General features: G+C 74.8%; 52 protein-coding genes and 1 riboswitch (1 of these 53 only partly in view). Of the genes, 28 read left to right on the top strand and 24 right to left on the bottom strand.

Annotation, left to right across the window (positions count from 1 at the left end; translation table 11 throughout):
* From QYM41_RS14585 to QYM41_RS14570, 4 genes are all read right to left on the bottom strand, one after another.
* Positions 1-463, bottom strand: partial view of a glycoside hydrolase family 13 protein gene (locus QYM41_RS14585; RefSeq protein WP_368800500.1) — the beginning only. The gene continues 1,190 nt to the left of window position 1, outside the view; only the first 463 of its 1,653 coding nucleotides appear in the window; it begins with the start codon at positions 461-463; the stop codon falls past the left edge of the window.
* 110 nt (positions 464-573) lie between these two features.
* A complete protein-coding gene (locus tag QYM41_RS14580; RefSeq protein ID WP_368800499.1) occupies positions 574-1,398 on the bottom strand; it encodes a carbohydrate ABC transporter permease in 825 nt (274 codons plus the stop codon).
* A 2-nt stretch (positions 1,399-1,400) separates the two neighbouring features.
* Positions 1,401-2,393, bottom strand: coding sequence for a carbohydrate ABC transporter permease (locus tag QYM41_RS14575; protein WP_368800498.1), 993 nt, complete (start codon positions 2,391-2,393; stop codon positions 1,401-1,403).
* Positions 2,390-3,754 carry an ABC transporter substrate-binding protein gene (locus QYM41_RS14570; protein ID WP_368800497.1) on the bottom strand — a complete coding sequence of 455 codons (1,365 nt, stop codon included), beginning with the start codon at positions 3,752-3,754 and terminating at the stop codon, positions 2,390-2,392. Before QYM41_RS14570 ends, QYM41_RS14575 begins: the two co-directional genes overlap by 4 nt.
* A gap of 191 nt (positions 3,755-3,945) precedes the next feature.
* On the opposite strand from QYM41_RS14570, the gene QYM41_RS14565 reads away from it, so the two are divergent.
* The 3 genes from QYM41_RS14565 to QYM41_RS14555 all read left to right on the top strand — a co-directional run bounded on the left by QYM41_RS14565 (position 3,946) and on the right by QYM41_RS14555 (position 7,375).
* Positions 3,946-4,965: a LacI family DNA-binding transcriptional regulator gene (locus QYM41_RS14565; protein ID WP_368800496.1), complete on the top strand. Its 1,020-nt coding sequence runs from the start codon at positions 3,946-3,948 to the stop codon at positions 4,963-4,965.
* 219 nt (positions 4,966-5,184) lie between these two features.
* Positions 5,185-6,063 (top strand): 4,5-DOPA-extradiol-dioxygenase, encoded by an 879-nt coding sequence (ygiD, locus tag QYM41_RS14560; RefSeq protein ID WP_368800495.1) that lies wholly within the window; start codon positions 5,185-5,187, stop codon positions 6,061-6,063.
* 241 nt (positions 6,064-6,304) lie between these two features.
* Positions 6,305-7,375, top strand: a complete 1,071-nt coding sequence (locus QYM41_RS14555; RefSeq protein WP_368800494.1) for a hypothetical protein — start codon at positions 6,305-6,307, stop codon at positions 7,373-7,375.
* Between the two features lie 224 nt (positions 7,376-7,599).
* Here QYM41_RS14555 and QYM41_RS14550 read toward each other — a convergent pair whose 3' ends face one another.
* The 3 genes from QYM41_RS14550 to QYM41_RS14540 all read right to left on the bottom strand — a co-directional run bounded on the left by QYM41_RS14550 (position 7,600) and on the right by QYM41_RS14540 (position 10,762).
* On the bottom strand, positions 7,600-8,826 hold the full coding sequence (locus QYM41_RS14550; RefSeq protein WP_368800493.1) for an NAD(P)/FAD-dependent oxidoreductase: 1,227 nt from the start codon (positions 8,824-8,826) through the stop codon (positions 7,600-7,602).
* A gap of 9 nt (positions 8,827-8,835) precedes the next feature.
* Positions 8,836-10,008 carry a type III polyketide synthase gene (locus QYM41_RS14545; protein WP_368800492.1) on the bottom strand — a complete coding sequence of 391 codons (1,173 nt, stop codon included), beginning with the start codon at positions 10,006-10,008 and terminating at the stop codon, positions 8,836-8,838.
* Positions 10,009-10,150: 142 nt separating this feature from the next.
* Positions 10,151-10,762: a malonic semialdehyde reductase gene (locus tag QYM41_RS14540; protein ID WP_368800491.1), complete on the bottom strand. Its 612-nt coding sequence runs from the start codon at positions 10,760-10,762 to the stop codon at positions 10,151-10,153.
* Positions 10,763-10,887: 125 nt separating this feature from the next.
* Here QYM41_RS14540 and QYM41_RS14535 point away from each other — a divergent pair, with 125 nt between their 5' ends.
* The 3 genes from QYM41_RS14535 to QYM41_RS14525 all read left to right on the top strand — a co-directional run bounded on the left by QYM41_RS14535 (position 10,888) and on the right by QYM41_RS14525 (position 15,513).
* Entirely contained in the window at positions 10,888-11,304 is a 417-nt protein-coding gene (locus QYM41_RS14535) for a DoxX family protein (protein ID WP_438612602.1), read from the top strand.
* A gap of 183 nt (positions 11,305-11,487) precedes the next feature.
* Entirely contained in the window at positions 11,488-13,125 is a 1,638-nt protein-coding gene (locus QYM41_RS14530) for a S8 family serine peptidase (protein WP_368800490.1), read from the top strand.
* 246 nt (positions 13,126-13,371) lie between these two features.
* Positions 13,372-15,513, top strand: coding sequence for a S8 family serine peptidase (locus QYM41_RS14525; RefSeq protein WP_368800489.1), 2,142 nt, complete (start codon positions 13,372-13,374; stop codon positions 15,511-15,513).
* 126 nt (positions 15,514-15,639) lie between these two features.
* Here the strand turns inward: QYM41_RS14525 and QYM41_RS14520 are convergent, their stop codons facing one another.
* Genes QYM41_RS14520 through QYM41_RS14510 form a run of 3 tightly spaced genes read right to left on the bottom strand, consistent with a single transcriptional unit; the run spans position 15,640 to position 17,575 of the window.
* Positions 15,640-16,188, bottom strand: coding sequence for a TspO/MBR family protein (locus QYM41_RS14520; RefSeq protein ID WP_368800488.1), 549 nt, complete (start codon positions 16,186-16,188; stop codon positions 15,640-15,642).
* 2 nt (positions 16,189-16,190) lie between these two features.
* Positions 16,191-16,781 (bottom strand): DUF2238 domain-containing protein, encoded by a 591-nt coding sequence (locus tag QYM41_RS14515; RefSeq protein WP_368800487.1) that lies wholly within the window; start codon positions 16,779-16,781, stop codon positions 16,191-16,193.
* The gene (locus tag QYM41_RS14510) at positions 16,778-17,575 is read right to left on the bottom strand and encodes a glycosyltransferase family A protein (protein ID WP_368800486.1); all 798 of its coding nucleotides are present in this window, start codon (positions 17,573-17,575) and stop codon (positions 16,778-16,780) included. The genes QYM41_RS14515 and QYM41_RS14510 overlap by 4 nt, the downstream gene beginning before the upstream one ends.
* A 38-nt stretch (positions 17,576-17,613) precedes the next feature.
* Between QYM41_RS14510 and QYM41_RS14505 the strand changes: the two genes are divergently transcribed.
* From QYM41_RS14505 to QYM41_RS14485, 5 genes are read left to right on the top strand one after another with little or no spacing between them, the layout of a single operon-like run.
* Entirely contained in the window at positions 17,614-18,231 is a 618-nt protein-coding gene (locus QYM41_RS14505; protein ID WP_368800485.1) for a MarR family winged helix-turn-helix transcriptional regulator, read from the top strand.
* Between the two features lie 38 nt (positions 18,232-18,269).
* Positions 18,270-19,388, top strand: a complete 1,119-nt coding sequence (locus tag QYM41_RS14500) for a polyprenyl synthetase family protein (protein WP_368800484.1) — start codon at positions 18,270-18,272, stop codon at positions 19,386-19,388.
* On the top strand, positions 19,385-21,871 hold the full coding sequence (gene crtI / locus QYM41_RS14495) for a phytoene desaturase family protein (protein WP_368800483.1): 2,487 nt from the start codon (positions 19,385-19,387) through the stop codon (positions 21,869-21,871). The genes QYM41_RS14500 and crtI overlap by 4 nt, the downstream gene beginning before the upstream one ends.
* Complete coding sequence (locus QYM41_RS14490; protein WP_368800482.1) at positions 21,868-22,221, top strand: lycopene cyclase domain-containing protein; 354 nt, start codon at positions 21,868-21,870, stop codon at positions 22,219-22,221. Before crtI ends, QYM41_RS14490 begins: the two co-directional genes overlap by 4 nt.
* Complete coding sequence (locus QYM41_RS14485; protein ID WP_368800481.1) at positions 22,218-23,399, top strand: prenyltransferase; 1,182 nt, start codon at positions 22,218-22,220, stop codon at positions 23,397-23,399. The genes QYM41_RS14490 and QYM41_RS14485 overlap by 4 nt, the downstream gene beginning before the upstream one ends.
* Here the strand turns inward: QYM41_RS14485 and QYM41_RS14480 are convergent.
* Positions 23,389-24,888, bottom strand: coding sequence for a phytoene desaturase family protein (locus QYM41_RS14480; RefSeq protein ID WP_368800480.1), 1,500 nt, complete (start codon positions 24,886-24,888; stop codon positions 23,389-23,391). The two genes, QYM41_RS14485 and QYM41_RS14480, sit on opposite strands and share 11 nt — an antisense overlap.
* Positions 24,885-25,751: a UbiA family prenyltransferase gene (locus QYM41_RS14475; RefSeq protein ID WP_368800479.1), complete on the bottom strand. Its 867-nt coding sequence runs from the start codon at positions 25,749-25,751 to the stop codon at positions 24,885-24,887. The genes QYM41_RS14480 and QYM41_RS14475 overlap by 4 nt, the downstream gene beginning before the upstream one ends.
* 143 nt (positions 25,752-25,894) lie before the next feature.
* On the opposite strand from QYM41_RS14475, the gene QYM41_RS14470 reads away from it, so the two are divergent.
* Positions 25,895-27,088 carry a glycosyltransferase gene (locus tag QYM41_RS14470; RefSeq protein ID WP_368800510.1) on the top strand — a complete coding sequence of 398 codons (1,194 nt, stop codon included), beginning with the start codon at positions 25,895-25,897 and terminating at the stop codon, positions 27,086-27,088.
* 155 nt (positions 27,089-27,243) lie between these two features.
* Entirely contained in the window at positions 27,244-27,390 is a 147-nt protein-coding gene (locus tag QYM41_RS14465; RefSeq protein ID WP_368800478.1) for a hypothetical protein, read from the top strand.
* Positions 27,391-27,421: 31 nt separating this feature from the next.
* Here QYM41_RS14465 and QYM41_RS14460 read toward each other — a convergent pair whose 3' ends face one another.
* From QYM41_RS14460 to QYM41_RS14450, 3 genes are read right to left on the bottom strand one after another with little or no spacing between them, the layout of a single operon-like run.
* Positions 27,422-28,891, bottom strand: a complete 1,470-nt coding sequence (locus tag QYM41_RS14460) for a dihydrolipoamide acetyltransferase family protein (RefSeq protein ID WP_368800477.1) — start codon at positions 28,889-28,891, stop codon at positions 27,422-27,424.
* A 2-nt stretch (positions 28,892-28,893) separates the two neighbouring features.
* Complete coding sequence (locus QYM41_RS14455) at positions 28,894-29,943, bottom strand: alpha-ketoacid dehydrogenase subunit beta (RefSeq protein WP_368800476.1); 1,050 nt, start codon at positions 29,941-29,943, stop codon at positions 28,894-28,896.
* Positions 29,940-31,115, bottom strand: coding sequence for a thiamine pyrophosphate-dependent dehydrogenase E1 component subunit alpha (locus QYM41_RS14450; RefSeq protein WP_368800475.1), 1,176 nt, complete (start codon positions 31,113-31,115; stop codon positions 29,940-29,942). The genes QYM41_RS14455 and QYM41_RS14450 overlap by 4 nt, the downstream gene beginning before the upstream one ends.
* Positions 31,116-31,356: 241 nt before the next feature.
* Here QYM41_RS14450 and QYM41_RS14445 point away from each other — a divergent pair, with 241 nt between their 5' ends.
* From QYM41_RS14445 to QYM41_RS14435, 3 genes are all read left to right on the top strand, one after another.
* Complete coding sequence (locus tag QYM41_RS14445; protein ID WP_368800474.1) at positions 31,357-31,809, top strand: Lrp/AsnC family transcriptional regulator; 453 nt, start codon at positions 31,357-31,359, stop codon at positions 31,807-31,809.
* A 92-nt stretch (positions 31,810-31,901) separates the two neighbouring features.
* Positions 31,902-32,021, top strand: a riboswitch (SAM riboswitch).
* Between the two features lie 38 nt (positions 32,022-32,059).
* Positions 32,060-33,376, top strand: a complete 1,317-nt coding sequence (locus tag QYM41_RS14440) for an O-acetylhomoserine aminocarboxypropyltransferase/cysteine synthase family protein (RefSeq protein ID WP_368800473.1) — start codon at positions 32,060-32,062, stop codon at positions 33,374-33,376.
* An 8-nt stretch (positions 33,377-33,384) separates the two neighbouring features.
* Complete coding sequence (locus QYM41_RS14435; protein WP_368800472.1) at positions 33,385-34,572, top strand: cystathionine gamma-synthase; 1,188 nt, start codon at positions 33,385-33,387, stop codon at positions 34,570-34,572.
* 37 nt (positions 34,573-34,609) lie between these two features.
* On the opposite strand, the gene QYM41_RS14430 is transcribed toward QYM41_RS14435, so the two are convergent.
* The gene (locus tag QYM41_RS14430; RefSeq protein WP_368800471.1) at positions 34,610-35,737 is read right to left on the bottom strand and encodes a tellurite resistance/C4-dicarboxylate transporter family protein; all 1,128 of its coding nucleotides are present in this window, start codon (positions 35,735-35,737) and stop codon (positions 34,610-34,612) included.
* Positions 35,738-35,931: 194 nt separating this feature from the next.
* On the opposite strand from QYM41_RS14430, the gene QYM41_RS14425 reads away from it, so the two are divergent.
* A complete protein-coding gene (locus tag QYM41_RS14425; protein WP_368800470.1) occupies positions 35,932-36,831 on the top strand; it encodes a sulfurtransferase in 900 nt (299 codons plus the stop codon).
* Here the strand turns inward: QYM41_RS14425 and QYM41_RS14420 are convergent.
* The 3 genes from QYM41_RS14420 to QYM41_RS14410 all read right to left on the bottom strand — a co-directional run bounded on the left by QYM41_RS14420 (position 36,797) and on the right by QYM41_RS14410 (position 40,782).
* Positions 36,797-38,383: an SDR family oxidoreductase gene (locus QYM41_RS14420; protein ID WP_368800469.1), complete on the bottom strand. Its 1,587-nt coding sequence runs from the start codon at positions 38,381-38,383 to the stop codon at positions 36,797-36,799. The two genes, QYM41_RS14425 and QYM41_RS14420, sit on opposite strands and share 35 nt — an antisense overlap.
* 179 nt (positions 38,384-38,562) lie before the next feature.
* On the bottom strand, positions 38,563-39,678 hold the full coding sequence (locus tag QYM41_RS14415; RefSeq protein ID WP_368800468.1) for a fatty acid desaturase family protein: 1,116 nt from the start codon (positions 39,676-39,678) through the stop codon (positions 38,563-38,565).
* A 51-nt stretch (positions 39,679-39,729) separates the two neighbouring features.
* Complete coding sequence (locus QYM41_RS14410; RefSeq protein WP_368800467.1) at positions 39,730-40,782, bottom strand: ferredoxin reductase; 1,053 nt, start codon at positions 40,780-40,782, stop codon at positions 39,730-39,732.
* 103 nt (positions 40,783-40,885) lie between these two features.
* On the opposite strand from QYM41_RS14410, the gene QYM41_RS14405 reads away from it, so the two are divergent.
* Positions 40,886-42,097, top strand: coding sequence for a PucR family transcriptional regulator (locus tag QYM41_RS14405; RefSeq protein ID WP_368800509.1), 1,212 nt, complete (start codon positions 40,886-40,888; stop codon positions 42,095-42,097).
* A 9-nt stretch (positions 42,098-42,106) separates the two neighbouring features.
* Here the strand turns inward: QYM41_RS14405 and QYM41_RS14400 are convergent, their stop codons facing one another.
* Positions 42,107-42,922, bottom strand: a complete 816-nt coding sequence (locus QYM41_RS14400; RefSeq protein ID WP_368800466.1) for a lysophospholipid acyltransferase family protein — start codon at positions 42,920-42,922, stop codon at positions 42,107-42,109.
* A 221-nt stretch (positions 42,923-43,143) separates the two neighbouring features.
* On the opposite strand from QYM41_RS14400, the gene QYM41_RS14395 reads away from it, so the two are divergent.
* Positions 43,144-43,542, top strand: a complete 399-nt coding sequence (locus QYM41_RS14395) for a DUF4870 domain-containing protein (protein WP_368800465.1) — start codon at positions 43,144-43,146, stop codon at positions 43,540-43,542.
* Positions 43,543-43,667: 125 nt separating this feature from the next.
* Here the strand turns inward: QYM41_RS14395 and QYM41_RS14390 are convergent, their stop codons facing one another.
* Positions 43,668-44,954: an MFS transporter gene (locus tag QYM41_RS14390; protein WP_368800464.1), complete on the bottom strand. Its 1,287-nt coding sequence runs from the start codon at positions 44,952-44,954 to the stop codon at positions 43,668-43,670.
* 56 nt (positions 44,955-45,010) lie between these two features.
* On the opposite strand from QYM41_RS14390, the gene QYM41_RS14385 reads away from it, so the two are divergent.
* The 7 genes from QYM41_RS14385 to QYM41_RS14355 all read left to right on the top strand — a co-directional run bounded on the left by QYM41_RS14385 (position 45,011) and on the right by QYM41_RS14355 (position 49,713).
* Positions 45,011-45,667, top strand: coding sequence for a DNA-3-methyladenine glycosylase I (locus QYM41_RS14385; protein ID WP_368800463.1), 657 nt, complete (start codon positions 45,011-45,013; stop codon positions 45,665-45,667).
* 57 nt (positions 45,668-45,724) lie between these two features.
* Positions 45,725-45,919: a hypothetical protein gene (locus QYM41_RS14380; protein WP_368800462.1), complete on the top strand. Its 195-nt coding sequence runs from the start codon at positions 45,725-45,727 to the stop codon at positions 45,917-45,919.
* A gap of 4 nt (positions 45,920-45,923) precedes the next feature.
* Positions 45,924-46,757 carry a PhzF family phenazine biosynthesis protein gene (locus QYM41_RS14375; RefSeq protein WP_368800461.1) on the top strand — a complete coding sequence of 278 codons (834 nt, stop codon included), beginning with the start codon at positions 45,924-45,926 and terminating at the stop codon, positions 46,755-46,757.
* 41 nt (positions 46,758-46,798) lie between these two features.
* Positions 46,799-47,236, top strand: coding sequence for an acyl-CoA thioesterase (locus QYM41_RS14370; protein WP_368800460.1), 438 nt, complete (start codon positions 46,799-46,801; stop codon positions 47,234-47,236).
* 1 nt (position 47,237) lies between these two features.
* A complete protein-coding gene (locus tag QYM41_RS14365; protein ID WP_438612601.1) occupies positions 47,238-48,107 on the top strand; it encodes an SMP-30/gluconolactonase/LRE family protein in 870 nt (289 codons plus the stop codon).
* Between the two features lie 51 nt (positions 48,108-48,158).
* A complete protein-coding gene (locus QYM41_RS14360) occupies positions 48,159-48,953 on the top strand; it encodes a MerR family transcriptional regulator (RefSeq protein WP_368800459.1) in 795 nt (264 codons plus the stop codon).
* A 70-nt stretch (positions 48,954-49,023) separates the two neighbouring features.
* The gene (locus tag QYM41_RS14355; protein ID WP_368800458.1) at positions 49,024-49,713 is read left to right on the top strand and encodes a TetR/AcrR family transcriptional regulator; all 690 of its coding nucleotides are present in this window, start codon (positions 49,024-49,026) and stop codon (positions 49,711-49,713) included.
* A gap of 1 nt (position 49,714) precedes the next feature.
* Here QYM41_RS14355 and QYM41_RS14350 read toward each other — a convergent pair whose 3' ends face one another.
* Together QYM41_RS14350 and QYM41_RS14345 are read right to left on the bottom strand one after the other, a co-directional pair.
* A complete protein-coding gene (locus QYM41_RS14350; protein WP_368800457.1) occupies positions 49,715-50,260 on the bottom strand; it encodes a GNAT family N-acetyltransferase in 546 nt (181 codons plus the stop codon).
* 57 nt (positions 50,261-50,317) lie between these two features.
* Positions 50,318-51,115 (bottom strand): NYN domain-containing protein, encoded by a 798-nt coding sequence (locus QYM41_RS14345; protein ID WP_368800456.1) that lies wholly within the window; start codon positions 51,113-51,115, stop codon positions 50,318-50,320.
* A gap of 157 nt (positions 51,116-51,272) precedes the next feature.
* Between QYM41_RS14345 and QYM41_RS14340 the strand changes: the two genes are divergently transcribed.
* Entirely contained in the window at positions 51,273-53,405 is a 2,133-nt protein-coding gene (locus QYM41_RS14340; protein ID WP_368800455.1) for a 3-hydroxyacyl-CoA dehydrogenase NAD-binding domain-containing protein, read from the top strand.
* A gap of 46 nt (positions 53,406-53,451) precedes the next feature.
* The gene (locus tag QYM41_RS14335; protein WP_368800454.1) at positions 53,452-54,690 is read left to right on the top strand and encodes an acyl-CoA dehydrogenase family protein; all 1,239 of its coding nucleotides are present in this window, start codon (positions 53,452-53,454) and stop codon (positions 54,688-54,690) included.
* A gap of 81 nt (positions 54,691-54,771) precedes the next feature.
* On the opposite strand, the gene QYM41_RS14330 is transcribed toward QYM41_RS14335, so the two are convergent.
* On the bottom strand, positions 54,772-55,110 hold the full coding sequence (locus QYM41_RS14330) for a hypothetical protein (protein ID WP_368800453.1): 339 nt from the start codon (positions 55,108-55,110) through the stop codon (positions 54,772-54,774).
* Positions 55,111-55,722 lie beyond the last annotated feature (612 nt).

Genomic DNA, 55,722 nt, shown 5'->3' with positions numbered 1-55,722 from the left:
CCCAGTCGGACGGCGGGGCGACCCCGCCGGGACCGGTGCCGTCGCGGAAGATGTAGCGGTCCCGGGCCGGGGAGCCCTTCGGGCAGGCGAGGGCCTCCTGGAACCAGGGGTGCTGCTCGGAGGTGTGGTTGGGGACGATGTCGACGATGATCTTGATCCCCAGGCCGTGGGCGGCGGTCACGACCCGGTCGAAGTCGGCCAGGGTGCCCAGGCGCGGGTCGACGTCGCGGTAGTCGCTGATGTCGTAGCCGCCGTCGGCCAGCGGGGAGGGGTAGAAGGGGCTGAGCCAGACCGCGTCGACGCCCAGCTCCGCCAGGTACGGCAGCCGGGACAGCAGCCCGCCCAGGTCCCCGGTGCCGTCGCCGTCGGAGTCGGCGAAGGACCGGGGGTAGACCTGGTAGACCACCGCGGTGCGCCACCAGTCCGGGTCGGTGGCGGGGGAGCGGGTGGGGAGAGGGGACACGAGGACTCCGTCCGTGGGTGGGAGGCAGGGGTGGGGTGCGCCCGCCGGGCGCCTGGGCCGGTCCGCGGCGGCACCGCGCCGGTGCGGCCGGCCGGTCCGCGGTGTGCCGGTCAGCCCTTGACCGAGCCGGCGAGCATGGCCTTGACGATGTGGCGCTGGAAGAAGAGGAACACCAGGATCATCGGGGCCATGATGAGCAGGGACCCGGCGTTGAGCAGGACCACGTCGGTGGAGTACTGGCCGACGAAGTTCTGCAGGGCACCGGCCATGGTGCGTTTCTCCGGGTCGTCCATCAGCACGATGGCCAGCAGGAACTGGTTCCAGGTGGAGATGAACATCAGCAGCGCCAGGGACGCGATCGCGGGCAGGGCCAGGGGCAGGTGGACGGCGCGGAAGGACTGCCAGGCGTTGGCGCCGTCCATGGACGCGGCCTCGGAGAGCTCGGCCGGGGCGTTGAGGAAGTGGGCGCGCATCCAGAACACGGCGAACGGCATGTTCAGGCCGATCAGCGGCAGGACCAGACCCAGGCGCGTGTTGAGCAGACCCATCTCCCGGATCTGGTAGTACAGCGGGACGATCGTGACCTCGAAGGGCAGGGTCAGCCCCAGCAGCAGCAGCACGAAGAGGACCGACCCGCCGGGGACGCGCAGCCGGCCCAGGGCGTAGCCGGCCATGGTGGCCAGCAGCACGCCGAGGGGCACCACGCCGAGCACCAGCAGGAGGCTGGAGCCGGCCAGGGTGGTGATGTCGGCGACGTGCCAGGCGTCGACGAAGTTGTGCCACTGCGGGTCGACGGGCCAGCTCAGCCCCGACGGCACGGATCCTTGGGGCTGCAGGGCGGTGGAGAGCATGCTCAGCAGCGGGAAGACCGAGAAGACCATCGCCAGCAGCAGCAGGGCCACTCCGGGGATCTGGGTGCTCGTGGAGGTTCGCATGATCACTTCTCCCGGAAGAGTCGTTGGAGGGGCAGGATCACGGCCAGCACGAGGGCGCTGAGGACGAGCGCCAGGGCGGAGGCCAGTCCGATGCGGGACTCGGTGAAGCCCAGCTGGTACACCTGCACGCCCGGCACCATCGTGGAGTAGCCGGGCCCGCCCTGGGTGGCCATGAAGACGATGTCGAAGCTGGCCAGGGCGGCGATGACGGTGATGGTCACGCACACGCCGATCTCCTGGCGCAGTCCGGGCAGGGTGATCGCCCGGAAGGTCTGGAAGAACCCGGCGCCGTCCAGGGTGGCGGCCTCGTAGAGGGAGGTGTCGATCTTGCCGATGCCGGACATGAGCAGGATGGTGCAGAACCCGAGGTTGATCCAGGTCCCGATCAGGCCCACCGCCGGCAGCGCCCAGGTGAAGTCGCCGAACCAGGCGCGGGTCACGGACTCGAGGCCCACGGCCGACAGCAGCTGGTTCACCGCCCCGGTGGTGGCATACATCCAGCTCCAGGCGATCGCCGCGGCGGCGGCCGGGATGACGTAGGGGATGAACAGCAGGGTCTGGGCCAGCCTGCCCAGGCCTTTGCTGCGCAGCTCCCGGATCAGCCCGGCCACCAGCAGCGCCACCGTGACGGGAATGACGGTGAAGAAGACGATCAGGAAGAAGGCGTGCCCGATGGAGGACAGCAGCTGCGGGTCGGTGAAGACCCGCACGTAGTTCTCCAGGCCCACGAAGGTGGCCACGGTGATGCCGTCCCAGTCGTAGAAGGAGTACTGGATCGAGGCGGTCAGCGGGCGCAGCACGAAGAGCGCGTACATGACTGCTGCCGGTGCGGCGAACAGCCAGCCGCTCCAGTTCCTCCGCCGCCGCGGGTGCGGGCCCCGTCCGGCGCGCTCCTCCCGTCCGGTGTCCTCCCCGTGACCGGCGCGCTCCGCCGCGGTGGGAGCCGGCCGGACGAGGCCCTGCAGGGGGCCGGCGGAGCCGTCCAGGGAGCTCATCGGTCCAGCTCGCTCTCATACTGGCGCTGGACGGCGGCCAGCAGGTCCTCCGGGGTCGTGGCCCCCTCGACCAGGCGCTGGACCTCGGAGTTCCAGGTGGTGGTCAGCCCGTTGGTGGCGTTCTGCACGAACTGCACCTGCCCGTCATCCTCCACCAGCCGCGCGAAGGCCTCCTGGATCTGGGTGTTGACCGAGCCCTCCTCTGTGCTCGGGATCTCGCCCTCACCGGAGGGGGCGAAGCCGGCGTCGGCGACGACCTGACGGGCCTCCTCCGATCGCAGGAAGTTCAGGAATGCCGCAGCGGCGTCCTTCTCGTCAGCACCGGCCGGGACGGCGAAGTTCGAGGCCGGGTCCGACATGGTGGCCTGCTCGATTCCTTCCCGGGCCGGCGGCAGGAAGAACCCGACGTTCTCGCCCATCTGCTCGTCCAGAGCGGCCGCATCCCAGTTGCCGGAGAAGTAGAGCAGAGCCTCGCCGTTGGCGAAGCGACCCAGCGCCGCGGTGCCGTCGGTGCCGTTGGTGTCCTCGGGGAAGTACCCGGCCTCGGCCCAGTCCTGGACCGTGGCCACGGCCTCGGCGGCCTCGGGGGTGTCGATCGTGGCCTCGGGGGCGTGGAAGACCCACTCGTTGACCGACTCGGCCCCCAGGGCGTTGTTGAGCATCATCTGGGTGGTGAAGACGACCTGCCCGGTCTGGTTCCCGGCCATGATCGGCACCGTCCCGGCCTCCTCGGCCCGGGCCAGCAGCTCCTCCAGCTCCTCCATGGTCCGCGGCGGGGTGGTCATGCCCAGCTGCTCGGCGAGCTCCTTGTTGTAGTAGAAGCCGGTCACGGTGAAGCCGTCGGCCACGGTGTACTGGGAGCCCTCGCCGCGCACCCCGTCCTCGTTCACCCGGTACTGGGCCAGCTGACCCTCCGGCAGCTCGTCCCAGTCGTACGCGTCGGCGTAGGCATCAAGCTTGGTCAGCAGCCCGTCGCCGACCACGTCCGACAGGGCGATCACCCGGGCGATGTCCGGCGGGTCGGCCGAGGCCAGCACGCGCGGGGCGTTCTGCGCCTGCACGTCGTCGGGGTCGTAGCGACCGGTGATGGTCACGTTCGGGTGCTTCTCCTCGAACGCCTCGATCAGGGCCTCGTCCTTGGCCTTGAGCCCGGCACCGTCGTAGAGGGTCAGCTCGACGGGCTCGTCCCCCAGGTCGGTGGAGACGTCCGTGGGAGCGGCCCCGGACGCGGCCGGGGCCGAGCCGGCACCGGGCGGTGCGCAGCCGGCGAGGGCGAGCAGGGCGCACGCCCCGGCTCCCAGTACGCGTAGCCTGGCAGGCGTCAGGCGGACAGAGTTCTCGGCGACCGGTCGATCGGTCATGGCACTTCCTCCTCCGGAAGGGGTGGCGCCCCGTTTTCGGAAGCGCTTCCGAACATGATCTGCGCCATATTTCTGGACTGTCAACCCTTTGTTCCGGTGTTGGTCGAGATTTCCTTTCTCGTCGCTGACGATGCACTCGGGGCTTTGTGTGGTCATTGAGGAAGCGTTTCCGATGGCTCTACACTGAGATCATGAACTCCTCGAAGGCCGTCGGCCTGGCCGACGTCGCCCGGGAGGCCGGTGTCTCGCTGGCCACCGCGTCACGGGCCCTCAACAGCGCCTACGGCGTGGCCGCCGGCACGCGGGAGCGCGTGGCCGAGGTCGCCCGTCGTCTCGAGTACGTCGCCTCCCCGGAGGCCTCGCGCCTGGCGACCGGCGCCCGGCGCAGCGTCGCCCTGGTCGTGCCCCACCTCGAACGCTGGTACTTCGGGGAGATGGTCGGGGGGCTCGAGGAGGTCCTGCGCGAGGCCGGTCACGACGTGCTGCTCTACCAGGTCGGTGATCCCGGGAGCCGCCACGCGTTCTTCGAGCACCTCCCCGCGCGCCGCAAGGTCGACGCGGTCGTGGTGGTGGCCGTCCCGGTCACCGAGCACGAGCGGCGCCGTCTCGAGCTGATGGGCGTCACCATCGTGGCCGCCGGCGGGCAGGACGCGACCTATCCCTTCGTCTCCGTCGACGACGCCGCCGCCGTGCGCCAGGCCACGGAGCACCTGCTGCGTCTGGGGCACCGGCGGATCGCCGTGATCACCGCCGTCGACCCCGACCGCGCCGAGCAGCCGGTCCGGCGCGGGCGCACCCGGGGGTTCTACGAGGCCATGGCGGAGGCCGGCGTCCCGGTCGACGAGGAGCTGGTCGTGGCCACCGCCTGGGGCGGAGTCCAGGCCGCCGAGGCCATGGAGGGGCTGCTCAGCGGCCGCACGATCCCCACCGCCGTGCTGGCCCACTCCGACGAGATGGCGCTGGGGGCGATGCGCACCCTCCGCCGCGCCGGGCTGCGCGTGCCCGAGGACGTCTCCGTCGTCGGGATCGACGACCACCCGCTCGCGGAGCTGGTCGACCTCACCACCGTCCGCCAGCCCGTCCGGGACCAGGGGGTGCAGGCCGCGCACCTCCTGCTGGCCCTGCTGCGGGGTGAGGAGCCCGACCTGGCCCGGAAGCTGCCGACCCGTGTCGTCGTGCGCAGCTCCACCACCACCGCCCGGCAGGGCTGACCCTGGCGCCCGCGCGTGCGCTCCGGTGGTGGTCCGCGCCGGAGGGTGCCGGTGCGGCGGTGCGCGTCCGGGCTCCGCCGTCCGGCGCGGCCGCCCGGTGGCCGGGTCCGTGCCGCCCGGGGCGCCCGGCCCCCTTGGCGGGAGCGCGGGAGCAGGGCAGGATGGCCGCAGCGGACCACTGCGGCCGGGGCCTCCGGGCTCCGGCGCCGAGGAGGCATGATGAGCGGTCGGGACACGGGCGCGGGCATCGTGATGCCCGCGGCGTTCTTCGGGCACGGCAACCCCATGAACGCCCTGGAGGTCAACCGCTACACCTCCGCCTGGCAGGCGTTCGGCGCCTCCGTGCCGCGGCCCCGGGCGATCCTGGTGGTCAGCGCGCACTGGTACATCAACGCCACCGCGGTCACCGCGATGCCGGCCCCGCGCACGATCCACGACTTCTACGGCTTCCCCCAGGAGCTGTTCGAGGTGCAGTACCCGGCGCCCGGGCTGCCGGGCCTGGTCGAGGAGATCAGCGACACCGTCCACCCGACCTGGATCGGTGCCGACGTCGACAGCTGGGGCATCGACCACGGCACCTGGTCCGTGCTCACCCACGCCTTCCCCGACGCCTCGATCCCGGTGCTGCAGATGAGCATCAACGCCGACAAGCCCCTGGACTACCACCTGGACCTCGGCGCCCGCCTGGCGCCCCTGCGGGAACAGGGCGTGCTGATCATCACCAGCGGGAACATCGTGCACAACCTGGGCGGGATGGACTGGACCCGCACCGACGACGGCTACGACTGGGCCAGGCGCTTCAACGAGGACGCCAAGGAGCGCATCCTCACCGAGCCCACGGAGCTGGCGGCCCTGGACGCCCACCGCGACTGGGACCTGGCCGTGCCCACCCCCGACCACTTCATCCCGTCCCTCTACCTCGCCGGCCTCGCCGGGGCCGCGGGGGCCACGGACACCTCCGTGCTCGTCGCCGGCTACTCCTACGGCTCCCTGTCGATGACCGCCTACACCCTGGGCATGGCCTGCCCCCAGGGGTCGGAGCAGAGCGGCTCCTCCCGGCCGCCGGCCGGCCTGCCCCCGGACGGCTCCAACATCTGAGCGCTCCGCGCACCGCGGCGGGGCCGCCGCCGCGGATCGCCCCACCGCCGGTGGGGCCGGCCGCCGTGCCACCGTGGCGCCGCCGGGCCGGAGGAGGCGCCGCTCCGGCCCTGGGGATCCCGGCGACTATGCTCGGGCCACGACGGACGGGCCGGCCGCCGCCGGGGACGCGGGGTTTCCGGGCCCGGTCCGGGACGAGCCGACGGGGCGCCCGTGGGCCAGGAGAGCGGAGGAGAGGTCCGTGCGGACGCTGACACTGGGAGTGCTGGCCGATCCGGGCCTGCCGGAGAAGGTCGCCCGGCGGGTGGCCGAGGAGCTGCCGCGCGCGCTCGCGGAGCACACCGGTCCGGCGGCGTCCTGGGTGGTGGAGGTCAGCCGCGAGACGCTCCCGCTGACCGCCGACGGGGACATCCCGCTGCTGGAGAAGGCCGGCGACCTGCGCGCCGAGCACGGCTGGGACTACGTGGTGTACCTGACCGACCTGCCGCGCGCCCATCAGGGGGACCCGCTGCTGTGCGAGGTCGGTGGGGCGGCCGCCGCGGCCCTGGTCTCGCTGCCCGCCCTGGGCGCCGACCACTTCTCGCACAAGGCCTGTCGGCTGCTCGTCACGCTGGTCGGGGCGCTGCGGGACGGCGCTGCGGAGCAGCCGGCCGCCGACGCCGTGCACCGTGCCCTGGGCCGGGCGGCGGTCCGGCGCGAGTCCCCGGCGGCGGACGTCTCCTACCTCGTGCTGCCCGGGCGGGTGAACCGGTGGCGGCTGCTGATCGGCATGGTGCTGAGCAACCGCCCGGGCCGCCTGCTGCCGGCCCTGGCGAGCTGCGTGGCCGCCGCCGCGGCCACCGGCGCCTTCGGCATCTTCTACGCGTCCATCTGGGGCATGTCCGATGCCCTGTCCCCGCACCGGCTGGCCGGGGTCAGCGTGGTGGTCACCGGGGCGCTCAGCGCGTGGCTGATCGTCCACAACGGCCTGTGGGACCGGGCCCCGGAGGAGGACGAGCCCTGGCGGGCCAGGTCGGACAACGCCTCCACCGTGATCACCGTGTGGCTGAGCGTGACCCTGATGTACCTGCTCCTGTGGGCGATGCTCTTCCTCGTGGGCCTGGCCGTGATCGAGGCGGGCTACCTCGAGTCCCAGCTGGGCCACCCGGTGAGCCTGCTCGACTACCTGGGCCTGTCCTGGCTGGCCGCGTCCCTGGGCACCCTGGCCGGTGCCCTGGGCTCGAACTTCGACAGCGACGAGGCCATCCGCGAGGCCACCTACAGCCGGCGGGAGCACCAGCGCCGGCAGCTCGCCGACAGCTACGACGACTGAGTGCGGGGGCGCACGCCCGCCGCCGCCCGCAGCGCCCACCGGCCGGAGCGGGGGCGGTCCCGTCCCGGCGCGTCCCGGGCGGACCCCCGAGGTGCCCCCTGAGCGCAGACACGCCGGCTCCGTCCGACCTCGACCCCTTCTCCGACGAGCTCCTGGTGGGGACCACCCTGACGACCGATCCGTCGAGCCGCCGGACGACGCGTGCCGTGCTCCCGGCGGACCTCTCAGGCGAGCAGGGCCTCCGCGGCCCGGCGCCCGGAGCGCAGAGCGCCCTGGGTCGAGCCGGTGGTGCGGTGGTCGCCGGCCACGTAGAGGCCGTCCCCGAGGGCCGCGGGCCGGTCGGCCACGGTGCCGGGCGGCTGCTCCGGCAGCGCCCCGCGCACCTCGTGCACGGTCAGCAGGTCCCAGGCGGCGGCGTCCGTGGACCAGATGGTGCTCAGCTGCCGCCGGACGTCGGCCTCGGCGGGCAGCGCGGCGCCCCGCGGCAGCAGGGCGGTCGCCTGGATCAGGGCCCGGGAACCGGGGGCGTAGCTGGGGGCGGCGTTGCTGACCACGGCCGTGTCGATCAGCGGGCCCTCGGACTCGCCCGGCAGCACCAGGCAGCCGAGCTCCGAGGGCGGCGACTCCGCCGCGAACCACCACGTCGCCTCGCCCTTCATGGGCGTCTGCGGCAGGTCCAGGAGCCGGGCGGCCGCGGGGCCCTCGGCGGCCACGACCACGGAGTGCGCCCGCCGGACGGTGTCGCCGGCGCCCACGGCCCATCCGTGGGCGGTGCGCTCCACCGAGTCCACGCGGGCGCCCAGCACGGCGGGGGAGCGCAGCCCGTCGTGGATCCACTCGGGCAGCGCGCCCATGCCCCCGGCGGGCAGCCCCGGCGTGCCGAGCAGGAACCAGCCGACGAGCTCGCGCACGAAGGCGGCCGAGGTGCGGCCCTCGTCCTCGAGGATCACGCCGGCCAGGAACGGCTCGAGCACCAGCTCCCGCAGCGGCCCCCGCACCCCGGCGGCGTCGAGCGCGTCGTGCCACGGGCGGTCCTGTGCCTCCTCGCGCCGCGCGCGGGGGTCGAGCCCGGGGGCGAGCCAGGCGGCCAGTGCGGGCAGCCGGCGCAGCTCCACGAGCGGGCTGCGCAGCGTGCCCGCCAGCCGGGACGGCAGGCGCCGCGGATCGGCCAGGACGTCGATCCCGCCGCCGCGGCGGACCCCGGCCGCGGCGTCGAACTTCTGGAGGCCCAGCGCCGCGACGTCCACGCCGCGCCGCAGCTCGGTGTAGGCGGGGTTGAGCACCTGGAACCCGCGGTCGCACCGGAAGCCGTCGACCACGTCGGTGCGGATCCTGCCCCCGACGCCGTCGGAGGCCTCCAGGACCAGCACGTCCAGCCCGTGCCGCTCGAGCAGGTGGGCACACTGCAGGCCGGCGATTCCGGCGCCGACGACGACGACGTCGTGGTCCACGGGGACCTCCTAGCGGATCGGGACGGCCCCGGCGGGATCGAGCTCCGCGGCCGGTGCCGCGGCCCGGACGGGGATCGTGAACAGCGCCGACTCTACGGTCAGGCCCGGTCCGAACGCCAGGGCGCAGACGGTGCGCCTCTCGTCCGCGGGGGCCTCGTCGATGACCTGGCGCAGGACGTGCAGGACGGTCACGCTGCTCATGTTGCCCCGGGTGGCGAGCACGTCCCGGGACTCCCGCAGCGCCTCGGGGGGCAGCCCCAGGGTGAGCTCGAGCTTGTCGAGGATGCCCCGGCCGCCGGGGTGCAGGGCCCAGTCCGTGATGCTGTCCCGGTCCACGGAGCCCTCCGGACCGTCGAGCAGCGCCGTCAGGGCCGTGTGGATGTTGTCCTCGAGGACCTGGGGCACGGCGGCGCCGAGGATCATCTCGAACCCGGCGTCCCCGATGGTCCAGGCCATGGCCGCCTCGCCGTCGGGGATCACGAGGGTGCGGAAGCGGTTCAGCTCGAGCAGGGGGGTGACGCCCTCGACCGTCCTCGCGCTGACCAGGGCGGCCGCGGCGCCGTCGGCGAAGAGGGCGGCCCCCCGGATGGCGTCCGGGTCCCGGGCCGGGCGAAGGTGCAGGGTGCACAGCTCCACGGCCACCAGCAGGACCACGGCCTCCGGGTCCGCCGTGGCGATGGCGGCGGCCTGGCGCAGTCCGATCAGGCCGCCGTGGCAGCCCATGAAGCCGATGTGCGCGCGGCGGACCCCCGGGTCGAGGCCGAGGTCCCGGACCAGGCGGTAGTCGGGGCCGGGGGCGAAGAAGCCGGTGCAGGAGACGGTCACCACGTCGGTGACGGAGGCGGGGTCCAGGCCGGGGCAGCGCGCGAAGGCGTCCCGGGCGGCCTCGTCGAACAGCGCCGGGGCCCGCTCCACGTAGGTCCGGTTCCGGGCACCGGTCAGCGGCTCGCGGAACCGGCCGTCCGGGTCGATGTAGGGGGACCCGGTGCGGTCGCCGCCCTCGACCAGCTCGGCCAGCACGGTGTGCCGGCGCCGGACCCCGGAGGCACCGAACACCGTGCGCAGCAGCCGGGAGTTGAGCCGGTCGGTGCCGGGCTGGGCCTGGTAGAGGGCCTGGGCGTCGGTCTGCTCGAGCACGTGCGGCGGGAGGGCCGTGCCGAGGGACAGGAGTGCGGGCGTCATCCCGACCAGTATCCGTCCTGGGGCCGACAGGTGCCACGGAGGACGCGCGGAGATCTCCGGGCGGGCCCGCGCTCGGCGGGTCCGCCCGGGGGCCCGGAGAGGGCCTGGGGAGAGATCGCGGGGGTCGCCGCGGTCGGCGGTCTCAGACGGTGGTGGTCGCGGCGTCGAAGTCGAGCCGCGGCAGCCGGTCGTGGCGCGGGGCGGCCGGGGTGCCGATGTTCACGACCATCAGTGCGCGGCGGCTGGTCCCGGCGTGGAACTCGGCGTCCACACCGGCGGGGTCGAAGCCTCCCATGGGGCCTGCGGCGAGGCCCACGGCGCGCACGGCCAGCACGAAGTACCCGGCCTGCAGGTGGGCGTTGTCCCGGCCCATCTGGGCGCGCAGCTCCTCGTTGCCGGCGAACATCTCCTGGTTGCCGGCGGCGGGCGGGAAGACCACGGGCAGGTGCTCGTGCCAGTCGACGTCGTAGCCGAGCACCGCGACGACGGGCGCCGCGGCGGTCTTGGCCCGGTTGCCCTCGGCCATGTGGGGCAGCAGGCGCTCGCGCGCCTCGGCGGAGCGGATCCACGTGACGCGCAGCGGCTGGATGTTCATGGCGGTCGGGCCCATCTTGGCGAGCTCGAAGGCCGCCCGGAGCTGCTCGTCGGACACGGCCTCGTCGAGGAACTCGGACGCCGTCCGGGCCTCGCGGAAGAGCAGGTCGGCGGCGAGGGCGTCGAGCGTGAGCTGGTCCTGCAGGGCGTCGGGGGTCATGAGAAGTCCTTTCGGCGGCAAACATCTTGTGGTGTACACGTCAACAAAGAGTGGGGGCCGTTTATGCCAGGGCGGACTGTGCTGTTCGTCACCCCGGGGAGGGTGCGAGTGCGTACCCTGGGTCCGTGACCCCTCGTCAGCTCCCGCCCGGCGCCGCTCCCCGCGGCGGCCCCCGCCGCCCCGCCACGTCCTCCGCCCTGCGCCTGGGCGCGGCCCTGTGCGGGACCGGCACCCTCCACCTCCTGCGGCCCGCGCTGTTCGACGGGCTGATCCCCCGCGCGCTGCCGGGACGAGCCCGCACCTGGTCGCTGGGCTCCGGCGTGGCCGAGCTCGGTGCCGCGGCGCTGCTGCTCCACCCCCGGACCCGCCGTACCGGGGGCTGGGCCACGGCGGCCCTCCTCGTGGGCGTGTGGCCGGGCAACGTCACCATGGCCTGGCGCGCCCGCCGGGGCTCCCGGATGCGGCGGGCCGTGACGCTCGCGCGGCTGCCGCTGCAGATCCCCCTGATCGCCGCGGCACTGCGCGTCGCCCGGGCCGGCTGAGCGCTCCCGGGCGTCCTCGCCGTCCATCAGGGTACGCATTCGGTCACACACGCACACGCTCCCTACGCTGGGCAGAGCACGGGAGTGGGGGCTCCGTCTCCGCAGGGGAACTCCCGCTCCAGTCCATCGGGGGGTGGGCCGTGCCGAGCGTGCCGCCTCCCGTCCCGACGGCCGGAGGACTCCTTGACGACCACCCGCAGCACCACCGCCTCGCTCGCGCTCGCGACCGCCCTCGCCCTCGTGCCGCTGGGCTCCGCCGTCGCGGCGCCCGGGGCGGGCCTGCCCGTGGTCCCGGCGCCGCCGCAGGCCCCGGCCGTCCCCGGCGAGCCGCCGGCCCGGGCGACCGACCGCCTGGTCGTGAAGTTCCGGGGCGGGGCGGTCCCGGAGGGCTCCCGGGACGTCGTGTACGCGCAGGCCGCCGACCGGGCCGGGGGCGCCGGGCTCGTGGAGTCCGCGACCACCGCGGACGGCGCGCAGGTGGTGCAGGCCGGCGGGATGCTGGCCGGAGCCGAGCTCGAGGAGCTGACCACGGCCCTGGAGCAGGACCCCGCCGTGGAGTACGCGGAGCCGGACCTCCTGGCGACCACCGCCGCGGTGCCGAACGACCCCTCCTACGCGACGATGCAGTGGAGCCTGTGGGACGACCCGGCCGGGCTGGCCATGCCCCTGGCCTGGGACCGGGCCACCGGCGCCGGTCAGACCATCGCCATCGTGGACACCGGCATCACCCCCCACCCCGACCTGGACGCGAACGTCCTGCCCGGCTACGACTTCGTCTCCACGGCGCAGAACGCCCGGGACGGGGACGGATGGGACGCCGACCCCACCGACATGGGCGACCACCCCGACGCCGCGCTGTGCCCCGGCACCTCCCAGTCCCTGGGCGCCACCTGGCACGGCACGCACACGGCCGGCGTCGCCGCCGCGGACGCGAACAACGGGCAGGGCATCTCGGGGGTGGCCCCCGACGCCAGGATCCTCCCCGTCCGTGCCGTGGGCGCCTGCAGCCAGGGGTACATCAGCGACGTGGCCGCGGGCATCCGGTGGGCCAGCGGCGCGCCCGTGGCCGGCGCCACCGCCAATCCCCACCCCGCCACGGTCATCAACCTCAGCCTCGGGGTCCCGGGGGAGTGCCCGGCGGTGCTGCAGTCCGCGATCGGCGAGGCCCTGGCCCGGGGGATCCCCGTGGTCGCGGCCGCGGGCAACCAGGCCGTGGACGCCGCCCGGTCCGCTCCGGCCAACTGCGCCGGTGTGATCTCGGTCGCCGCGACGGACGTGGCGGGGGCGCTGGCCCCCTACTCCAACTTCGGCTCCGTCACGCTCGCGGCCCCCGGCGGGGACCCTTACGGGCCGATCCTCTCGACCGGCAACGCCGGCACCCAGGGCATCGGGGCGCCCGCGTACACGACGCACAACGGCACGTCGATGGCGGCGCCCGCGGTCTCCGGCGCGGTGGCCCTGCTGCGCGAGACCTCGCCGGGTCTGGGCGTGGCGGAGCTGCGGAACGCGCTGACCTCCACGGCCCGGCAGGCGCCCGGCGGCTGCGCGCCGGGCTGCGGCGCGGGGATCGTGGACCCCGTCTCCGCGCTGGTCGCGGCGCAGGGCGGAGAGCCCTTCACCACCCGGGGCGGCATCGGCTCGCTGCACCGGAGGATCGGCGTGACCGCCGGCGAGCCCCGCTCCCGGGAGCTGTGCGCCCTGGGCGGCACCCCGTGCTTCCAGGAGTTCGCCAACGGGTGGATCATGTGGAGCGTCGCGCTCGGCGCCCGCTGGTACCAGGTCCTTCCGAGCCAGTGGTGGCAGGATCCGGCCACTCCCTGACCGCACGCACCGCCCGCCGGCGCCGTCCACCTCCCGGGGTGGGCGGCGCCGTCGTCGTCTCCCCGGGGCGGCTCGGGGACGCCCCCGGGGAACCGCGAAACCCCAGCGAAAAGCATGGATCTTCCCATTCGGTAACAAAAGCAACCGCTCCGTACGCTGAGCCCAGCGGCTCCGGCTCCCCCTCCCCACGGCCGGTGCGCTGCAGGTCCGCGCCGCGCGCGGCACCCCCCACCGGCTGGAGAACCCATGACGTCCTTCCACCGCCGCGCCCTGGCGGCAGCCCTGGTCCTGGCCCTCCTCGGGGGCGCCGCCCCCGCGGCCGCCGGGCCCCCGGCGGAACGCGCCGTGCCCGCCGCGCACGCGCCCGCCGCGGACCGGGCCGGCACCGACGGGCCGAGGAGCACCGGCGCGACCGACCGGGTGGTCGTGAAGTTCCGCGAGGACGCGCGCAGCACGCCGCGGACCCGCGAGCGCGTCTACGCCGAGGCGGCGGAGCAGCTCGCACCCCCGGGCGGGGCGGCGAGCGGTCCCGGGGCGCCGGCGCCCCGGCTGGACGAGATCAGCGAGACGGTGGACTCGGCCAGGGTCGTGGCGGCCGGCGACCTCCTGGACCCGCGGCAGCTCGAGACCCTGACCGACGCGCTCGAGGAGGACCCCGCCGTCGAGTACGCCGAGCCGGACCGTCTCGCGAGCATCGCGGCGACCCCCGACGACCCGTACTACGCGACGTCGCAGTGGAACCTGCAGCCGACGCCGGCGGGCCTCGGGCTGCCCGCCGCGTGGGACCGGGCCACCGGGGCGGGGCAGACCATCGCGGTCGTGGACACCGGCATCACGTCCCACCCCGACCTGGACGCCAACGTCCTGCCGGGCTACGACTTCGTCTCCCTGCACGCCGGCGCGGTGCAGCCGGGCCACGCCCGGGACGGCGACGGGTGGGACCCGGACCCCCGGGACGAGGGGGACTACGCGGGTGCGGACGAGTGCTGGTCCGGCTCCGCGGCCCGGAGCTCCTCCTGGCACGGCACGCACACGGCCGGCATCGCGGCGGCGCGGGGCGGCAACGCGACCGGTGTGGCCGGGGTCGCCTACGACGCCGCGCTGCTGCCCGTGCGCGCCCTCGGTGCCTGCGGGGACGGGTACGTCTCTGACATCGCCGTGGCCATCGCCTGGGCCGCGGGCGAGGACGTCGGCACCGTCCCGGCGAACCCCCGTCCCGCGACCGTCGTGAACCTCAGCCTCGGCTTCCTCTCCGGGACGTGCCCGGCCGTCCTGCAGGACGGCATCGACCGGGCCCTCGCCCGCGGGGCGAGCGTGGTGGTGGCCGCCGGCAACAACGACCGCGACGCCAGGATGGAGTCCCCGGCGAACTGCCGGGGCGTGATCACGGTGGCCGCCACCACCGCCCACGGCGGCCGCGCCGCGTACTCCAACTGGGGCCGGGTCACGCTGGCCGCCCCGGGCGGGGACCCCGCCCGGCAGATCCTGTCCACCGCGAACTCCGGCGGAAACCGGCCGGGCAGCGGCTCCTACTCCTACAAGTACGGCACCTCGATGGCCAGCCCCACGGTCGCCGGCATCGTGGCCCTGGTCCGCGAGACCGACCCGTCCCTCACCCCGGCCCAGGTCAAGGACGTCCTGGTCGCCACGGCCCGCCCCCTGCCCGGGCCCTGCCCCGGCGGCTGCGGCGCCGGCCTCGTGCACCCGCGGGCCGCTGTCGCCCGGGCCACGCTCCAGGAGGGCTACACCGTGCAGGGAGCCATCGGCGCCCTGCACGCCCGGATCGGCTCCTCCACCGGGGCGCCGCGCTCGCACGAACGGTGCGGCCTGGTCCGGGACGGCTGCTACCAGGAGTTCGAGCGCGGCGCCGTCTACTGGAGCCCGGACACGGGCGCCCGGTGGGTGCACGGCGCCGTGCGGGGCGCCTGGAACCGGGCCGGCGGCGTCAACGGACTCCTGGGCTACCCCCGCACGGTGGAGGTGGGCAACGGCGCCGGCGGCGTGCACCAGCTCTTCCAGGGAGGCACGGTGGTCTGGAGCGCCGGCACCGGCGCCGTCCCCGTGCGCGGGGCCATCGGCGGGCGCTGGGCGTCCCTGGGCGGGGAGACCGGTCTGCTCGGGTACCCGCTGGACGCCGAGCGCGGTGGCCTGACCGGCGGCGGGGCGCTGCAGGACTTCGCCCGGGGCAGGATCCTGTGGTCCCCCGCGACCGGCGCGCAGCCCGTGCACGGGGCGATCGGCCGGGCCCACGCCGATCTGCGGGGCGAGCAGGGACGGCTGGGCTACCCCGTGACCCCGGAGCTGCGCGCCGGCGGCACGACCGTCCAGCACTTCCAGGGCGGGTCGATCGCCTACCACCGCGGCGGCATCACGATCTCCTACCGCTGACCGCCCCGCCGGCCGAACCGAGGGCCGACCCGCTGACCGCGCCGCCGGCCGACCCGAGGGCCGCGGCCGCCGCCGGCCTGCCGGCTCATCCGGCGGCAGCGCCGCCTGCCGGTCCGCGCGGCGGCCTCAGGAGTTCAGCCGGTGGATGCGGGCGCTGAGGAGGGTGGCGAAGCCGCACCAGCCGGCGTAGGGCAGCAGCGCGGCTCCGTGCAGCGGGCGGGCCTGTCCGGCCCGGCGTGCGAGATCCGCGGTGCTGGCGGTCAGCGCCGCGGCCGTCGCCGTGGCCAGCGCGGTGTCGTGCTTCGTGAAGAAGACCCAGCTCCACCCGGCGTTGAGGGCGAGGTTCAGCGCGAGCGCCCGGCGGTAGCCGCGCTCGAGCCGTGCGGCCTCGGAGGGCGCGCGGGCCGGCCGCCGGATCGTCCGCACCCGGGGGCCCCGGCGGTGCAGGCCCGGCCCGGCCTGGCGCTGCAGCTCGGTCAGGACGGCGGCGGAGGTGATCGCGAGGTCCGCGTAGAGCGCCGTCCACACGACCGGGAACACCGCCGCCGGCGGCTGCAGCCGCGGCTTCCGCAGCTGCCGGTACCAGGAGCTGTCCACCCCGGCGGAGGCGGCGGTGCCGGCCGCGGCGGCGGCCCCCGTCCGCACGGAGGTCACGAGCAGATTCGTCCAGAACATGGTCAGTCCTTCGTCTCGGTGGTGCCCGGACCCCTGCCGGGGCCCGGACCTCGGGGGACCGCCGGGCGGCCGGCGGCTGCCCGCTGCCGGGCCCAGGAGCCGACGATCCCGGCGACCACGGCGCCGGCGTGGCCGGCGGCGAGGTCGCCCATGGTGTCCAGGTAGCCCACGTTCACCTGGGGGTCCACGAGGTAGTAGCCGGCGAACTCGAGATACTCCCACACGAGGGCCAGCGCCGCGCCCAGGGAGCTCACCAGGACCACGTGGGAGACCGGGCCGGGCGGGCCGAGCCGGGACCAGCGCTCCAGGCCGCGGAAGGCGAGCTCCGCGAGCACGGCGGTGGCCGCGAAGTGCACGACCGCGTCCCAGTACGCGTACCTCTCGTAGAGCAGGAACACCGAGCTCCAGGCCGCCGTGAGCAGCGTCAGGTCCGTGGCCAGCTCCAGGGCCGCGGGCAGCCGGGCCCGCCACGTGATGGTGATGCCCAGGCACACGAGCATCATGACGGAGGCGCCCACGGCGTCGAAGAACAGGGCGGCGAGCAGCACGGAGAGCGGCCCGGCCCACCGCACGGCGAGGGCGAGCCGGCTCATGCGCCGTCCCCGCGGCGGCCCAGGCGCGCCTGCCACCGCTCCCAGGGGCGCTCGTCGGCCCAGTTGAGCCGGATCGTCCGGACGGCGCGCGCCAGCCGGCGCACGGCCGGGCGCCCGGCCCGCAGCGCCCGCGGGGACATGCCCACGGAGAGCCCGGGCACGAACAGGATCCGGTGCGCCGGGTCCAGCCGGAAGCTCAGGTCGAGGTCGTCGTGCAGCTCCGGGTCGTGCCGGTGGACGCGGTCCCGGACCTCGAGCCACCAGGACCGGCGCATCGCCATGTTGGTGCCGAACAGCGGCGGGTGGGCCAGCGCGGCGGCAGTGGAGACCACGTACAGGCCGATGTACAGCGCGGAGAGCAGCCCGGCGAGGGCCGGGGGGAGGCCCTGGAAGCGACCCGGTCCCGCCACGGCCACCACGTCCGGGCGGGACCCGAGGGCGGCGAGCAGCCCGGCGATCCACCCGGGGCCGGGGAGGCTGTCCGCGTCGCAGCGCACCACCACGTCGCCCCGGGCGGCGTCGTAGCCGGCGGCGGCGGCCGGCGGGATGCCCCGCACGGGCTCGAAGACCACGCGGGCCCCTGCCGCCCGGGCCACGTCCGCCGTGCCGTCCTGCGAGGCGTTGTCCACCACCACGACCTCGTCCGGCGGACGGGTCTGCGCGGCCAGCAGCCGCAGGCACCGGGCGAGGTGCGCGGCGTCGTTCCGGGCCGGCACGACCACGGACACCGTCGGGACGCGGGGTGCCTCCGGCGGCGGGGACGCCGCTCCGATCGGATCTCTGCTCTCCGTCATGGCCCCATTCTCCCGTGCCCGCGCCCTAGAATCAGCACATGCAGTCCGACGAGGGCACGACCAGCACGTCCGGCGCCGCGGCGCCGGACCGGGCGCCGGGCGGCAGTCCCCACCAGGGGCGACGGGGCTTCGACGTGCTCTTCCTGCTGCAGCAGTTCAGCACCGAGGCGGAGCGCTACGCGGACCAGGTCCGGCGCGGCTTCGGCCTGGCGCACAAGGACGTCCACGCCCTCAACGAGGTCATGCAGGCCAACCGGGCCGGCCGGCCGATCCGGGCCGGCGACATCGCCCGCCGGCTCGTGCTGAGCGGTTCGGCGACCACGACCGTCATCAAGCGGCTGGTCGCCGCCGGGCACCTGGTGCGCACGGTCGATCCCCGCGACCGGCGGGAGGTCAGCCTCCGGGCCACCGAGCACGCCTACCGCTCCGGCCGCCGGATGTTCTCGGCCATGGGCGAGGAGGTCCTGGCGGTGCTCGACGACTGCACCGACGAGGAGATCGAGGTCCTGCGCCGGCGCCTGCCCCAGCTCACCGACGCGGTCCGCCGGGCCGGGCGCCGGGCGGGGGAGAGCGGGGCCGCCGACGGCGCGGCCGCGGAGGACGGGACGGCGCCGGCGGGACCCGGGGCGGCCCCGCGCCCGGCGGAACGCAGATGATTCATTCGATTTTCGAAGGACTGTGGTGGAATGGGGGAATGGTGACGGTCTTCTCGCGCGAATCGGCCTACTCGAGCGCCCGATCGGGCGCCGGAGCACGTGCCGGGCACGGTGCCGACGGGGCGCCCGCCCCGGTCCCCGTCCTGGAGGACTTCCTGGCCGAGGCCACCGGCCGCGCCGAGGCCGTGGACCCCGGCTTCGCCCGGCTGTGGGGCGAGGTCGCCCGGCTGAGCTCCGGCGGCAAGCGGATCCGCCCGCACCTGGTCCGTCTCGCGGCCGGCGCCTACGCCGCGCCCGAGCCGGCCCCCGTGGTCGAGGCCGTCGGCGCGGCGTTCGAGCTGCTGCACACCGCCCTCATCGTCCACGACGACGTCATCGACCAGGACGAGCAGCGCCGCCACCAGCCCACGATCAACGCCGCGGCGGCCCACCGCGCGTTCGCCTCGGGCTCGGGCCTGGACCAGGCCCGGCAGTACGGCGCGAGCGTGGGCGTCATCGCCGGGGACCTCGCCCTGGCCGGGGCGTACCGGCTCGTGGCGCGCTCCGGGCTCTCGCCCGAGCGGCTGCCGCGCCTGCTCGAGCTGCTCGACGCCGCCCTGTTCTCCTCGGCCGCCGGCGAGCTGCTCGACGTCGACCACGCGCTGCCCGGGGCCCGCCCCGGGCGCGAGCAGGTCCTCGCGGCCACGTGCCTGAAGACCGCGGTCTACTCGTTCGAGACGCCCCTGCAGGCCGGCGGGGTGCTCGGCGGGGCGCCCGACGAGGACGTCGAGGTGCTCGGGCGCCTGGGGCGCACCGTGGGCACCGCCTACCAGCTCGTGGACGACCTGCTGGGCGTCTTCGGGGACCCTGAGGCCACGGGCAAGTCCGTGGTCAGCGACCTGCGCGAGGGCAAGCGCACCATGCTGGTCGCCGCGGCGCTGTGCACCCCGGTGGGGGAGGAGCTCGACGCGATCCTGGGCCGCCACGAGATCAGCGGGGAGCAGGCCCTGCGGGCCCGCGAGCTGCTCGAGCAGTGCGGGGCGCGGCAGGAGGTCGAGGGCATGGTCGCCGAGTGCGCGGACGAGGCCCGTTCCCTGCTCGACACCGCCGGGCTGCCCGCGTCCCTCGAGCAGGACCTGCGCCGGATCGTGGCCGGGGCCACGGAGCGCATCCGGTGACCGCGGCACAGCACACCGGGTCCCCGGCCGAGGCCGCCGCCCGCTACGACGACGCCGCCCGGCAGGCCGCCGCGACCGTGATCCGCCGCTACTCCACGTCCTTCGGGCTCGCCTGCCGGCTGCTGGGCCCGGAGGTCCGCCCGCACGTCTACGCCGTCTACGCGCTGGTGCGGATCGCCGACGAGATCGTCGACGGCGCCAGCGCCGGCGCCGGGGTCCCGCCCCGGGGCGCCCGGCAGCTGCTGGACGACCTCGAGGAGGAGACCTACGCGGCCGTCGAGCGCGGCTTCAGCAGCAATCTCGTGGTGCACGCCTTCGCCCGCACGGCACGCCACGCGGGGATCGGCCCCGACCTCGTGGGGCCGTTCTTCACCTCGATGCGCGCCGACCTCAGCGAGGACCGGCACAGCGCCGACTCCCTGGACGAGTACGTCTACGGCTCCGCCGAGGTCGTGGGCCTGATGTGCCTGCAGGTGTTCCTGGCCGGCCGTGCCGTGCCCGAGCAGGACCGGTCCCGCCTGGTGGCGGGGGCCCGCCGGCTGGGGGCGGCCTTCCAGAAGGTCAACTTCCTGCGCGACCTGGCCGAGGACTACGGGCAGCTCGGCCGCGTGTACTTCCCCGGCGTGGAGCCCGGGGAGTTCTCCGAGACCGAGAAGACCCGGTTCCTCGACGACATCGACGCCGACCTCGCGGCCGCCCGCGCGGTGATCGACGACCTCCCCGCCTCCTCCCGCGCCGCCGTCCTCGCCGCCCACGACCTGTTCCGGGAGCTGTCCGTGCGGATCCGCGCCACCCCCGCGCGGGAGCTGCTGAGCTCCCGCATCCGCGTGCCGAACCCCCGCAAGGCCGGGCTCGCCGCGGCCGCCGTGGTCCGGGCGCGCACCCACCGCCGCCCCGCCGCACCCCGGGGGCGGCACGCCGTGGTGGTGGGGGCCGGGATCGCCGGGCTCGCCGCCGCGGGCCTGCTCGCGAAGGACGGCTGGGACGTCACCGTCCTGGAGCGCGGGACGATCACGGGCGGGCGCGCCGGGGTGCTCGAGCGGGACGGCTTCCGCTTCGACACCGGGCCCTCGTGGTACCTCATGCCGGAGGTCTTCGACCACTTCTTCCGGCTCATGGGCTCCAGCGCGGCCGAGCAGCTCGAGCTCGTGCGCCTGGACCCCGCCTACCGGGTCTGGGGCGAGCGGTACGAGCGGCCGATCGACATCCGCTCCGACCTCGAGGACACCGTGGCGCTGTTCGAGTCCGTGGAGCCCGGCTCGGGCCCGCGGATCCGCGCGTACCTGGCCTCGGCGAAGCGGACCTACGACCTCGCCGTGGACCACTTCCTCTACACCTCCTACGCCTCGTTCACCCCGCTGCTGACCCGCCCGGTGCTGCGGAGCCTGCCGGAGCTCGCCCGCCACCTCACCGGGTCCCTGCACGACCTCGCGGCCCGCACCGTGCAGGACAACCGGCTGCGGCAGGTCCTCGGCTACCCGGCCGTCTTCCTGGCCGGCGCCCCCCGGATGACGCCCTCGCTGTACCACCTCATGAGCCACATGGACCTCACGGACTCCGTCCAGTACCCGCAGGGCGGCTTCCGCCAGGTCATCGGGGCGGTCGAGCGGCTCGCCGTCGCCCACGGCGCGCGCCTCCGCACCGGGGCGGACGTCGTGCGGATCCTGACGTCCCCGGCCGCGGACGGGCCCGTCCGGGCCACGGGCGTCGTGTGGCGGGACGCGGAGGGGACCGAGCACGAGCTCGCGGCGGACCTGGTCGTCTCGGCCGCGGACCTGCACCACACCGAGACCGCGCTGCTGCCGCGCGAGCTGCAGAGCTATCCGCAGCGGTACTGGGACCGGCGCCAGACCGGCCCCGGCGCGGTGCTCGTGATGCTCGGGGTCCGCGGGGAGCTGCCCGAGCTCCCGCACCACAGCCTGTTCTTCAGCGAGGACTGGGACACGAACTTCCGGGCCATCTTCGAGGAGCCCACGAGCGTCCCGGACCCCGCCTCCGTGTACGTGTGCAAGCCCTCGGCCACCGACCCCGGGGTGGCCCCGGAGGGGCACGAGAACCTGTTCGTGCTGATCCCGGTGCCGGCCGACCCCGGCCTGGGGGCGGGCGGACCGGACGGCGCCGGCGCCGCGCAGGTCGAGGCGGCCGCGGACCGGGCGATCGACCAGATCGCGGCGTGGGCGGGCGTGCCGGACCTGCGCGAGCGCATCGTGGTGCGCCACACCGTGGGGCCCGAGGACTTCCGGCGGGACTTCAACTCCTGGCGCGGCAACGTGCTGGGGCCCGCCCACGTGCTCAAGCAGTCCGCGTTCTTCCGGGGCGCCAACCGCAGCCGGAAGGTCGCTGGCCTGCACTACTGCGGGGCCTCGACCGTGCCCGGCATCGGCCTGCCGATGTGCTTGATCAGTGCGGAGATCCTGCTCAAGGACCTGCGCGGGGACACCTCCACCGGACCGCTGGCAGAACCCCCGGTGCCCCGCGGATGAGCTTCGCGTACCTCGGGTTCCTGCTGCTCAGCCTGGCGGGGATGGTGCTCCTCGACGTGCGGGAGACACTGTTCTTCGCCCGGGCCCCCCGCCGGGCGGCCGCCGTGCTGCTCGCGGGCCTGGTGTTCTTCCTGGCCTGGGACGTGGCGGGGATCAGCCTCGGGATCTTCCTGCACAGCACCAGCGTCTGGGCGACCGGCTGGATGGTCGCCCCGCAGATCCCCGTGGAGGAGGTCGTGTTCCTCGTGTTCCTCTGCTACCTGACCATGAACCTCGTCCTGCTCACCGAGAAGGCGCTGGCGCGCCGGTCCGCCGCGGCCGGACGCGCGCGGGAGGAGGAGGCCCCGTGACCTACGCCCTCGTCATCCCGGTCTTCCTCGCGCTCGCCCTGACCCCCGCCACCCTGCTGGTCCGCCGGCCCTCCCCGGCGCCTCCCCGGCGCCGGGTCCTGGCCGTGCTCGGGATCTCCTTCGCGGTGCTCGCGGTGCTGACCGTGGTCTTCGACAACCTCATGATCGCCGCCGGGTTCTTCGACTACGGGGCCGGGCACACCACGGGGCTGCGGATCGGTCTCGTGCCGGTCGAGGACCTCGCGTACCCGCTCGCGGCGCTGCTGCTGCTGCCCCCGCTGTGGTGGGGGCTGGCCGAGCGGGGCCGGCTCCGCGCCACCGTGCGCACCCTCGTGGCCACCTCCCGGCCGCTCTCCTGGGTCAACACCGCCTACCCCTTCGCGGCGGCCTACGTCATGACCACCGGGCGGGTGGACCTGCCCCTCGTGGTGGGGACGCTGTTCTTCCTCTTCCCGTACAACCTGCTCATGTACGGGATCAACGACGTCTTCGACTACGAGTCCGACCTCCTGAACCCCCGCAAGGGCGGGGTCGAGGGGGCGCTCGTGGACCGCTCCGAGCACCGGATGATCCTCGTGGGCTCGGTGCTGACGGCCCTGCCCTTCCTGGCGTACCTGTTCCTCGCGGGCGGCCCCGCCGCGGCGTGGGTGCTGGTGGTCAGCCTGTTCGCGGTGGTGGCCTACAGCCTCCGGGGCCTGCGCTTCAAGGAGGTCCCGTTCCTGGACTCGGCGACCTCCGCGGCCCACTTCGTCTCCCCGGCCGTCCACGGCCTCGCCCTCGCCGGGGCGGTCTGGTCACCGGGCCTCGTGGCCCTGTGCGCCGGGTTCTTCCTGTGGTCGATGGCCTCCCAGGCGTTCGGGGCCGTCCAGGACGTCCGGGCGGACCGGGAGGGCGGTCTGCGCTCGATCGCGACCGTCCTGGGCGCCCGCCCCACGGTGTGGGCCGCCGCGGCGTTCTACGTCGCGGCCGGGGTGCTCCTGCTGCTCACCCCCTGGCCGGGGCCGCTGGCGTCCTTCCTGGTGCTGCCCTACCTGGCCAACCTCGTGCCGTTCCTGACCATCACGGACGCCGACTGCGAGCGCGCCCACCGGGGCTGGCGCCGGTTCCTGTCGCTGAACTACGTCACCGGGTTCCTCGTGACCCTGCTGCTGATCCGGGCGTGGGAGCTCACCCGCTGATCCGTTCCCGGGGGCCCGGGCGGGAGCGGCGCGCCCCGGAGCCGCGGCCCCGGTCGAGGCGCTCCAGCAGCCGCCCAGTCGAGACCATGGCCCCGCCCAGCACCGCGGGCAGTCCGCCGCCCGGGTGGACGGAGGCCCCCACCCGCCACAGCCACGGCCGCCGGGGACCCGTGTAGGCCGGGGTGTGCAGCGGGCCGCTGCGCCAGGTGGGGCGCACCGCGCCGTACAGCGCCCCGCCCGCCGAGCCGTGCGCGGCGAAGTGCGCGGGGTCGAGGATCCGCGTGCTCCGGAACCGGTCCGTGAGCGGGCCGGGCAGCCCGAGCACCTGTGCCGCGCGCTCGAGCTCCCGGGCGACGAAGGGGTCCTCGAGGGTGTAGGCCTTCCCGTTGGCCGGTGCGGTCAGCAGCAGGGCGAGCGTGGCCGCGCTGTTGGGGTAGACCCCGTGCGCCGGATAGTAGTTCGCGAAGGCCATGGTCTGCTCGGGCTCGGCCCCGGCCTCCAGGTCGGCGTACAGGTCGGCCGGACGGTCGGGCAGGATGACGCCGTGCCGGGGCGTCCCGGCGGGCAGGTCGGGGTCGAGCACCGCGTAGACGGCGATCGCCGAGCAGCTGAGCCGGCGCGGGACGCGGGGGGCGCGGCCGGCGAGGAGGCCCTCCAGCCGGTGGGCGTCGAGCCCGCTGACGACGGCGTCGGCCGGGTACGCGCCCCGGGCCGTGCGCACCAGCCCGCGGGCCACGGAGGTCGCCGGTTCGCCGGTGCGGATCTCCACCCCCGCGCCGGCCGCCAGGCGCCGGAGGGCCTCGACGAGCTCGTGCACACCGCCCCGGGGGATCCAGACCCCGTCGCGGGCCATCACGGCCGGCATGCTCGCGTACAGCGCCGGGGTGCGGGAGGGGCCCACGCCGGCGTTGAGGGTGTGGATGGCGATGACCTCGCGCAGGCCCTCCGGCATCCAGGTGAGGCTGTCGAGATAGCTGCGGGTCGTGAGCCGGCGCCCGTACAGCCGCCCCAGCCGGCCCAGCGCGGGCAGCGCCGCCCGGTCCAGCACGTCCGTGGTCAGCAGCCGCGTGATGTCCGGGCCGAGCACGCCGTGCTCGGCCTCGAAGCGGGCCCACGCCGCGTGCCAGGGGTGCCCGGGCGCCACCGGCAGCTCGCACCGGGCGCCGCGGTAGTAGTACGTGCCGACCCCGGGCAGGCGCTCCAGCTCGAGCCCCGCGGTCTCCGCCGCCCCCGGGCCCGGGGGCGCGTCCTGCACGGCGCCGGCCGCCCGCAGGCGGTCCAGGCGGCGGAGGAGCTCCTCCCACACGCCCGGGAACGTCACCAGGGACGGCCCGGTGTCCATCCGCTGGCCGGCGGCCTCGATCCGCCCGCTCTTGCCGCCGAGGTCCTCGGCGGCCTCGAGCAGGGTGACGCGGTGACCGGCGTGGCCGAGCAGGGCGGCCGACGTCAGCCCGCCGATGCCACCGCCGACGACGACGACGCGGCTCACGGGTACAGCCCCAGGTACAGCGCCACCGTCAGCTGCACGCCCGCCACGGCGCCGGCGACGTAGGGGAAGGCGATGGACCACCGGTAGAGCCGGTGCCCGGTCCCGGGCCTCGGGTCCCGCAGCAGGGACAGCACGAGCCACCCCGCGATGAGGGCGTTGACGGCGGCCACCGGGACGCTGACCAGCGCGAAGCACAGCGTGGACACCGCCCACCAGGCCCCGCTCCACAGGCCCGTCCCGCGCGGGCCCAGCCGCACGGCCGTCGTCGTGATGGCCACCGCGCGGTCCTCCTCGATGTCCTGGACGGCGTCGAACGCGTGCTTGGCCACGCTCCAGGCCATCAGGCCCAGCGCCGCGGGCCACACCGGGGCGGCCCCGAGCGCGGGGGCCACGAAGACCAGGGGCAGCGCGTAGGCCGCGTTGCTCAGCGAGTCGAGGAAGGGCCGGGCCTTGAAGCGCAGGGGCGGGGCCGAGTAGAACACGAAGACCAGGACGTAGAGCGCGATCCAGGCGAGCGCGGCCGGGGGCAGGGCCACCGCGAACCAGACCAGGAACGGGACGTTGGTGGCGAGCACCGCGGCCCAGATGGTGCGCACCTCGGAGGACACGATCCGCGCCCCCTCGACCCCGCCCTTGCGGGGGTTGAGCGCGTCGGTGTCCTGGTCGAAGACGTCGTTGACGCCGTAGATCAGCAGGTTGAAGGGGAGGGTCAGCCACAGCAGGAGCGGCAGCGCCTGCCAGTCCCAGAGCGTCCCGGCGAGCCACAGGGCCACCGTCCCGGGGCCCAGGGTGTTGACCCAGAGCACCGGCCGGGCGATGTGGACGATCCGCTGCAGGGCGGGGGCGGGTCCTGCCAGGGTCACGGCGTCGGCTCTCCTCGGAGGACGGATGACCGGGGAGCTCCCGGGTGCCTCCCACCCTACGTGGGTTCCGCGGCCGGTGGGCGGGGAGGCGGGGCGCTCCGTTCGTCCCCGGGCCGGCCGCGGGGCAGACTGTGGGGGTGCGCATGATGCTGCTGACCTCCGGAACCCGCGGCGACGTGGAGCCCTTCGCCGCCCTGGCGCGCTACGCCGCGGCCCGCGGACACCGGGTCCGGCTCGGGGTCCCGGAGAACTCCGGGGCCGACCTCGCCGGGCTCGACACCGTGGGCCTGGACGTCGACTTCCACCGGCTGCTGCGGCCCCCCGGGCGCTCGCCGCGGGCGGCGGTGCGCCACGTCCGCTCCGAGGTCGGCCCGGGGATGCGCAGGATGTTCTCCGCGGCGGTGCGGGAGACCCTCGCCTTCGAGCCCGAGCTGGTGGTGCACCACCCGCTGGTCCTCACGGCACCGGCCGTGGCGGGCGCCCTCGCCGTCCCCCGCGTGCTGGCCGAGTTCGTGCCCGTGGCGACGCCCACGCGGGAGTTCCCGGCCCCGGGCGGGCCGACGGTCTCCACGGACCTCGGCCGGTTCAACCGCACGACCTACGCGGTCCCCCGCAGCGGGGCGCTGCTGTTCCGCCGCGACGTCGAGCGCGCGTGCCGGCAGCTGTCCGGCGGCCGGGCGCCCGCGCCCGCCCCGGCGTCCCGCGCCACCCTGATGGGGATCAGCCCCCAGCTGCTGCCCCGGCCCGCCGACTGGCCGGCCACCGTGCACCTGACGGGCTCCTGGCACGCCGCCGCGGACCCCGGCGCCGCCGACCCCGCGGTGCTCGGGTTCGTGCGGGGCGGGCCCTGCCTGGTGGCGACCTTCGGGTCGATGGCGGCGGGGGACCCGGCGGCCCGGGCCCGGACGGTGGTGGACAGCGCGCGCGCCCACGGCCTGCGGAGCCTCCTGGTCACGGGCTGGGGCGGGCTGGCCCTGCCGGCGTCCGCCCGGGGGGAGGACGTGCTCGAGGTGCCGGCCGCGCCGCTGGACGCGGTGCTGCCGGAGGCGGTCCTGGCGGTCCACCACGGCGGGGCCGGGACCGTGCACGCCGTGGCCCGCGCGGGCGTGCCGTCCGTGGTGGTGCCCTTCATCGCCGACCAGCCCTTCTGGGGCCGGCAGCTGCACCGGCTGGGCCTCGCCCCGGCCCCGGTGCCGCGCCGCTCGCTCACGGGGCGGACCCTGGGCCCGGCGGTGGGCGAGGCCCTCGCGCGCCGGGAGCGGGCGCAGCAGGTGGGGGACGCGATGCGGGCCGAGCAGGGGCTCCGCAGCGCCCTCGACGTCCTCACCGGACTCTGACCGCCCACCGGGTCCCGCGCCGCGCCGGCCCGATCCATCGCCTCCGCTGACCGGTCAGCACCGGAAATCGTCGCTTATCGGCACGGACCGGGCCCGTGATACTGGAAGGACCGGCCGGCGCCCCGTCCGGCCCCAGCTCCCCGGAGGACAGCACCATGACCGTCGACCTGCTCCCGCCCCGCGTCACGCCGGACGTGGCCCCGGACACCACGACCCCGGCCCGGGACCTCCGGGCCGGGAGCCGCGGGTGGGCCGAGGTCGAGCAGAACTGCCCGTACTGCGCGGGACCCGAGACCGACTGAGCGGCGCACCGCCCCGGCCGTGACGGCCGGCTCAGAGGTCCGCGAGCACCGACATCGGGTCCTCCACGGCGTCGGCCACCATGCGCAGGAAGCCGCCGGCCGTTCCGCCGTCGCACACCCGGTGGTCGAAGGCGAGGGAGAGCTGGGTGACCTTGCGGACGGCCAGCTGCCCGTCCACCACCCACGGGCGGTCGATGATCCGCCCGATCCCCAGGATCGCGACCTCCGGGTGGTTGATGATCGCCGCGGCCCCGTCCGTGCCGAACACGCCGTAGTTGTTGAGGGTGAACGTGGAGCCGGACAGCTCGGCCGGGCCGGCCTTCCCGGAGCGTGCGAGCTCCGTGAGCCGCCGGAGCTCGGCGTCCAGGCCGCGGGCGCTCAGGGTGTGCGCGCCGCGGATGTTCGGCACCACGAGCCCGCGGTCGGTCTGCGCCGCGAAGCCCAGGTTCACGCCGTCGAAGCGCACGATCTCCTGGCTGCCGTCCTCGAGGGTCTCGATCCGGGTGGCGAGCTCCGGGTGGCGGGCCAGGCCGGCGAGCACGAAGCGTGCGATCAGGGCCATCAGTCCCGGCGCCCGCTCGGGGTCGCGGGCCTTGAGCCGGGTGCGCAGCGCCACCAGCTCCGTGGTGTCCACGTCCACCCAGACGGTGGCCTCCGGGATCTCCCGGCGGGAGCGGGTCATGGCCTGCCCGATGGCCTTGCGGATGCCGGAGACCGGCAGCCGCTCGGCCACCCCCAGACCGGTGCGGGCGTCCACGGCGGAGGGCCCCGCCGGGGCGGACGCCGCCGACGACGGGGCGGCGGTCCCCCGCAGGGTCGGTGCCGGCTCCGCGGGCACGTCCGCGGCGGCCACGACGTCGCGGCGCAGGATGAGCCCGCCGGGGCCGGTGCCGCGCACGGTGGAGATGTCGATCCCGCGGTCCTTGGCGAGCTTGCGCACGATCGGCGAGACGACCGTGGGCGCCAGGCGCGGGGCGGAGGCCATCGCGTCGTGGGCGGCGTCCGCGGCCTGCGCCGGCGCGGCGGCCGGCACGGCGGTGGTCGCGGGCGTCCGGCCGTCGGCGGAACCGGCCCGCTTCGGACGCCGCCGGCGTCCGGGCGCCCCGCCGGCGGGCGTGCCGTAGCCGATGAGCACGCTGCCCGAGCCGGTGTCGTCGTCGGAGGCCCCGGCGGCGGGGTCCGCCCCGGCGCGCTCCTCCTCCCGGTAGGACTGCCCGCCCTTCGGGCCGCCGCCCTGCGGGGCGGGGGTGCCCTCCCGGTCCGCGGTGTCGACGGAGATGAGCGGGGCGCCGACGTCGAGGGTCTGCCCGGAGGCGCCGTGCAGCTCGTGCACGGTCCCCGCGAAGGGGCAGGGCACCTCCACGGCGGACTTCGCGGTCTCCACCTCGGCGATCGGCTGGTCGACGGCGACGGTGTCGCCCACCCGGACGAGCCAGCTCACGAGCTCGGCCTCGGTCAGTCCCTCGCCGAGATCCGGCAGGGTGAACGTCTTCACGGTCATGGTCAGTCCTCCCACTGCAGGTCGTCCACGGCGTCGAGGATGCGGTCGACGCTCGGCAGGTAGTACTCCTCGAGCTTGGGCGCCGGGTACGGGATGTCGAACCCGGTCACGCGGCGCACGGGCGCGGCCAGGGAGTGGAAGCAGCGCTCCTGGACGCGGGCGACGATCTCGGCCGCCACGGACGCGAAGCCCGGCGCCTCGGCCACGACCACTACGCGCCCGGTCCGGCGCACCGACTCGCCGACCGTGACGTCGTCGAACGGGACGATGCTGCGCAGGTCCACGACCTCGAGCGAGCGCCCTTCGGCGGCGGCGGCCGCCGCGGCCGCCAGGGCGGTCGGCACCGACGGCCCGTAGGCCAGCAGCGTGGCGTCCTCGCCGGGGCGGGCGACCACGGCGCGGCCCTCCCGGCGCTCGGGCGCCCGGTTCTCGTAGCGGTCCCTCAGCTCGGCCAGGTCCACGGGGGACTTCGACCAGTAGAGCTTCTTGGGCTCGAAGAACACGACCGGGTCGTCGGAGTCGATCGCCTCCCGCAGCATGAGGTAGGCGTCCTCGACGGTGGCGGGGGTGAAGACCTTCAGGCCCGGCGTGTGGGCGTAGTAGGCCTCCGAGGAGTCGCAGTGGTGCTCCACGCCGCCGATGCCGCCGGCATAGGGGATGCGGATGACGATCGGCAGGCGCACGGCGCCGCGGGTGCGGTTGTGCATCTTCGCGATGTGCGAGGCGACCTGCTCGAAGGCGGGGTAGGCGAAGGCGTCGAACTGCATCTCGATCACCGGGCGCATCCGGTTCATCGCCATGCCCACGGCCATGCCGGCGATCCCGGACTCGGCCAGCGGGGTGTCGAAGCAGCGGGTGCGGCCGAAGCGCCGCGTCAGCCCGTCGGTGATCCGGAAGACGCCGCCGAGGGTGCCGACGTCCTCGCCGAAGACCACGACGGCGTCGTCGGCTGCCAGGGCGTCGGCCAGGGCGGTGTTGAGCGCCTGGGCGAAGGTCGCGGGCTTGACCGCCGGGGCGTCGCCGGCCGGGGCGGGGGCGTGCAGGGTGCTCACTGTCCGGTCTCCTCTCGGGCGAGCTCGGCGGCCAGGAACTGCTCCTGCTCGGCGAGCTGCGGGGTCTGCTCGGTGTAGACGTGGCGGAACAGCTCGAGCGGGTCGATCTCCACCTCGGCGTTCATGCCGTCGCGCAGGGCCGTGGCGACGTCCTCGGCGGACGCGGCGATGCGCTGCTCCGCCGCGTCGTCGAGCACGCCCTCCGCGGTGAGCCAGGCCCGCATCCGGGTCACCGGGTCCTTGGCGATCCACTCCTGCACCTCGGCGTCGTCCCGGTAGCGGGTGGCGTCGTCGGCGTTGGTGTGCGCCTGCATCCGGTAGGTGTGCGCCTCGACGAGCAGGGGCTCGGACTCGGAGCGCGCCAGGTCCACGGCACGGCGCAGGGTGGCGAGCAGGGCCACGAGGTCGTTGCCGTCCACCCGCTCGCCGGCCATGCCGTAGCCGACCGCCTTGTGCGCGAGGCTCGGGGCGGCGGACTGCTGGGACAGGGGCACGGAGATCGCGTAGCCGTTGTTCTGCACGAAGAACACGACCGGCAGCTTGAACACGGCCGCGAAGTTCAGGGCCTCGTGGAAGTCGCCCTCGCTGGTGGCGCCGTCGCCGCACATCGCCAGGACCACGGTGTCCTCCCCGCGCAGCTTCGCGGCGTGGGCCACGCCCACCGCGTGCAGCAGCTGGGTGGTCAGCGGCGTGGACTGGATGCCCACGCGGTGCTCGTAGGGGTCGTAGCCGCTGTGCCACTCGCCGCGGAAGATGGCCATGACCTGCATCGGGTCCACGCCCTTGGTCATCACGGCCACGGTGTCCCGGTAGGTGGGGAACAGCCAGTCGCCCTCCTCGAGGCACAGGGCGGCGGCCACCTGGCAGGCCTCCTGGCCGTGGCTGGACGGGTAGACGGCCATGCGGCCCTGGCGGACCAGGGCGGAGTTCTGGTCGTTGACCCGCCGCCCGACCACGAGCTTCTCGTAGGCCTCGAGCAGGACGTCCCGGGCGGGCAGCGGGTACTCGTGGCCGGGGCCGGTGCCCTGCTCCTCGGGGGCGAGCAGCCGCCCGTCCGGGGCGACCATGCGGATCTCGCCGCGGGCCGGGAGCATGTACTGCTCCGGCGTGATGCCGAAGGTCTGGGAGGCCCGGAGGATCGGGTCCTCGGGGGTCTCGACGGTCTGGCTCATGGTGTCCCCTCGGTCGGTCCCCGGCCCGGTCACGGGTCCGGGGAGGCGGGAAGGCTGGTGCAACGATGTCTCCCCAGTATGGGAACAGGACCCGGTTCGTATCCACAGAACGGGGAAAGAGCAGAAGAGTGGAGCGAGAAGTGCAGACTGCGTGGACGGAATGGTCTAGTGTGGCGTGGCGCACACACATTCGTCCGGCGCCTCCCGGGCCCCGCGACCGACCCCACCGAAGGAGCCCGCCGTGCCCTCGACCCCCGTGTCCCTCGACGAGACCGACCGGAAGATCCTCGCGGAGCTCTCCCGGGACGCGCGGCAGTCGGTGACCGCGATCGCCGCCGCCGTGCACGTCTCCCGCGCCCACGCCTACGCCCGGATCAACCGGCTCCGGGACGAGGGCGTGATCCTGCGCTTCAGCACCGTGATCGACCCCGTCCGGGCGGGGCTGCAGGCCTCGGCGTACGTGACGCTCAAGCTCCAGCAGAACACCTGGCGGGAGCTGTGCGCCCAGCTCCGGGCGATTCCCGCCGTGCACCACATCGCCCTGGTGGGCGGCAACTTCGACGTCATGCTGCTCGTGCGGGCCGTGGACACCGTGCACCTGCGGCAGGTCATCTTCGAGCACATCCAGCAGCTGCCCGGGGTGGTGGACACCCAGACCTTCCTGGTCTTCGAGGACATCGACACCCGGGCCTGACCCGGGGGCCCGGCCGGCGTCATGTTCCGTCACGGTCGTCATGTTCCGTCGCGGCGGGACAGCCACTACCTCTGCGCATAGTGTGGGCCCAGCTTCACGAGACGTGACCGCGAAGCTCCGACTGGGTCACGCACCAACCCCATGCTCATCGGGTGGTTCGGATGAAGAAGCGGCCTGCATCCTCCGCGGCGCCCCTCCGGCGACCACGGCCGTCCGGTGCGGGTAAGAGCAAGGCACAGGAGCAAGCGCCATGTCCGTCCCCGTGACCGATCACGACCTCGCCACCCGGCAGATCCACGCCGGCACCCACGACCAGCTCGCCCAGCGCACCCTCACGGTCCCGATCTACCAGTCCGCGGCGTACGAGTTCCCCGACTACGAGGCCGCGCGGCAGATGTTCGCCCAGACCCGGCCGGGCTTCACCTACACCCGCACGGGCAACCCGACGGTCGCGGTGCTCGAGCAGCGGATCAGCGACCTCGAGGGCGGCGTGGGCGCCGTGGCGACCGGCTCCGGGCAGTCCGCCGTGGCGGTGGCGCTGCTCGCCCTGCTCGGCCAGGGCGCCGGCAAGCACCTCGTGGCCTCCGAGAAGCTCTACGGCGGGACGGTGGACCTGCTCACCGACTCGTTCGCCGACTGCGGCATCGAGGTCACGTTCACGGACCCCACGACGCCGGGGGCGTGGGCGGCGGCCGTGCGCCCCGACACCCGGGCGTTCCTGCTCGAGTCCATCGGCAACCCGCTGGCCACCCTCCCGGACCTGCCCGGGATCGCCGACGTCGCCCGGGCGGCCGGGGTGCCCGTCGTCGTCGACAACACCCTCGCCTCCCCGGCCCTGTACCGGCCCCTCGAGAAGGGCGCCGACATCGTGGTGCACTCCGCCACCAAGTTCCTCGGCGGGCACGGCAACGCGCTCGCCGGGGCGGTCGTGGACGGCGGGACCTTCGACTGGTCCGCGCGGCCGGGCAGGTGGCCGCAGTTCACGCAGGCCCGCGCCCGCTGGGGCGGGCTGAGCCTGGCCGAGAAGTGCGCCGGGGCGAGCCCCTACCTGCACCTGGTCCGGGCCAAGTACGTGCACGACCTCGGCACCACGCTCTCCCCGTTCAACGCCGCCCAGATCCTGCAGGGCACCGAGACCCTCGAGCTGCGGGTGGCCCGGCACACGGCCTCCGCCCTCGCGGTGGCCGAGTTCCTGACCGGACACCCCGCCGTCGCCCGCGTCCACCACCCCGGCGTGCCCGGGGACCCCGGCGCGGGGATCGCGGCCCGGGACTTCCCCCGCGGCACCGGCTCCGTGTTCTCCTTCGACCTCGCCGCCCCGGCCGCGGCCGTGGGACCGTTCATCGACGCGCTGCGGCTGTTCAAGCTGGTCGCCAACGTCGGGGACACCCGCAGCCTCGTGGCCCACCCCGCGGCCATGACGCACTGCCGCCTGACCCCCGAGCAGCGCCGGGCCGGCGGGATCGCCGAGACCACGATCCGGCTGTCCGTGGGCCTCGAGTCCCCGCAGGACCTCGTGGCCGACCTCGGCCAGGCCCTCGACACCGTCCAGACCACCCGGAAGTGAGCCCCGCCATGACCTCCGCCACCGAGACCCGCACCCGTCCCCGCGGGTTCACGACCACCGCCGTCCACGCCGGCCAGGAGCCGGACCCGCTGACCGGGGCGGTCATCCCGCCCATCTACCAGACCTCCACGTTCGCCCAGGACGGCATCAACGTGCTGCGCGCGGGCCACGAGTACAGCCGCGGCTCCAACCCCACCCGCAGCGGCTTCGAGGAGCAGCTCGCGGCCCTGGAGCGGGGCGAGCGCGGGTTCGCCTTCGCCTCGGGGATCGCCGCCGAGGACGCCCTGCTGCGCGCGGTCCTGCGCCCGGGCGACCACGTCGTGCTCGGGGCCGACGGATACGGCGGCACCAACCGGCTGATCACCACGGTGCTCGCCCCCTGGGAGATCACCCACACCGCGGTGGACACCACCGACCTCGACGACGTCCGCGCGGCGGTGCGTCCCGGCGCCACCCGGGTGCTGTGGCTCGAGACGCCGTCCAACCCGCTGCTCGGCATCGCCGACGTCGCGGCCTGGGCGCAGCTGGCCCGGGACGCCGGGGCGCTGCTCGTCGTCGACAACACCTTCGCGTCCCCGTACCTGCAGAACCCCCTGGAGCTCGGCGCGCACGCCGTGGTGCACTCCACCACCAAGTACATCGGCGGGCACTCCGACGTGCTCGGCGGCGCCGTGGTCGTCGGGACGGCCGAGTGGCGCGGGGCCCCGCTCGCGGAGACGGTCGGCTTCCAGCAGTTCGCCGCCGGGGCCGTGGCCGGCCCCCAGGACAGCTACCTGGCCGCCCGCGGGCTCAAGACCCTCGGGCTGCGGATGGAGCGCCACCAGGACAACGCGCAGCGGATCGCCGAGTGGCTGCTGGAGCGCCCGGAGGTGTCCCAGGTGCTCTACCCCGGCCTGCCCGGGCACCCCGGGCACGCGCTCGCGGCCGCGCAGATGCGCGGGCCCGGCGGCATGGTCTCCTTCCGGCTGACCGGCGGGGAGGCCGCGGCCCGGGCGGTGGCGGAGGGCACCCGGCTGTACTCGCTGTCCGTGAGCCTGGGCGGGGTGGAGTCCCTGATCTGCTACCCCTCCGAGATGACGCACGCCTCCGTGCGGGGCACCGCGCTGGCCGTGCCCGTGGACCTGGTGCGGCTCTCGGTGGGCATCGAGGACGTCGAGGACCAGCTCGAGGACCTCGAGCGCGCGCTTTCCGCCTGACGGTCCGGCTCCGCCCGGTCAGCCGGCACCGCGCGGCTCAGCGGGTCGTGTCCGGGTCGCCGGACCCGGCCGGGGCGCCGGCCGGGTCCGCCTCCGGCCAGGCGGGGGCAGGGCCCCGCCGGCCGAGGAGCAGCCGCCGGGCCAGGTGCGCGACCATGGCGGTGAACACCACGGCCCAGGCGCCCAGAGCCACCCACAGCCAGGCTGCCCCGACCAGCCCCACGAGCGGCAGGTCGTCCGCGCGCCCCAGGTAGATGCCGGCCACGGCGTACATCCCCAGCGGGAAGACCACGCTCCACAGCGAGGACTCGTAGCGCAGCGGGACCCCGTGCACGCGGTGGCGCCACCACCCCGCGGCCACCAGGGCAGGAATCAGCCACGTGGCGAACGCCCAGAACACCACCCCCAGACCGGCCACCAGCCCGCGGACCACCGCGACCATCGGGGTGTCGGACATCTCCACGATCCGCGAGGCCGCCAGCACCGTGATGGCGCACGCCCCCATCGCCACCCAGTAGGGCGGGGTCAGGTCGACCGGGCGCAGCGGGTAGAGCATCATCCGCAGGGTGACGAGCACTCCCGCAGCGGCGTAGAGGAACAGCCCCACGGACCAGGAGGCGACGGCGACGACGGACAGCACGTGCCGGCCGGCCTCGCTGCCGGCCACGGGGTCCAGGGCCGCGGCGGCCACGGCCACGGACTGGCTGGCCACCACCCAGATGAACCAGGTGCCGTTGGCGGTGCTGACGACGGGCCGGGTGCGCCGGGAGAGCACCGCGCTCCACGGGACCACGTAGCCCAGCACCAGCCAGACCGCGCCCGCGAGCCCGAGCAGCACGGCCGTGGCGCCGTGCCAGCCCGTCGTCGTCAGCCGGGTCGCCAGCACGTTCGTGCCGGCCACGAAGGTGAAGAAGCCGAACGCGCGCCGGGGGTCCAGGAACTCCACGACGAACTCCCGCCGGAAGGCGGCGAACCGCCAGACGGTGAGCAGGCACAGCACCGCCCAGCTCCCCGCGCACACGCCGAGCAGGGCCGCGGACAGCCCGGCGAAACCCTGCATCTGCAACCCCACCGAGAGGATGCCGCTGGCCATGACGAGGGCGAAGTACCCCGGCGCCAGGCCGCGGACACCCTCGAGGACGCGTTGTCGGAGCGAGTCGGCCACCCGCCCAGGCTACCGGGGCGCCGGTCACGGAGGGCACCGGCGGCCGGTGTCCATCGCCGCGTACCCGCCGGCCCGCGGCAGCGCTCCGCACCTCCAGGGTCCTCGACACGTCCCCCGCCGGGCACCGGATCCGAGGACCGGACGGAGCACGCCCCCGGACGACACCGCGGCGGATCCGTCCTAGTCTGGGGCGCATGGACCTCAGCAGCCGCGCCGCCGACGCCACCGCACCGCTCGAGCTCCCCGGACCCGTGGTGAGCACGCAGTGGCTGGCCGAGCACCTCCACGACCCCCGGCTCGTGCTCGTGGACGCGAGCTCCGCCCTCAACCGGACCGAGGAGGCCCTGCCCGGCGCGCTGCTCCTGGACCTGGACGGGCCCTTCTCGGACCCGGCCTCGGAGCTGCCGCACACGGCGCCCACCGCGGAGCAGCTGACCGCCGCGGCGCGCGCGCTCGGCATCTCGTGCACGAGCACGGTCGTGGCCTACGACGGCAAGGGCGTCTTCGCCTCGGCCCGCGTCTGGTGGCTGCTCCGGGGCGGGGGCTTCGAGCGCGTCGCCGTCCTCGACGGGGGCCTGCCGGCGTGGGCGGCCGAGGGGCGGCCCATTGGGACGCACGCCGCGCCGCCCGCCGAGCCCGGCGACGTGGAGCTCGTGCCCCGGCCGGGCCGGTTCGCCGGGGCGGAGGACGTCGCCCGCGCACTGGCGGACCCGTCCGCCACGGTGCTGGACGCCCGCTCCGCCGGCCGGTTCGCGGGCACCGAGCCCGAGCCGCGCCCGGGGCTGCGCCCCGGGCACATGCCGGGAGCGGTCAACCTGCCCTACACCGAGCTGCAGGACGCGCACGGGCGGCTGCTGCCGCCGGCGCAGCTGCGGGAGCGGATCGCGGCGGCCGTGCCCGAGGGGCAGCGGATCGTCACCAGCTGCGGGTCGGGCCTGACCGCCTGCGTGCTCGCGCTCGGCGCGCACCTGGCCGGCCGCGAGGACGTCGTGGTCTACGACGGCTCCTGGAGCGAGTGGGGCCGTCCCGGTCCCCGCCCCGTGGTGGGCCCGGAGGGACTCAGCCGCGGCCCGGGGTCCCCCCGGCAGGGCTGATCCGCCCGGCGGCCTGCGCCGCCGGGTCCGCCGCACCGGGCCCGTCCACCGCGTCCGGGTCCGCCGCGCCGGCGGCCGGCTCGTCCAGCGCGGCGGCGGTGGCGAGGATGTTGCGGGCCATGGACGGGAAGATGAACCCGTGGAAGGGCCACACCCCCCACCAGTACAGCCGTCCCGGCAGGCCGCGGGGGAAGAAGATGGCCCGCTGCCGGTACCGGCTGCCCTCGCCCTCCGGCTCCACGGACAGCTCGAGCCACGCCCGGCCCGGGGCGCGCATCTCCGCGTGCAGGAGCAGCTTGTGCCCCTCCTCCATGTCCTCGACGCGCCACCAGTCCACGTACTCGCCGACCTGCAGGTCGGTGGCGTCGCGGCGGCCGCGGTTCAGCCCGGCTCCGCCCACGAGCTTGTCCATCAGCCCGCGGACCTGCCACGCGAGGGGCAGGGAGTACCAGCCGTTGCGCCCGCCGATGGACTCGATGACCCGCCACACCTGCTCGGGCCGGGCCGGGCCGGTGCGGCTGCGCTCGTCCACGAACACCGTGCGCCCCGCCCACTCCGGGTCCGAGGGCAACGGGTCGGCGGCGGCCTCGGAGGAGCTGTAGTGGACGTCCCACGTGGTCTCCACGGAGTTGTCCTCGATCTTCTTCAGCGCGAGGGCCACCGCCCGGCGGTAGCCGGCCAGCCCCTCCGGGGGCTGCGGGACGTAGTCGTCGATGTCGTGCTCCCCGGACACGGCGTCGTGCTGCAGGGACTGCACGAGCGGGACGGCCAGCCCCAGCGGGATCGGGGTCACCATGCCCACCCAGAACCCGGACAGCCGGGGCGCGGGCAGGGGGAAGTGGAAGACCACCCGGCGGCGCAGCCCGGCGACCCGCGCGTAGGTGCGCATGGCGTCCGCGTAGGTCATGACGTCGCGGGAGCCGATGTCGAAGGTGCGGTTGAGCCCCTCCGGCAGGTCCATCGCGTGGATCAGGTAGTAGAGCACGTCCCGGACGGCGATGGGCTCGATGCTGTTGGTCACCCAGGACGGCGCCGGCATGACCGGCAGGGTGTCGCCCAGGTGCCGGATCATCTCGAAGGACGCCGAGCCGGAGCCGATCACCACACCGGCCTGGTACACGACCGCCGGTACGGAGCCCTCGAGCAGGATCTCGCCCACCCGCACCCGGGAGCGCATGTGCTGGGAGAGCTCCACGCCCTCGGGGTGCAGGCCGGAGAGGTAGACGATGCGCCGCACCCCGGCCCGCTCGGCGGCCCGCGCCACGGTGCGGGCCATCTCGGCCTCCTCCTCCTCGAAGTGCCGGGAACCGCCCATCGAGTGCACCAGGTAGTACAGCGTGTGCACGTCCTGGCACGCGGTGGTCATCCCGTCGAGGTCGTTGAGGTCCGTCTCGGCGACCTCCACCCCGTCCCGCCACGGGACGGAGCGCAGCTTGCCGGGGGAGCGGACGGCCACGCGCACGGCGTGCCCGGCCTCCAGCATCCGGGGCGCCAGGCGCCCTCCGATGTAACCGGTGGCTCCGGTGATGAGAACGCGCTGGGGAGAGCTCATGGCCTGCCTTTCGTGCGGGTCCCGCGAGCCTACCAACGCCGCCCGACAGGAGCCCGGCCCCGGTCCTGTCCGTGCCGCGGGCTCCGCCCCGGCACGCGCAGCCGCCCGGGTCCCGGGACGCGCAACGGCCGCGTGCCGGAGCATCGCGGCCGTTCGGCGCGTCGTCGTGCGGGGACGGATCAGGGCAGGGCCAGGCGGAACACCTTCGCCCACGCGGAGGCGACCTGCTTCGGCAGGGGCCCGGTGGTGTAGGGCAGCTCGTAGCGCTCGCAGATCTCGCGCACCTTGACGGCGACCTCGGCGTAGCGGTTCGAGGGCAGGTCCGGGAACAGGTGGTGCTCGATCTGGAAGGACAGGTTGCCCGTCATGAGGTGCATCAGCCTCGACCCGGAGATGTTGGCCGAGCCGATCATCTGCCGCACGTACCAGTCGCCGCGGGTCTCGCCCTCGATCTGGGCCTCGGTGAACGTGTCCGCCCCGGCGGGGAAGTGACCGCAGAAGATCACGGCGTGCGCCCAGATGTTCCGGGCGGCGTTGGCGGTCAGGGTCGCGGCCAGGGCATGCTTCCCGGAGCCGGCGAGGGCCGCGGCGGCGGGGGTCGCCGCGTAGTCCTTCGCGGCCTGCTTCAGGAACTTCGCGCCGAGGGCCTTCAGCCCGCGTTTGAGCTCGGACTTCGGCTTGCGGCCCTCGCGGTACTCGTCGAGCTCGAGGTCGTAGATCGCGATCCCCCACTCGAAGACCGGGGCGAGCAGCGCGTTGTAGATCGGGTTGCCGAGGTTCCGGGGAGTCCACTCCTGGTCCTCGTCCATGCGCAGGATGGTGTACCCGACGTCCCGGTCCTTGCCGACCACGTTGGTCCAGGTGTGGTGCAGGTCGTTGTGCGTGTGCTGCCACGCCCGGGACGGGGTCACGAAGTCCCACTCCCAGGTGGTGGAGTGGATGTCGGGATCACGCATCCAGTCCCACTGCCCGTGCAGCACGTTGTGGCCGATCTCCATGTTCTCCAGGATCTTGGCGACGGTCAGCATGCCGGTGCCGGCGACCCAGGCGGGCTTGTGCTTGGCGAGCAGCAGCGTGGCGCGCCCGGCCAGCTCGAGGGAGCGCTGCGTGGTGATGACGCGGCGGATGTAGGCCGCGTCCTTCGCCCCGCGGCTGGCGATCACCGACTCGCGGAGGGCGTCGAGCTCGCGGCCCAGCTCCTCGACCTGCTCGTCGGAGAGGTGGGCGGCGGCGGAGGGCTTGACCGACGCGGTGGGGCGGCCCGCGTCGAGCAGGAAGGGGGTGACGATCGTCATGGTGTCGGTCCTTTCGGAACGGGGTCGGGGAACGAGTGCGGGGCGTGCGGGTCAGGCGTCGAGGCTGACGGGACCGGCGGCCGTGGACACGCAGGTCTGGACGAGGTGGCCGGGCTCGCCGTGGACCTCACCGGTGCGGGTGTCGCGGACCTGCCCGGACAGCAGCGGGGTCACGCAGGCGTGGCAGATGCCCATCCGGCAGCCGCTGCGCATCATCAGGCCGGCGTTCTCGCCGGCGGCCAGGAGCGTGGTGGCGCTGTCGGCCTCGACCTCCGTGTCGGACTTCTCGAACGTCACGCGCCCGCCCTCCCCGCCGGAGCCGGGGGCCACCACGGCGGCGAAGCGCTCGACCCGCAGCTCGCCCTCCGCACGGTTCCAGAGCGCCTCGGCGGCGTCGAGGAACTCGGCGGGGCCGCACGCGTACGCGGCCCGCTCGCGCCAGTCGGGGCACGCGGTGTCGAGGTCGGCGGTGGACGCGAGGTCGAGGCGGCGCCCGCGCTCCCCGGTGAACCACTGCACCAGGCGGAACCCGGGGAACTGGTCGGCGAGCTCCAGCAGCTCCTCGCGGAAGAGCGAGTCCTCCGGGGAGCGCGAGGAGTGCACGAGCACCAGGTCGGCGTCCGCGCGGCGGGGCACGAGGGTGCGGATCATCGACATGACGGGGGTCAGCCCGCTGCCGGCGGTGAGCATCAGCAGCGGCCGCGGGCTCTCGGGCAGGACGAAGTCGCCCTCGGGCGGGGCGAGGAACAGGACGTCACCGGGACGGGTGCCGCGGACCAGGGCGGTGGAGACCTTGCCCATCGCCGTCACCGTGATGGCCGGGTCCTGCCCGGCGCCCGTGCTGAGCGAGTAGGAGCGCCAGTGCCGCACCCCGTCGATCTCCACGCCGATCCGGGCCCACTGGCCGGCCTCGTGCGCGTTCCAGCCGCGGCCGGGACGGAAGCGGATGGTCACGGAGTCCGCGGTCTCGGGCTGCACGGAGGTCACCAGGCCGCGCAGCTGGCGGGCGCTGGCGAGGGGGTCGACGAGCCGCAGGAAGTCCTGGGGGGAGCGCGGGGTGGTGAAGGCCGAGGCCAGGCGGGTGAACAGTCGCAATTGGGGCACCTAATCACTGTGCCCCAATTCCGGCGGCAGTTCTCGTCCTGTCGCGTACTCTTTCCCCAGAGAATTTGTGCTGTCGACATGAAAGCAGGGGACCGTGGACCAGATGGACCGGACGGCGGAGCCCGCGCGGCCGGAGATCGGCCGGACGGACCGCGAGCTGCCGTGGACCTCCCTCCCCCCGGCGCTCACCCCGCTGCTCGTCCCGCACCTGCCCGACGTCACGGAGGAGCTCCTGGACGCCGTGCGGCTCGACGTCCCGGTCTACGCCCGGCCGCTGGAAGGGCTGTTCGGCGACAGCATCCGGCGCGGGGTGGAGGTGGCCCTGACCCGGTTCCTGCAGCTGCCGGGCACCCACCAGCCGGCGCTCATGGGCGACGACCGCCGGGTCTACGAGGGCCTCGGCCGCGGCGAGGTGCGGGAGGGCCGGCCGATGGACGCGCTCTTCGCGGCCTACCGCTCGGGGGCCCGCACCACGCTGCGCTCGCTCTCCCGCGTGGCCATGGACGCCGGGTTCGAGGCCTCCGTGCTGATCGGTCTCGCGGAGTCCGTCTTCGCCTACATCGAGGAGCTCTCCGCGGCCAGCGCCGAGGGCTACGCCTTGGAGCAGTCCGAGCGGGCGGGGGAGCGGGACCGGCTGCTGGACGCGCTCGCGGACATGCTGGTGCGCGGCCACGTGGCGGAGGACGCGGTGCGCACCGCGGCGGCCGCCGCGGGGTGGCCGGTGCCGGACCGGGTGGCCGTGGTGACGCTGGCCGCCGACCGGAGGGTGGGGCTGCGCTCCCGCCTCGGGGAGCGGGCGCTGCTCACGTCCCGGCCCGGGGACGTGGTGGCGGTGGTCCCGGAGCCGGCCTCGCCGACGGCCCGCAGGGAACTGGCGCGCGCGCTCACCGGCCGCGGCGCGGTGATCGGCCCGGGCCGCCCGTGGTACGCGGCCCCGGACTCCCTGCGCCTGGCGGTGCTGACCCGTGACCTGCTGCAGCGGGAGGAACCGGCCGACGGCGGGCCGCTGTGGGTCTCCGAGCACCTCGTGGAGCTCGTCCTGCACGCCGAGCGCAGCGTGGTCGAGGACCTCGCCGCACAGCGCCTGGCCCCGCTGGCCGAGCTGAAGCCCGGGCAGCGGGAGCGGCTGGCCACCACTCTGCTGTGCTGGCTCGAGCACCACGGGCAGCGGGCGGCGATGGCCGCCGAGCTTAACATCCACGAGCAGACGGTCGGGTACCGGGTGAACCAGCTGCGGGAGGTCTTCGGAGACTCCCTCCAGGACCCCCGGCACCGGTTCGAGCTCGAACTGGTCCTGCGCGCCGGGTTCCGCTGAGCCGGCGGATCAGCCGGTCCGCTTGTAGGCCTCCCGCTCCCGGGCGTCGGCCTCGACCTGCTCCTGGACCGTGATCGCGCTCCCGCCCCGGTCCGCCGGCATCCACCAGGAGCCGTCCTCCGGGGTGACGGGGTAGTCCTCGATGCAGCGGTCGATCCCCTCCTGCAGCACGGTGCGCAGGCGTGCGCTCGCGGCGCGGGCGTCCTCGTCCGGCGCCACGCGCAGCGCGGGCCCGACGTGGACGCGCACCGGGGTGCGCCACACGTCCCGCAGCCGGATCCCGCCGCGGCCCCGCGTGAGCATCCGGTGCCCGCCCCACACGGACACCGGGATCACGGGGGTGCCGGTCTCGGCGGCCATGCGCACGGCGCCGGTGCGCAGGGGGCGCACCGTCCAGCTGCGGCTCACCCCGCCCTCGGGGAACACGGCGAGGAACTCGCCGCGCGCCAGCTTCGCCACCGCCTCCGCGTAGGCCGGGGCGCCGTCGGCGCGGTCGACGACCACGTGGTCGCACAGCCGGCACACCGCCGTGACGAACGCGCTGCCGGTGTGCTTGCGGGTGATCAGGAAGCGCGAGTGGGCCCGCAGCCGGCGCCAGACCACCAGCTGCGCGAAGACGAAGTCGAGGTAGCCGAAGTGGGTCACCGCCACGACCGCGCCCCGGCCCGGCCGGACCTCCCGGTCCAGGCCGTGGACCACCTGGTCGGCGGGCAGGTGCTCCTCGCCGGAGACCAGCAGGGGCACGCGGAACAGCTTCACCGCGGCGAGGCCGGCGAGCACGATCGCCCGGTAGGCGTACTTGTTGGGTCGCAGCTGCGGTGCCACGGGTCTCCCTCGGGACGGGGCCGGCGGACGGCGGGCCGGGAACGGATCTGCCGAGAATCGTAGACGAGGGCGGGGCACGGCGGGGAACCGCCGCCACCGGTGCGGTCATCCCCCATACCGGGCCCGCCACGGCACCGATACGCTGGCAGCACCGCGCCGATCCGGCGCCCGCGGCACCGGGGTCCGTGACCGGTTCCGCCCCTGCCGACCAGGAGAACCCGATGTCCTACCTTCCACCGTCAGCACCCCGTCCCCAGTACCGGGTGCAGGGCGACGACCGCACCATCGCGGTCCTCACCCACCTGTCCGGTCTGGTCGGCGCGCTGGTCTCCGTCGGGTGGCTCGGTTTCGCGGGGCCGCTCGTCGTCTGGCTGGTCTACCGGGAGAAGAACCCGTTCCTGCGCGCCACCTCGGCCGGGTCGTTCAACTTCAACCTGTCCATGTGGCTGCTCAACGTGGCCGCGTGGGTGTGCCTGTTCACCGTGATCCTCATCCCCGTGGCCGTCGTGCTGTGGATCGTGGCCGCGGTCCTGCTCGTCGTGTGCCACGTCCTGGCCGTGCTCAAGGCCAACAAGGGGGAGGTCTACCGCTACCCGCTGCAGCTGCCGGTCCTGCAGTGACGTCCGTCCGGTCCGGCCTGCGGGGCCCGCCGGCCGGTCCGGACCGTCCTCTCGGCCGAGGTCCGCGGCCTGGCGCCCTGGGGCTGCCGGGACTGCGCGAGCGCGTGCAGCTCCTGGGCGGGGAGCTAGCGGCGGGCCCCGCGGACGGCGGCCGGCGCGTCGGCGCCCGCATCCCGCTGGCCCCGGCCCCCGTGTGAGAGCACCACGACCGCCACGAGCACCAGCAGCGCCGCGCTGAGCCCGTCGAAGCCGATCAGCGCCAGGACCGGTCCGGCGAGCGCGCCGCCGGTGGCGCCGGCGAGATTCATGAACAGGTCCGAGACGCCCTGCAGCTTCGGCCGCTCGGCGGGCGGGACCGCCTCGGCCACGAGCGTGGAGCCCGCCACCGTCGAGGCGGACCAGCCGAGACCGAGCAGGACCAGGCTCACCGTCACCAGCACCGGGGACACCGAGCCGGCCCAGGACAGCACGAGGGACACCACGAACAGTGCCTGCCCGAGCAGCACCGTGGGGCGGCGGCCCCACCGGTCCGCGAGCCGGCCGAACACGGGGGAGAGGGCGTACATCCCGGCGACGTGCAGGCTGATGGTCAGGCCCACGACGCTCAGCGTCGCCCCGTGGAGCGTGAGGTGCACGGGTGTCATGGACATCAGCGCCACCATCACGGCGTGGCTCAGCGCCACGGTGAGCACGGCGCGGCGGGCGCGCGGGGAGGCCCGCAGCACGGCCAGCCCGCCCGCCCGGGAGGGGCGGTCCCGGCCCGCGGCCTCCCCGTCGGCCACGGCCAGCAGCAGCGGGTCGGGGCGCAGGGCCGTGAGGTAGACGAGGGCGCCGAAGGCCTGCGCCACGAGGGCGATGACGAACCCGCCCGTGAGCTCGGGCAGGCCCAGGGCCCGTCCGATCAGCTCCCCGGGCTCGAAGAGGTTGGGGCCCAGCACCGCGCCGATCGTCGTGGACCACACCACCAGGGACAGGTCCCGGGCGCGGGTGTCGTCCGCGGCGAGGTCGGTCGCCGCGAACCGGGACTGCAGGTTCAGGGCCGAGCCGGCGCCGAGCAGGGCCAGGCCCACCAGCAGCAGGGGGAAGCTCGAGAGGACGGCGGCGCCGATGGTGGTCGAGGCGCCGGCCATGGCGGTGAGCGCCCCGGTGCTCAGGGAGATCCGCCGGCCGCGGGCCTGGGCGAGCCGGGCGAGGGGGACGGCGAGCAGCGCCGCGCCCAGGGTGTTCATGGTCGCGGCCATCCCGGACCACGCCGAGGAGCCGGAGACCTCGGTGACGAGGAGGGCCCCGAGGGCCAGGGTCGCCCCGACCCCCAGTCCGCCGAGGACCTGGCCGAGGGCCAGGACGCGGACCACCCTCCGCTGGAGGGCGCGCCGGTCCGGGGCGGGGGTCGTCGGGTGCATGCCCGCCATCCTATACCCCTGGGGGTAAGGAGGCCGGGTGTGCCGGAGGCCCCGGGTGTGGTTCGATGCTCGGCATGAGCTCCTCCCCGGACCCCACCACCGGACCTGCCGCCGGGCGCGGCCTCGTGCTCGGCGAGGACGGGCTCGCCCGGCCCGTCTGGGCGGCGGCGGACCCCCTCCTGCGGTCCTACTACGACACCGAGTGGGGCGTCCCCGTGCGCGACGAGCGGGGACTCTACGAGCGGATCTGCCTCGAGGGCTTCCAGTCCGGGCTGTCCTGGGCCACCATCCTGCGCAAGCGGCCCGCCTTCCGCGCCGCCTTCGCGGACTTCGACCCGGACACGGTCGCCGGCTTCGGGGCGGCCGACGTGGACCGGCTCCTGGGGGACGCCGGGATCGTGCGCCACCGGGGCAAGATCGAGGCCGCCGTCGGCAACGCCCGTGCCACCGTGGCCCTGCGCGCCGAGGGCGGTCTGGCCCGGCTCGTGTGGTCCTTCCGCCCCGAGCGGACCCCGCGCCCGCGCACGGCGGAGGAGGTGCCGACCCGCTCACCGGAGTCCGAGGCCCTCTCCCGGGCCCTGCGGTCCCGGGGGTTCCGCTTCGTGGGACCCACCACGATGTACGCGCTCATGGAGGCGGTCGGGATCGTCGACACGCACCTGCTCGGCAGCCACCGCCGCGGCAGCTCCGGGGTGTGGCCGGAGCCGCCGGACGGTGCGTAGGATTCCTGGCACCGAACCCGACGACGCCCGGCGTCGCCTTCCGGCAGGAGGACCGGCATGTACGACAACAGCCAGCAGCGCAGCGCGGTGCTGCCCCTGGTGCTGAGCACCGTGGGCTCCGTGCTGATCGGCATGGTGGTGCGCAGGCTGCGGCAGGACCGGGCGGCGGCGCGCGGCGGGACGGCGGACCGGCCGGTGCAGCGGGCCGGCCGCCCCCGGGCCGCCGGGAACCCGCGCGGGCCGGTGCTCTGAGACCATGACGAGCCACGCGATCAGCTGGGTGGACGTCTTCTCCGCCGCGCCCCTGGGCGGGAACCCGCTCGCCGTCGTGCACGGGGCCGACGCCCTGGACGAGGACACCATGGCGCGCTTCGCCCGCTGGACCAACCTGTCCGAGACCACGTTCCTGCTCGAGCCCTCCGCCCCGGGCGCCGACTACCGGGTGCGGATCTTCACGCCCGGCGGGGAGCTGCCCTTCGCGGGGCACCCCACGCTGGGAACCGCCTCCGCCTGGCTCTCCCTCGGCGGGGAGCCCGCCGGCGAGGACATCGTGCAGGAGTGCGCGGTGGGACTCGTGCCCGTCCGGCGCGGGGAGGACCGGCTCTCGTTCGCCGCCCCGCCCCTGCTGCGCTACGAGCCCGTGCTGGACCCCGGGCTGCTGGACCGGGTGGCACGGTCCCTGAGGCTGGCGCCCGCCGAGCTGCTGGACGTCTCGTGGGTGGACAACGGTCCCGGCTGGATCGGGGTGCGCGTGGCCGACGCGGAGGCCGTCCTGAGGATCCGGGCGGACTGGTCCGCCATGGCGGGGCTCAAGCTCGGCGTGGTCGGGTCCCACCCGCAGGGAGCGGAGTGCGCGGTCGAGGTGCGGGCCTTCGTGGGCGACTGGGTCGTGGAGGACCCGGTCACCGGCAGCCTCAACGCGGGCCTGGCCCGGTGGCTCACGGACCACGGGTGGGCCCCGGACCGCTACGTCGCCGCCCAGGGCACGGTGCTCGGGCGCACCGGGCGGGTGCTGGTGGAACGGGACGCGCAGACCGTGTGGATCGGCGGGCACGTCACCCCGGTGGTCCGCGGCACCGTGGAGCTGTAGCCGACGGGGCGCGGCAGGCCCGTCCTCAGTATCGTGGGGACATGACGACCCAGGACATCACCTTCCGCACCCGCAAGTGGGTCAAGCCGGAGGACCTCAACGCCAACGGGACCCTGTTCGGCGGGAGCCTGCTCCGCTGGATCGACGAGGAGGCCGCGATCTACGCGATCGTCCAGCTCGGCAACCGGCGCGCGGTGACGAAGTACATGTCGGAGATCAACTTCGTGAGCTCCGCCGAGCAGGGCGACATCATCGAGATGGGGTTGACCGCCACGGCGTTCGGCCGCACGTCCCTGACCATGCGCGCCCAGGTGCGCAACATGATCACCCGGGACCTCATCCTCAGCATCGACAAGATCGTCTTCGTGAACCTCGACCGGGAGGGGAAGCCCGCCCCGCACGGCTACACCGAGATCACCTACGACCGGGACCGGATCCCCACCACGGCCCTGCCCGCGGTGCACGGGAAGGACCGCTGAGGTGGCGGTGCGGCGGCTGCGCGCCGAGCGGATCACCGACTCCGTCACCTACCACGGCGAGGGGCCGTGCTGGTCGGAGTCCTGGGGCGGGCTGCGCTGGGTGGACATGCTCGCCGGCGACGTCCTGTCCCTCGGTGCGGACGGGGAGGTGCTCCGCCGGCACGTCGGGGACGTGGTGGCCTGCGTGCGACCGCGTGCGACCGGAGGCGCGGTGCTGGCGGTCGAGACCGGGGTGGCCCTCGAGGACCCGGACGGGACCGTCCACCCGGCCGAGCCGTTCTGGCAGCCCGGGGCGGTCCGGATGAACGAGGGCGGGGCGGGCCCGGACGGCTCCTTCTACGTCGGCTCCATGGCCTGGGACCAGGCCGAGGGGGCGGCCGCGCTCTACCGCGTGCACCCGGACCTGCGCTGGGAGCCGGTCCTGGAGGGCGTCACCGTCTCCAACGGGATCGGCTGGTCCCCGGACGGCGGCCGGGCCTACTACAACGACACGCCCATCGGGAAGGTCGACGTCCTCGACTGGTCGGAGGCGGAGGGGCTGCACCACCGCCGGACCTTCGTGGTGCCCGAGCTCGAGCACGGGGACGTCCACCCCGACGGGCTGACCGTGGACTCGGAGGGCGCGGTCTGGGTGGCGCTCCACGGTGCCGGCCAGGTCCACCGCTACACGGCGGACGGCGCCCTGGACACCGTGGTGGAGGTGGGCGCGCGCCAGACCACGGCGTGCTGCCTCGGCGGGGAGGATCTGCGCACCCTCTACGTCACCACGTCGCGGGAGAACCTCGCCGCGGACGAGGACCCCGCCGCCGGGTCCCTGTTCGCCGTCCGGGTCGAGGTCCCCGGCCTGCCCGTGCTGCCCTTCGCGGGCTGAGCGCGGCGCGGGCTTGACCCTCACGCGGCGGGAGGGCCGATGGTGGAGGACATGGACGGACGACGACCCGTGACGGCGGACGGGACCCTCACCGTGGGGCAGGTCGCGGAGCGCTTCGGCGTCACCGTGCGCACGCTGCACCACTACGACGACATCGGCCTGCTCCGCCCGAGCGAACGCTCGCCGGGCGGATACCGCCTCTACACGGAGGACGACCTGCTCCGGCTGCGGCACGTGGTGGTCTACCGCCGGCTCGGCTTCCCGCTCGAGCGCATCGCGGAGCTGCTGGCCGCGGAGGACCCCGGGGCCGTGCTGGCGCACCTGCGCCGGCAGCGCGAGTCCGTCCTGGCGAGACAGGCCGAGCTGGCCGAGCTCGTCACAGCGATCGACCGAGCACTGGAGCGAGAGATGACCGGAACCGAGCCGACCCCGGAGGAGCGCCGCGAGCTCTTCGGCGAGGGCTTCAGCGACGAGCACGCGGCCGAGGCCGAGCGCCGCTGGGGCGACACCGAGGCGTGGCAGCAGTCCCGCCGGCGCACGGCCGGCTACGACGCGGAGGACTGGCGGCGGATCGCGGCCGGGACGGCGGCGATCAACCAGCGGTTCGTCGAGGCGAAGCGCGCCGGGCTGCCCGCGGACTCGGCCCCGGCGACGGACGCCGCCGAGGCCGCCCGGCGTCAGATCCACGAGTGCTTCTACGACCTCTCGCCCGAGTTCCACCGGGCCCTGGGGGACATGTACGTGACGGACCCCCGGTTCGCGAAGACCTACGAGGACCTGGAGCCCGGCCTCGCGCAGTACGTCCGCGACGCGATCCACGCCAACGCCGACCGCGCCGCGGGCTGAGTCCCGCCCGGCCGCCGTGGCCGCCGTGGCCGCCGGGCGCGGCGTCTACGATCGGGGGGAGGAGGAACCCATGACCGAGACCCCCCGGGCCGCCCCGGACGTCGTGACCGGCTCGATCCGGCTGCTCGCGGAGCAGGGCTGGGAGGCCACGACCGTGGACCGGCTCGCGCTGGCCGCGGGGATCAGCCGGGCCACGTTCTTCCGCAAGTACGGGTCCAAGGAGGACATCGTGTTCGCGGACCACGCCGCGAACCTCGAGCGCCTCGAGCAGCAGCTGGCCCGCGCGGCCGGCGAACCCGGTGCGGACCCGGCCGTGGCGCTGCGGGAGGGCGTGCTGCTGGTCTTCCGCCACCACCTCGACCACCGCGAGCGCGCCCTGGCCCGCAACGCCCTGCTCCGGCAGGTCCCCCAGCTCCGGGACCGGGAGCTCATCACGTCCCACCGCTACGAACGGGTCCTGCAGCGCTACCTGCGCTCCGCGCTGCCCGACTCACCGGGGCGGGCGACCCTCGCCACGGCGCTGTCCGCGGCCGCCGTGGCGGTGCACAACGCGGCCCTGCGCGCCTGGCTGCGCGCCCCGGACACCGACCCCTCGGCCGAGCTCGCGGCCCAGCTGGAGCGGCTCGCGCGCACCCTCCTCGCCGGCTACGACGACGGCGTGGCCCGGCCGCCCGCGCGCCCCGCCGTCGTCGTCACCGTCCTGGACCCCGGGGCGGAGACGGAGGAGATCCTCGCGTCCGTGCGGGACGCCCTGGGCTGACTCAGACCTCGTCGGCGAGGATCGCGTAGACGAGCTCGTCGCGCCACTCGCCCAGCTGGTGGTGGCTCTCGCGCAGGGTCGCCTCCAGGCGCATGCCGATGCGCTCGCAGACCTTCGCGGAGCTGACGTTGAGGGCGTCCAGGCTCGCGCAGACCCGGTGGGCGCCCAGTTCCGCGAACGCGAACTCGATCGCGGCGCGGGCGGCCTCGGAGGCGATGCCCCGGCCCGCGTGGTCGGGGTGGACCACCCAGCCGATCTCGACCTGCGCGGCGGCCGCGTCCGTGAGGGTCAGGACCACCTCGCCCGCCAGCTCGCGCGAGCCCTTGGGGGAGACCGCGAAGCGCACGTGGTCGCCGTCCCGGCTCCAGGGGCGCATGCCGCTGTTCTCGGCGAGGGTGCGCTCGCACTCCTCGCGGGTGCGCGGGCCGCGCCACGCGTACTGCGCGTAGTCCTCACGGCTCTGGTAGGAGTGCATGGGGTCGAGGTCCGCGGCGTCGAAGCGGCGGAACGCGAGGCGTTCGGTCTCTGGGGGCAGCACGTCGATCATCACCTGTCAGCGTATCCGGCGCGGGGCGCACGTGGCACGTCCGGGGGCGTCCGGGTCTCAGGGGCGGTGGAACCGGAGACCGCAGCCCTCCTCGACGAACTTCGCGAGGCTGCGGTAGCCGAAGTCGGTGTAGCTGCGGTGCGGCACGGCCCGGCGCAGGAGGGTGCCCAGGCGCGAGCCGTGGACCGCTCCGTCGACGAGCACCGCGGGATTCTCGGCGACGAGCCGGAGGGCGGCGCTCCGGTACTCGTGGAGCCCCGCCGAGGCCGGAGGAGGCGAGGCCGGAGGAGGCGACGCCGCGGGCGGGCCACCGGCCGCGGGGACCGCACGGATCGCCGGCGAGGTCCCGGCCTGCGGGAGCGCGACGACGTGGTGGTGGTCGACCACGGCCCGCAGGAGCGGGCTGACGCCTCCTGCATCGGGTCCCGTGGTGCTCACCAGGACGACGTGCTTGCCCAGGGCGTGCAGCCGCCGCACCAGGGGTACGAAGCCGGCATCCCCCGTGGCCAGGACGAATACCCCCACCCACGGGCAGTCGGCGGCGATCCGCAGCGCGTCCACCACCATCTCCATGTCCGCGGCGTTCTTGACGCCCTGTCCGAAGGAGAAGACCTGCACGGGTTCGACGCCGCTCTCCAGCATGGCGCGGCGGTAGGCGCCCATCTCGGGCCGGCTCCAGTCGGAGTAGGCGCGGGCCGAGGCGACGAGTCCGCCGAGACCGTGGCGGCGCACGAACTCGCCCGACGCGCGGACGACCTCGCGCACGGGAGCGGAGGTCACGTCCCGGTGGTGTCCGCCGAAGAGGTTCTCCATGTCCAGGAGGACGGCGACGTCGCGGGGGAGGGGGGTGGTCATGGTGGGGCCTCGTCCTTCTCGTGTGGAGCGAGCATATCCATCTGTTTGCCAAAGCAATGGGTCGGCCTTCGGAAAGTTCGTGAGACTCAATCGCTTGACCTGAGACTCGGTATCAGTCAGAGTGGTGGCGATCACACCTCTCGTCAGGAGTCCGCCCATGGCACCCGCCGCCGCCCCGTCCTTCCCCTCCACCGTCACGGTGGACGTCGAGCAGCTGGTCCTGCCCGGCCGCTCCGCCCCCGTCGCCCTCGTGCGGCTGGACTCCACCCCGCCGGGCGGTCTGATCATCTGGGGCTCCCAGGCCCTGGAGCAGCTCAAGGAGGTCCTGGGCTCGATCGACCAGTCCGCCGTCGAGGCCATCGTGGTCACCGGCAACGCCCGCTCCTTCGGCGCGGGCGCCGACCTCAAGGAGATCCGGCACGCCCAGCTCACCGGCGTCTCGGACCGGTACGTGGGGCTCGGCCACGACGCCTTCGGCATCCTCGCGGAGGCGACCGTGCCCACGTTCTCCCTGCTCACGGGGCAGGCCCTGGGCGGCGGGCTGGAGCTCGCCCTGCACACGGACTACCGCGCGGCCCATCCGCGCACCGGGCCCCTCGGGCTGCCCGAGTGCCGGCTCGGCTTCTTCCCGGGGTGGGGCGGCGTGCACCTGCTGCCGCACCTGGTGGGCCCGGCCGCGGCGCTGCGCGTCATCGTCTTCGACTCGATGCGGGGCCGCAACGCCAAGGCCGCGGAGGCCCTCGAGCTGGGCCTGGTGGACGTGGTGCTCGACGCCGCCCCGGGGACCCCTCAGTGGGAGGCCGCCTGGCAGGAGTGGGTCGCGGGCCGGCTCGCCGCGCTCGAGGCCGGGGAGCCCCGCCGTCGTGCGGGCACGCCCGGCGACACGGCGCCGCAGCAGTGGGACGACGCCGTGGCGCAGGCCCGTGCCCGTGCCGAACGCACCTGGCACGGTGCCGCGCCCGCGCCGCTGGCGGCCATCGACCTCGTGGCCGACGCCCGGACCGAGACCCGCACGGAGAACGGTGCGAAGGCGGTGGCCGCCTTCGCCGAGCTCGTCCGCGGTGACGTGGCCAAGGCCTCCCTGTACGCGTTCGAGCTCGTCTCGGCACGGTCCCGGCAGGCCGCGGACGTGCCCGCCGCCGAGCCCGTGCCCCTGCGCAAGGCCGCCGTGATCGGCGCCGGGCTGATGGCCGGCCAGCTCGCCTCGCTGATCGCGAGCGGCGCCCGGATCCCCGTGGTCATGACCGACCTCGACGACGACCGGCTCGCCGCCGGGGTGGCCCGGACCCGGGAGCGCTTCGCCGCCCAGGCGGCCAGGGGCCGGATCAGCGCGGAGCAGGCGGAGCAGCTCGGCGCCCTCGTGACGGGGGCTGCCGGGCCGGAGGACCTCGCCGACGCGGACTTCGTGATCGAGGCCGTCTTCGAGGACCTCGACGTGAAGAAGCAGGTCTTCGCCCAGTGGGAGCGGGTCGTGCGGCCGGACGCCGTGCTCGCGACCAACACGAGCTCCCTGTCGGTCACCGCCATGGCGGAGGGGCTCCGGCACCCGGAGCGGGTGGTCGGCTTCCACGTCTTCAACCCCGTGGAGGTCACCCCGCTCCTCGAGATCGTGGCCGGGGAGCGGACCGGGGACACCGCCCTCGCGACCGCCTTCGAACTCGCTGCCGCGCTGCGGCGCACGGCGGTGCGGGTCCAGGACGCACCCGGCTTCGTGGTCAACCGGGTGCTGACCCGGCTGTTCGACGTGATCGTGCAGGCCGTGGACGCGGGCATGGACGTCTCGGCCGCCGACCACGCCCCGGACCCGATGGGCCTGCCCATGACCCCGCTGCGGCTGCTCGACTTCGTGGGCCCGGCCGTGCTGCACCACGTGGACGGGACGATGCACGGGGCCTACCCCGAGCGCTTCGCCCGGTCCCCCTGGATGGACGCGGTGGTCGAGGCCGGGCTGACGCACGTGCTGCCCACCGAGCAGGCCCCGGGGACGGGCGCGGACGGCTACCTCGCCGCGGACGCCGCCCGGCTGCTCGAACGGACCCGCTCGCAGCGCCCCGCCGACGCCCCGGACGCTCCGGCCTCCCCGGAGGAGCTGCTCGTGCGGGTCCAGGACGCCCTGGCGGAGGAGATCGGCGCGATGCTCGACGAGGGGGTCGTCGCCGGACCCGAGGACGTGGACCTGTGCATGGTCCTCGGCGCGAACTATCCCTTCCACCTGGGCGGGATCACCCCCTACCTCGACCGCACGGGCGCCTCCGAGCGTGTCCTCGGCCGCCGCTTCCACCGGGACTGACCCCGGCTCCGCCCTCCCGCCCGCCCACCGAACGAAGGATCCTCCCATGACCGCCACCCCTGAGACCGGCGCCGACCTGTTCCCCGCCGGCACCGTGGAGCCCGACTACGTCCTCGACCAGGCCCTCGACACCGACGCCGCCGGGGCCTTCGACGCGGTCTCCGACACCGACCGCGAGCACTGGATGCGCGCCCGCGCCTTCGTCCAGGACGACCTGCTGCCGGTCATCGGCGAGCACTGGGACCGCTCGGAGTACTCCCTGGACCTCGTCCGCCGGCTCGGAGAGCTGGACCTGCTGCGCGACGGCGTGGCCGTGGACGGGTACGAGGAGATGTCCAAGACCGCCGCGGGCCTGATCAGCATGGAGCTCTCCCGCGGCGACGGCTCCATCGCGACCGTCTCGGGCGTGCAGGGCGGGCTCGCGATGCGATCGATCGCCATGTGCGGCTCCGAGGAGCAGCGGCGGCGCTGGCTGCCCCGGATGGCCACGGGCGAGCTCCTCGGCGCGTTCGCGCTCACCGAGCCCACCCACGGCTCGGACTCGGTCAGCCTCGAGACCCGGGCCACCCCGGTGGACGGCGGCTGGGTGCTCAACGGGGAGAAGAAGTGGATCGGCAACGGCTCGATGGGCGGCATCACCGTGGTGTGGGCCCGCTCCGACGAGGACGGCCAGGTCCGGGGCTTCGTGGTCCCGCAGGAGAGCGAGGGCTACACCGGCACCACGATCCGGGGCAAGCTCGCCCTGCGCGCGATCCACCAGGCGCACCTACGGTTCGAGAACGTCTTCGTGCCCGAGGAGAACGCGCTGCCCGCGGCACAGTCCTTCAGGAACACGGCCGACGTCCTGTTCGCGACCCGCATCAGCGTGGCCTGGGGGGCCGTGGGCCACGCCCAGGCCTGCTACGAGACCGCGGTGCAGTACGCCAAGCAGCGCGTGCAGTTCGGCCGTCCGCTGGCCGCCTCGCAGATCGTGCAGGAGCGCCTTGCCCGGATGCTCAGCGAGCTCACCCAGATCCAGCTGCTCGTGGCGCGGATGACCGAGCGGGAGGAGGCCGGCCGGCTCACCGCCGAGCAGGCGTCGCTGGCCAAGTACACCTCCACGCGCGCCGCCCGCTCCATCGCGGCCAACGCCCGGGACCTCCTGGGCGGCAACGGCATCCTGATCGAGAACCGCGTGGCCCGCCACTTCGCCGACATCGAGGCCCTGCACACCTACGAGGGCACCGAGACCGTGCAGGCCCTCATCGTGGGGCGCAGCATCACCGGGATCTCCGCCTTCGCCTGAAAGCGGACTCCCGGTCCGGGGACGAGAACGGCGCCCCCTGCCGGCAGGGGGCGCCGTCCTCGTTCCGGCCGGGGCGCGCGCTCAGAGATCGGCGCCGCCGTGGAACGAGTCGTTGCTCGGATCGACCTCGTCCTCGAAGGCGGGGTCCTCGGGGACGTCGAGGTCCGCGATCGCCTCGCCCATGCTGGGCTCCTCGGGCGGGACCTGCTCGTCACCGGCCTCGTAGCGGCCCTCGGCCGTCTCGTCCCGGAGCTCCTGCTCCGAGGGGACCTCCGGGTGCTCGGGATCCACGCGGGCGTCCTGCACACCGGTCTCGTCCGCCTCGACCAGCGGATCCTCGCGCCAGTGCTCGGGATCGACCTCGGCGGCGCCCTCGTAGGTGTCGGGGGTCTCCGGCAGCTCTTCCGGTGAGGTGCTCATCTGCAGTCCTTTCGGGTCGGCGCATCGATGTGTCATCAGCCTACGCACTGCCGCTGCCGCTGCCCGGGCAGCCCCCCTCCGGCTCGGGCGGGAGGGGCCGGACAGGGCGGCCAGGCCCGCGCGGAGCCGGTTTTGACGGTCCCGGGAGGCGTGTGTAATGTATTCCGAGTCGCCGCGAGGGACGCGAGAGATCGCCCCGGACGGCCACGCCGAATCCGGCGGACCGATCTCCTCGAAACACCAGAACGATCACCGCTGAGCGGTGCACGTCGGCTTGGTGCCAGGGGCAGGGTCCGGTACGCTGGTGGAGCTGTTCAGGGCGGTGACGAGAGATCGTCGCGGCCCACGGCGCCGAATCCGGCAGATCCACGACTTCTTCTCCCGAAGAGAACACCGCCCATGTGCGGCGGGAAAGAGATTTGGGAAAGCGGAGAAGATGGGGATAAGCTGAGGAGGTCGCCGAGGGGAAAGCGAGAGATCGCGAGTACGGAGCGGCAAAAAAATTTTCGACACGGTTTCCGGGTGTTGGTGCCTGGTTGCTGGTCTGTTGTTTGAGAACTCAATAGTGTGCCATGTTTGTTGATACCGATTTTTTATTTTCGGTTGATGGGT

Origin of the sequence: Kocuria oxytropis, from assembly GCF_040981195.1 — a bacterium.
GTDB lineage: Bacteria > Actinomycetota > Actinomycetes > Actinomycetales > Micrococcaceae > Kocuria > Kocuria oxytropis.
The sequence above is the reverse complement of the archived record's forward strand: the minus strand, read 5'-3'. Positions and strand labels throughout refer to the sequence as shown.

Coding starts and splice junctions, on each gene's coding strand:
- QYM41_RS14350 (WP_368800457.1), bottom strand. CDS start 50,260: ATGATCGACGTGCTGCCCCCAGAGACCGAACGCCTCGCGTTCCGCCGC.
- QYM41_RS14390 (WP_368800464.1), bottom strand. CDS start 44,954: ATGGCGGGCATGCACCCGACGACCCCCGCCCCGGACCGGCGCGCCCTC.
- QYM41_RS14545 (WP_368800492.1), bottom strand. CDS start 10,008: ATGACGCCCGCACTCCTGTCCCTCGGCACGGCCCTCCCGCCGCACGTG.
- QYM41_RS14540 (WP_368800491.1), bottom strand. CDS start 10,762: ATGACCCCCGACGCCCTGCAGGACCAGCTCACGCTCGACGCCCTCGCC.
- QYM41_RS14420 (WP_368800469.1), bottom strand. CDS start 38,383: ATGAGCTCTCCCCAGCGCGTTCTCATCACCGGAGCCACCGGTTACATC.
- QYM41_RS14490 (WP_368800482.1), top strand. CDS start 21,868: ATGAGCTTCGCGTACCTCGGGTTCCTGCTGCTCAGCCTGGCGGGGATG.
- QYM41_RS14470 (WP_368800510.1), top strand. CDS start 25,895: ATGATGCTGCTGACCTCCGGAACCCGCGGCGACGTGGAGCCCTTCGCC.
- QYM41_RS14405 (WP_368800509.1), top strand. CDS start 40,886: ATGGACCGGACGGCGGAGCCCGCGCGGCCGGAGATCGGCCGGACGGAC.
- QYM41_RS14450 (WP_368800475.1), bottom strand. CDS start 31,115: ATGAGCCAGACCGTCGAGACCCCCGAGGACCCGATCCTCCGGGCCTCC.
- QYM41_RS14425 (WP_368800470.1), top strand. CDS start 35,932: ATGGACCTCAGCAGCCGCGCCGCCGACGCCACCGCACCGCTCGAGCTC.
- QYM41_RS14580 (WP_368800499.1), bottom strand. CDS start 1,398: ATGCGAACCTCCACGAGCACCCAGATCCCCGGAGTGGCCCTGCTGCTG.
- QYM41_RS14520 (WP_368800488.1), bottom strand. CDS start 16,188: ATGTTCTGGACGAATCTGCTCGTGACCTCCGTGCGGACGGGGGCCGCC.
- QYM41_RS14465 (WP_368800478.1), top strand. CDS start 27,244: ATGACCGTCGACCTGCTCCCGCCCCGCGTCACGCCGGACGTGGCCCCG.
- QYM41_RS14380 (WP_368800462.1), top strand. CDS start 45,725: ATGTACGACAACAGCCAGCAGCGCAGCGCGGTGCTGCCCCTGGTGCTG.
- QYM41_RS14340 (WP_368800455.1), top strand. CDS start 51,273: ATGGCACCCGCCGCCGCCCCGTCCTTCCCCTCCACCGTCACGGTGGAC.
- QYM41_RS14345 (WP_368800456.1), bottom strand. CDS start 51,115: ATGACCACCCCCCTCCCCCGCGACGTCGCCGTCCTCCTGGACATGGAG.
- QYM41_RS14435 (WP_368800472.1), top strand. CDS start 33,385: ATGACCTCCGCCACCGAGACCCGCACCCGTCCCCGCGGGTTCACGACC.
- QYM41_RS14395 (WP_368800465.1), top strand. CDS start 43,144: ATGTCCTACCTTCCACCGTCAGCACCCCGTCCCCAGTACCGGGTGCAG.
- QYM41_RS14505 (WP_368800485.1), top strand. CDS start 17,614: ATGCAGTCCGACGAGGGCACGACCAGCACGTCCGGCGCCGCGGCGCCG.
- QYM41_RS14565 (WP_368800496.1), top strand. CDS start 3,946: ATGAACTCCTCGAAGGCCGTCGGCCTGGCCGACGTCGCCCGGGAGGCC.
- ygiD (WP_368800495.1), top strand. CDS start 5,185: ATGAGCGGTCGGGACACGGGCGCGGGCATCGTGATGCCCGCGGCGTTC.
- QYM41_RS14375 (WP_368800461.1), top strand. CDS start 45,924: ATGACGAGCCACGCGATCAGCTGGGTGGACGTCTTCTCCGCCGCGCCC.
- QYM41_RS14415 (WP_368800468.1), bottom strand. CDS start 39,678: ATGACGATCGTCACCCCCTTCCTGCTCGACGCGGGCCGCCCCACCGCG.
- QYM41_RS14525 (WP_368800489.1), top strand. CDS start 13,372: ATGACGTCCTTCCACCGCCGCGCCCTGGCGGCAGCCCTGGTCCTGGCC.
- QYM41_RS14515 (WP_368800487.1), bottom strand. CDS start 16,781: ATGAGCCGGCTCGCCCTCGCCGTGCGGTGGGCCGGGCCGCTCTCCGTG.
- QYM41_RS14330 (WP_368800453.1), bottom strand. CDS start 55,110: ATGAGCACCTCACCGGAAGAGCTGCCGGAGACCCCCGACACCTACGAG.
- QYM41_RS14460 (WP_368800477.1), bottom strand. CDS start 28,891: ATGACCGTGAAGACGTTCACCCTGCCGGATCTCGGCGAGGGACTGACC.
- QYM41_RS14575 (WP_368800498.1), bottom strand. CDS start 2,393: ATGAGCTCCCTGGACGGCTCCGCCGGCCCCCTGCAGGGCCTCGTCCGG.
- QYM41_RS14570 (WP_368800497.1), bottom strand. CDS start 3,754: ATGACCGATCGACCGGTCGCCGAGAACTCTGTCCGCCTGACGCCTGCC.
- QYM41_RS14360 (WP_368800459.1), top strand. CDS start 48,159: ATGGACGGACGACGACCCGTGACGGCGGACGGGACCCTCACCGTGGGG.
- QYM41_RS14335 (WP_368800454.1), top strand. CDS start 53,452: ATGACCGCCACCCCTGAGACCGGCGCCGACCTGTTCCCCGCCGGCACC.
- QYM41_RS14500 (WP_368800484.1), top strand. CDS start 18,270: ATGGTGACGGTCTTCTCGCGCGAATCGGCCTACTCGAGCGCCCGATCG.
- QYM41_RS14370 (WP_368800460.1), top strand. CDS start 46,799: ATGACGACCCAGGACATCACCTTCCGCACCCGCAAGTGGGTCAAGCCG.
- QYM41_RS14355 (WP_368800458.1), top strand. CDS start 49,024: ATGACCGAGACCCCCCGGGCCGCCCCGGACGTCGTGACCGGCTCGATC.
- QYM41_RS14440 (WP_368800473.1), top strand. CDS start 32,060: ATGTCCGTCCCCGTGACCGATCACGACCTCGCCACCCGGCAGATCCAC.
- QYM41_RS14385 (WP_368800463.1), top strand. CDS start 45,011: ATGCTCGGCATGAGCTCCTCCCCGGACCCCACCACCGGACCTGCCGCC.
- QYM41_RS14510 (WP_368800486.1), bottom strand. CDS start 17,575: ATGACGGAGAGCAGAGATCCGATCGGAGCGGCGTCCCCGCCGCCGGAG.